The sequence below is a fragment of the Limnobacter sp. MED105 genome (genome assembly GCF_000170915.1).
Lineage (GTDB): Bacteria > Pseudomonadota > Gammaproteobacteria > Burkholderiales > Burkholderiaceae_B > Limnobacter.
Genome location: NZ_ABCT01000002.1, coordinates 57672 through 115342, shown reverse-complemented (window position 1 = coordinate 115342; position 57671 = coordinate 57672). Strand labels below are relative to the sequence as shown.

The following is a 57671-nucleotide window of genomic DNA, read 5'->3' as shown; positions in this document are numbered from 1 at the left end:
GGCGGACGGATTATTTTGTTGGCCAGTGCCTCGAACAACGGCGATCCCAGTGTAATCAACACGGCTGGTGTAAACCAGGCTTCACGAATTTCAATTGAAGGTGATTTGATTCAATTAACAGGTAGCCTCAACGTGGGTAATCCACAGGGTACCGTAGACGTTGTTGCGGGTGAAGTTGGCCAAATGCGCAATGGCCAAAGTGCTGCTTTGCTGTCTGACGGTGGCTTGAGTATCAATTCAAGAGGTGATTTGAGTTTAAACAACGCTGGCAATGACTTCACTGGCTCGGTCGATTTGACAGCGACTGGGTCAGTTGCAGTTCATGATTCCAACAATCTGCAAGTTTCGGTCGATTCAGGCGGTGAAGCCACACTCATTGCTCAGAACCTTGCCATCAGAAGCCTTGCTTCTGATGGCCTCACGGTCAATGCCAGTAGCAGGATCGAGCAGACTGGCCCGGTGCAGGTGAATGGAAGCACCGTATTGAATGCGAATGAAATCAACCTAGGGAATCAGGCAAACCAGTTTGATGGCAACGTATTGATTAACAGCACTGCGGGTACTACTTTACACACCAATGGTGAGTTGAACATTTCAGGTTCTGCCGCGCAACTGAACTTGACAGCGGCCGAAATTACACAGAGTGCTGCACTGTTAGTTGCTGGTTTATCCACCCTGAATGCCAATCAGGTCAATCTAGTAGAGTCCGACAATGATTTCGCAGGCAATGTCGAACTTGCGGTGACTGGTGCAGCCACTTTAATTGATGTGAATAGTTTGGCTGTGTCGGGGTCTGCTGGTGTAGTCACTTTGTCAGCTGTCAATCAAGTGCAGTTAAACGAACTGACAGTTGAAAGTTTGAATGTTACTGCGGCCAACATTGCACAGAACGGAACACTGAGTGTGCAGCAAGGTACACGTTTGAATGCAAGCGCAGTTCAGTTGGCGGACGCATCCAATGATTTCGGCGGCAATGTCGAGCTCAGCAATGTGGTAGGCGCCGAGCTAGCTGACGAGGGCGAGTTGTCTTTGTCAGGGCAGGCCGATAACCTGATTACAACCGCCCGCAATATTACGCAGTCGGGACAAACGGGGCCTTTGACAGTTAACAACACAGTAACTTTCAATGGCGAGAATGTTGACTTAACTCAGCTTGGCAATATATTTGGCGGCCAAGTTGTTCTCAATCTGGATGGTCAGGTTCAATTGAGCAGCGCCGAGGGTATTGCGGTCTCAGGTCGGACTGCAAGCGCAGTTTTCAACGTAGATTCGATTCGTCAAGGTACTACTGAAGCCGATGCGCTGAATGTGCTTGGGCAAATGCACATAAACAACAGCAATTCTGTTCAGCTGGACAACGCGGCAAACCGTTTCGGTTCAAGTGTGGTTCTGCACAATGCAGGCGCAGTAAATTTGAATGGCAACGATATTCTGACTGTTCAGGGTTCTGCCGATGATGTTGCTTTGACAACCGGTACCAATGGACAGATCGTTGTAAACGGCTTGAATGCAAACAGCCTGCGTGCAACAGCAACACGAATTGATCAAACCGATTTTTTGAATGTGACAGGCACCAGCGCACTGGGTGCACAACATATTGATTTGACTGAGTCAGGCAATAATCAATTCGGCTCTACGGTCACACTTGCTTCCAGTGAAAGCGCAGCAATAAAAGCCAACGGTACATTGACTGTGGCAGGCAATGTTGTCAGCGGTAGTGTTGAAGCTGATTCCCTGGTGTTCAACAGTTTGACTGCAAGCAACGGCCTTGCAATGAGCGCAGACAACATCATGCAAAGCATGGATGTTGATCGTGCCCTGCAGGTGCAAGGTGAAACCCGGATCAACAATTCGGGTGCCGTTGCGTTGAACAATGCAATGAACGATTTCAATGGCAATGTGGTTTTGAATACCCAAGGTTCTGTGCGTTTGCGTGACAGCAATACCTTGACGATCGAGGGGCAGACCGGTTCGCTTGACCTGACAGCGCTATCCATCGCACAAAGTGACTCACTTGTAGTGGGGACCACCGCTGCCTTGAATGCCGCTGCAGTCAGCCTGAATAACCCTGCCAATGATTTTCAGGGGCAGGTTAACTTGCTTGGCAATGCACGTGTCAGTTTGCGCGACGAAAACACATTGAACGTGGCAGGCAATACACAGGAACTTGTGTTGAATGCAAACACTGTTGAAATCAGTAACGCGCTGACAGTGAATGAAAGCCTGACCTTGACTTCAAATGTTGTGACACAGGCTGCCTCCGGTGCGGCGGCCTTGATTGTTGGAGGTGATACGCGCATTGAGCACCGCAACAACAGCAGCAATACCTTGGTACGGTTGATTAACGCTAACAACGATTTTGTTGGCCTGGTTACTTTAAACAATCAAGTCAATGTTGAACTGGCTGACCGAAATATGCTGACCGTCCAAGGTGACGTGGGTACTTTGAATGTCAGGGCATCACAGCTGGCTCAGGCCGGTTCACTGACTGTTCGAAACAATGCGACCATGGAAGCAGCCGCGGTTGATTTGAATCATCAAGCCAATGATTTTCAGGGACGCTTGAGTCTGAATGTTGCAGGCGATGCTCAAGTGGCTGATACCAATAGCCTGCGTGTGGCGGGTAATGTCAACACAGCAACCATGAATGCAAGTACCTTGATTGTGGATGGTTTGGCTGCTCAGGGCAACGTAACTTTCAATGCCGCATCCACCGGGCAAAGTAGTGTACTTTCGGTGGCAGGCGCCAGTACTTTTAATGGAGACTCGATCGCGCTGGACAACCTAGCGAACAGCTTCAGTGATGTGGTGCATTTGAATTTGACTGGTGCAGCATCCATCACCGCCAGCGGTGGGCTGAACGTATCAGGCACTGCCACTTCAGTGAATGCAAGTGCGAATTCGCTTTCTGTGTCCAGACTTGCTTCAGAAAATATCGTGCTTCAGGCGGACCAACTTGAATTGAACAACTTTAGCGCCACGGGTAATTTGACCTTGAATGGTGGCAATGTAATTCAGCAAGGTGCTTTGCAGGTGGGGGGTACAACCACCCTGGGGGCTAGCAATGTGACTTTGCAGGATGAAGCCAACAATTTTGTTGGCAATGTGGTCCTGAGTTCTGCTGGCAGTGTGAACCTGCGCGACCAGCAAGTAATTGAGTTGCGAGGTTCAGCAGGCAGCTTGAACGTGCAGGCAGGCACAGAAATTAATCAGTCGGGTGCATTGAATGTGAATGGCAACAGCAACCTGGCTGCACCTACAATCAACCTGATTAATACAGCGAACAGTTTTGGCGGCGGCGTTACTGTTAATGCCACACAGCAGGCAACAGTGAATGCCATTGGAGACCTTTTGCTGGGGGGCAATGCAGCAGCATTGACCGTAACCGCACAGAATGAACTGGACTTGAGCAATTCAGTGTTGGGTAGCTTGAATGCGACCGCACAGCACATTACACAGACGGGTGAGTTGTTGGTGACTGGTGCTACTGAATTGACTGCACAGACAGTCGATTTAAGGAATGAACACAACAATTTCAGCGGCCCAGTAATACTTGATGTGGCGGTGCAGACGGATATCTCAGACAACAATGATTTGCTGCTTCAAGGTCAATCGCAAATTTTGAATACATCAGTTGTTGGTACCTTGACCGCCGGAGAACTCAGCATTGCCAGTGGAACTTTGATTGCAGGTGAGATCAATGTGAACCAACTTGAAGTGGCGAACAGTGCAGAACTGCAAGCTGGCAAGGTTACCCAAACGCAGGCCAGCCAAACTGGAGGAAGCTTGACACTTCGCGCAAACGAGGTTGATCTTGCCCAGGCTGGCAACGACTTCAATGGTCAAATTATTCTGCAAAATGTTGACACTGCAACCATTAGCGACACCAATGATCTTGCCTTGAGTGGCCGTGTGAATGCATTGCTTGTCAATGCCCAGCGAATCACCCAGCAGCAAAGCGAGTCAGATGCCCTGAGTATTCAGGGCAGGGCCGACTTGCGCGCAGCAAATATTGATCTTCAGAATTCTGCCAACAACTTCGGGGGTGTTGTTGATCTGCAGGTCAGCGACTCGGTACATTTGCGCGATATCAATAACCTGACGGTTCAAGGTGATGTAGGTACCTTAAATGCTAGGGCATCACAGCTGACTCAGGCTGAGTCACTGACTGTTCGAGACAACGCGACCATTGACGCCGCTGCTGTTAACCTGAATCATCAAGCCAATGACTTCCAAGGCAATGTGACATTGAATGTCTCGGGTACAACGGTCGTTGCTGATGCGAATGTGCTGAATGTGTCGGGTCAATTGAACGGCGCAGCGGAGTTGCGTGCCCAGTCGATTGAACAAAACGGTACGCTGACCACAAATTCCAGTGTTTTGCTGCAAGCTGATCATGTCGATTTGGGTAATCAAGGTAACACTTTCAACAAATTAGTTCGTGTGGAAGGTGCGAGCGAGGCAACTTTGAGCAGTGCCGGTACCTTGCGGTTACAAGGTGCAAATTTAGGTACTTTGAATCTGCAAGCACAAGAGGCCAGTTTGGGTGAGCTTGGTGAGTTGCAGCAGCTAAATGTAGCGGCTGCTGAAGTTCGCCAAACAACCGCTTTGAATGTGAAGGGTGATACAAACCTGCGCAGTAGCCTGATAAATCTGAACAATCCAGACAACGATTTTGTCGGGAAGATCACGGTTCAAAATCTGGATTCCGCCATCGCAAGCGTGTCAATTACAGACAAAAATGATTTGTCCATGCAGGGTGAAAACCTCGCCCTGACCGCACGCGTGTTGGGCAACTTTGAATTGCAAGCCAACAATGTGGAGCTTGGTAGCACGCAAGTGGATGGTGCAAGCCAGATCGAATTGACTGGTGCATTGACCCAAAGCAGGTCGGTCATGTTGAATGATGCAAGCTTGATTGCAGCCCGAATCAGTTTGACCAATTCCGGCAACCGGTTCAATGGCAACACGCAAGTACAGTCAGGGGGTTCGGTTGCGCTGGGGACCAGCGGCAACTTGAATATCAGTACCACCTCATCGACTGGTACTTTGGCCCTGAATGTAGGGGGTAATGCGGAAGTCAGCGGCATGCAGGTGCAGTTTGCGGATTCGCAATTCGATGGTGAACTGACAGTGTCTGCCAATCAAATTTCCCAAGTGGGGCGGTTGCAGGTTGGGGGCGATGCCCGGTTTGAATCAATCGGCGGCGAAATTGATTTGCAGCATGCAGCCAACCGCTTTCGTGGCACGGTCAGTGCCAGCGCGGAGCAAACCCGTTTGTCGACCGTGGGCGACATGCAGTTGTTGAACCTGAACAGTCGGGGCGGGCAGTTGACAGCCGATGGCCGCATGCTTCTGCTGGGCACCATTGTGCAAACGGGTGGTGCTTTAACCTTCGCTGCGAAAGGCGTGTCGCGACCATTGTCTTCTGCCGACATTGCTCTGGTGTTGCCACCTTCTCTGGATGTGTTCTCCAGCAAAGAAGCGGTGAATCCATTCACTGGACTTGGTCGAATTGCTGTGGCCAGCCCGATGATTCATCAACGTTCAGGGCAATTGCTCACCACTGCTGGTGCCACAACCCAGTTCAATTCACCTGAAAACGGTTCAATTGTCCTGACGCAGAATAACCAGATCAATGGTCAGGTGGGCGTACTGGCCGGGCAAAGTCACAATCAATCTTTCTCTTATGTGGCAGATCGTGGCGCGAGTCTGTTTGCAGTTAACAACGATGTGCGGTTGAATATTGGAGGGCAGGGTGCCGAGGCAGATTTGATTGCCGTTCGAGCGCGTGGCTTGACCACACAGGGCAGTGACGCGGTGATTCGTGCACGCATGCCTTACAACGACCTTGCTGTGGGTACAGCGCGCTCTTACGCAGGCCTGACACTTTCAATACCCTTGGGGGGAGTGAATGGGCAACCGGGTGGTTTGGCCACATTTGGCGAATCGTCTGGTTCAGGACAGTCGGCAGGTGCCGGTGCCATTCGGGTTGAAGTTGGTGGCATCAATCGTCCGGGCTTGGGTGGTTTCCTCACAGTGCTTCCCTTTGAGGGCAGTAATCTGTTGCCTGGGCAAGTGGTTTATCTGGCGGGTCCGGAGCGCAAGGGCACTCAGGCGTTTTTCTACGACGGGGCCCGCAGTCTGGATCGCATTCCCGTGGTTTACAATGGCACCCTACTTTTGTCGCCTCAGGAATCAGCAGCCTTGACCACCGCTCAAGGTGCTGTTGTGCTGGCCCGCCAAGAGCAAACTCGTTCAGTGGTTCGCACTGAAAATGTGGCTGGAAAAATTATTAACGGCGTGGTGGTGGAAGTAGGCCCAGGCCGGCCCGCAACCGAGGGCGAGGGCGGTGCTGCGAAACCGGTTACCTGCAATACGGAAGTCTCAGGCCTAAGCTGCGCACCCTGATAATGTTGCATTAGGGACTTCCTGTGTAGCCACCACAGGGAGTCTGCCGCATACTTCGGTTTGACATTTTTAACCGAATTGGAGCAAGTTCATGAAAACCAAACCGATGTTGTCTGCCGACGACGTTCAAGCAATTTTGACAGCTGCCCGCGCGGAAGCCGAAGCCAACAGCTGGGCTGTAACCATTGCCGTGGCAGACGACGGCGGGCACTTGCTGGGCCTGATCCGCCTGGACGGCGCACCACCCATGAGCGCACACATTGGCCCTTCCAAGGCCAAGTCTGCTGCCATGGCCCGCAAAGACACCAAAATTCTTGAAGACGTAATCAACAACGGCCGCACTGCCTTTGTAACCGCTCCTTACGTAGACGGCCTGCTGGAAGGCGGCGTAACCATTGTGGTCGATGGCCAGGTGGTGGGCGCAGTGGGTGTTTCTGGCGTTAAATCAGATCAAGATGCGCAAGTGGCTCGCGCCGGTATTGCAGCACTGAAGCTGTAATAGTTGCCATCCAAGCACTTCAGAAAACCCCGGGCATTGGCCTCGGGGTTTTTTTATGTCCGTACGCTCGTCTAAAATGGAACGGTAATTACCGATTCTGGAGCGCTATGAGCTATCAACCTAATCCGGTTCCCAATCAGGAAGAGTCCAACCGCACCATCGTTTTGGTGGCGTACGTGTTGGGCGCTGTGGGTATATTCACGGCCTTTATTCCTATCCTGATCGCTCTCATTATTTGTTACGTGAAGCGGGGTGAAGCAACCGGCACCATTTATTACAGCCATTACGACTGGCTTATTTCAACCTTCTGGATCGGCATGTTCTGGTTCGTGGTGGCCATGGTCACCATGGTGTTTGGCGTGGGCTTTATTGTTTACGGCATTTTAAGTGTGTGGTTGCTTTACCGCTTCGTGAAGGGTTTGCTCCGTTTTAGCGAAAGGAAAGCGGTTGTTTAATCAAGCTGGGGTTGTGTTGGGCCGGCTTGCTGGCGTTTGCTTGCTGGTGTTGTTGCAGGCCTGTGCGGGTTTGCAAGAGGGTGATGCTGACGCTGTGGTGCTTGAAGACGGCACCGTTTTTACCGGCTTTGAAACAGAAAAACCCGCTGTGCAAAAAGCTTTGTTGGCCCAGTTTCGCGAGTGGCGCGGCACACCTTATAAATTGGGGGGCAATTCAAAAGCGGGCATCGATTGCTCAGCCTTTGTGCAACAAACCTTGTCGACTCATTTCGATATTACTGCGCCGCGCAGCACTACCCAACAAGTCAATATGGGTGCAGAAGTCGACCGCGATTCGATGCAGGTGGGCGACCTTGTATTTTTCCGAACGGGCTACACCACCAAGCATGTTGGCTTTTACTTGGGCGATGGCAAGTTTCTACACGCATCAACCAAGGTAGGTGTCACCATCAGCAGGCTAGATGATTTGTATTGGCGCAAAACTTTCTGGAAGGTGCGCAGGGTGATGTGAATTACTCAGCAAGTTCATTATTTGCACGCAAAAGGCCTGATGTAAACCGTACATACTGTTTGTCACAGAACAGGTCAAAGACCACCAACAGCGATCGAATATTATCCTACTTGAATAAAACATATTGTTATACTAAAATAGGATTCTTAAGTGATGGAGGTAACTATGCTTCAAACTCTTCGCAGAGCCGGGGGCTCGCTCGTGATGACCGTGCCCAAGGCGTTTATTGAGCAGAATGGTTTGGGCGAGGGTTCTCAGGTGGAATTGCATCTTCTGGGCAAGACAATGACAGTTGAAGCACCGACCCGTCCACGTTACAAACTGGCTGATCTCATGGCTGAAATGCCGGAAGGGTTGCCGCTTGCCGAAGGCTGGGATGAAATGCCCTCGATTGGGTTGGAGAACGGCTAATGGCGTATATGCCAAACCGCGGCGATATCGTGCACCTTGATTTCGATCCGTCATCCGGTCGAGAGATGAAAGGCCCACATTTTGGCCTTGTTCTAAGCGGAAAAGTATTTAATCAGCAGGGTTTGGCGATGATTTGCCCAATTTCTCAAGGGGCTGCTGCTGCCGCTCGGACTTACGGGACGGTCGTCACTTTGATGGGTGCTGGCATCGACACTCAGGGCGCAGTGCATTGCCATCAATTGAAATCACTAGACTGGCGATCGCGGAATGTGCGTCTTAAAGAAACGGTTCCGCAGTACATCGTAGACGAGGCCTTGGCCAGAATCGAGGCCATCCTATTTGAATGACGCTCACCAAAGCTTTTTAAATTTTAGTCATTCGTGTCTTATTCAAAAAAAACCCGCCAAACTTCGGCGGGTTTTTTTACTACCAAATACAACGCCGGTTTATCGTTGCTGTGCCAGTGCTTCAATGCGCTGCTCAATGGGCGGGTGGCTGCTGAACAAAGCCATCACGCCGCCCTTGCCTGAAATACCGGATGCAGCCATGTTCGAAGGCAGTTCACCAGCCTGCATGCCACCCAAACGCTTCAGGGCGGAAATCATGGGTTGCTTGTTGCCCATCAACCATGCGGCACCCGAGTCGGCACGGAATTCACGCTGACGCGAGAAGTACATCACGATGATGGAAGCCAAAATACCCAGTGTAATTTCCATCACGATCACGGTGATGAAGTAACCCATGCCCGTGCCGCTCGATTCGGAATCGTCTTTGCGCAAAAACTGATCCACCATAAAGCCCACCACGCGGGCCAGGAAAAACACGAAGGTGTTCACCACGCCTTGAATCAGAGTCAGCGTAACCATGTCGCCGTTGGCAATGTGCGCCACCTCGTGCGCCAATACGGCTTCGGCTTCTTCGCGGCTCATGCTTTGCAGCAAGCCGGTGCTAACCGCCACCAGTGAATTGCTTTTGCTGGGGCCGGTGGCAAATGCGTTGGGCGCACCTTCGTAAATGGCCACTTCCGGCATGGCAATACCGGCTTTGTCGGCAAAGCGCTGCACGGTGCTAACCAACCACTGCTCGGTGGGGTTGCGCGGTGTTTCAATAACCTGTGCGCCGGTGCTCCACTTGGCTACTTTTTTGCTGATCAACAGGCTGATGAATGAACCACCAAAGCCCAGTACAGCACTGAATGCCAGCAGCATGGTCAGGTTAAGCTGACCCCCTGCCATGAACTGGTTCAAGCCCAGCACATGCACGGTTATGCCCAGTACCACCATGATGGCGACGTTGGTGGCTAAAAATAAAACAATGCGTTTCATGATGCGTGTTGTCCTTTCAACAATTGCAAGGGGGCCACCCGGTGAAGGGTGTGTTTCAGTTAGCGGCGAACAGCACGTGCTGCTGATTCAACCGCTTTGTCAATTGCGCTAAGCCAATGCGGCCCGGCGCTGTCTACGATCAATGGGGCTTCTTGCCCATCGATACGAATTTCAATCACACAGTTGCGCTGGTCGGCCTGCTGTGCAGAATGCCGGTCCAGCTTCACGGTGATGTTTTTAATCTGGGTCGAAAGTCGATTGATGGCCGAGCGCACACGGCGTAGTACGTACCTGCGCAGGGTTTCATCGATCTCGGGATGCCGAGCCACAATTTCAGTTTTCATGGGTGCGTCCTCCTTTCGGGGAAATAGACAGTTGAAGTGTACGCCGGTTCAATGTAAGAATAAATGGAACAATTGCTTAGTAAATATTCGAATAAATCGAAGGGTTAATGAAACTTACCGACTTGAACTTTCACCACCTGCGCTATTTCTGGATGGTGGCCAACACGGGCAGCCTGACCGCGGCTGCCGAACGGCTTGGGCTGCGCGCGCAAACGCTTTCCAGCCAAATTACCCAGTTGGAACAAACCTTGGGGCGGGCTTTGTTTCAGCCGGTGGGGCGGGGTTTGGGGTTGACCGAGGCCGGGCGAATTGCCCTTCGCTATGCCGACCAAATTTTTCAGCTCGGCGAGCAAATGGCCGAAAGCCTGGGCGATGAACAACTGGATTACACCTTGCGCTTGTCGGTGGGCATTGCCGATGCGCTGCCCAAAACAGTGTCGTTTCACATGATTGAGCCAATTTTAGGCATGCAGCGGCCTGTGCGGCTGGTGTGCCACGAGGGCAGGTTCGAGGCGCTTTGTTCTGAGCTGGTACAACACAGCGTCGACGTGGTGTTGGCCGAGCGCCCCGGTGGCCAGGGTACGGCACACCTGCAGGTGGCCAAACTTCTAACCTATCCGGTGCGAATTTTTGCGAGCCCCAACTTGAAACAAAAGTACGAGAAGAACTTTCCGCACAGCCTGCAACACGCACCTTTCCTGATGCCATCGCGCAACAACGTGTTGCGGCTGAAGCTGGAACACTGGCTTGAAAGCGTGGGTGTTGAAGTAACGGTGGTGGGTGAATTTGACGACCTGGCCTTGCTGGAAACTTTTGGCCGGGCGGGTTTGGGTTTGTTTGCAGTGCCCGCCATGCTGATCGAAGACGTGGTGCGCGACCACACTGTGGTGCACATGGGCGATGCACAAGGCGTGGTTGAAGATTTTTTTGCATTTACACACCCGCGCAACTTGAGCCACCCGGCCTTGAAGCTGCTGTTTGGCCAAGGCACCAATACAAACCCGAATCGCCTCGATTAATCGCTTGCAGTACACTGCGACCTTCCCTGTCACTTACCCGTACGGTTTTCTATGTTCTTGCGCATTGTTGCGGTTATTTTTCCAGTGTTTGCGGTAGTGGCCCTTGGGTATTGGTACGGGCGGGTGAAAAACCCCGACATGAAGTTTGCCAATCAGCTGAACATGGAAATTTTTGTGCCGGCGCTGGTGTTCTCGGCATTGGCCAGTAAGTCGTTTGAAATTGAGTCGTATTGGCTGCTGGCCGTGGGCGGCGCCATTGTGGTGTTGGGCTCGGGTTTGCTGGCCTGGCCTATTGGCCGTTTGTTGGGCATTGAAAGCCGAATTTTCGTGCCCCCCATGATGTTCAACAACTCCGGCAACATGGGTTTGCCGCTGGCCATTCTCGCTTTTGGCGAGGAAGCCTTGCCCGCTGCGGTGATGCTGTTTTTGGTAGGCAATACGCTGCACTATTCGCTGGGCACCTGGATGATGAGCCCCAACGCCCGCATTTTAATGTTGTGGAAAGAGCCTGTAATCGCTGCGTCGATTGCAGGCTTGCTGGTCAGCGTACTGAAAATTGAAGTGTGGGCGCCCCTGTATTTTGCGATCGATATGGTGGGCGATGTGTCCATTCCATTGCTGTTGTTTTCGTTGGGGGTTCGCTTAACCCAAGCCGACTTTTCGGATGTGAAGCTGGGTGTGATTGGTGGCGTACTGTGCCCTTTGACTGGCCTTATATTCGCGGCGCTGTGCGTGTGGCTGCTGCCCCTAAGCCCCGAACACACGGCGATGCTGATTGTGTTCGGTGCCCTGCCGCCGGCGGTGCTCAGTTTTGTGTTTGCTGAAAAATACGGCCTTCAGCCCCAGCGAGTGGCTTCACTGGTGATGATGGGGAACCTGATGAGTCTGATCTTCGTGCCGATGGCCTTGTATTGGGTACTGTGACCCGTTGCCCGGGCTGGGCATGCTAACCCACACCCGTTCAGTTTTGGGCAGTCGCAGGGTGGCATTGGCCAGCAAGTCGGGGTATTGGGCCAGGTCGATGACCAGCCTTTCTTTGCGGGGGTCATTGTAAACATGGCCCAGCGTGGGCCCAGTGCGCATGCCCAAGGCCGTGAATTCTGGTGTTTTCATCCACAGGCCCAGTGGCAGCATTTCCATGGTGTTGTAAATTTCGCCAATTTTATCGGTAGGCAATGTGCCCACATGCACTTGTACGTAAGGCCCCAGTGGCGAACGCAGTACGGTTTTAATGGCGCGCAACTCGGTGCTTAATTGCAGTGGGGGTAGTGCGCTGCCCAGGGCAATCCGTATGGTGTTCCCTTGTAGCTTTACAGCGGCTTCATCAATTTTTATAAAGCTGCCAAGTTTCAAACCTGCGTAATCAATCAGCGGCATTACCGATACACCAAACATGCGCACTTCTACGGGCGTGAATTCAAGGTGCTGCTGGTCGTTGGAAATAAGCAGTGGGCCGCTGAGTTTGGCAGGCAACCAGAACAATGGAATGCCAAAAATTTCAGGCTTTACCTGCAGGGAAAGCTGCAAGTGAGGCTCGCCAATGGTGGTGTTGACTTTGCGAATCGGGCTGCCTTCGAAGTTGAACAAGGCTTTGTTCATCAGCGTGTTCAATGCTGTTTCGCCCAGTGAAATTTCCCCCACATGCACGGTTTGTGCAGCTGTGGGTAGTTGGCCAAGGTCTGTTGAATCGGTGCTGGCCAACAGCTTTTCAACGCGCAGCTCGATCCCTTCCCTCGACAACAGCGTGGCATGGTGTACAGCCAGGGTTACGGCCTCTTGCCTGGTGTTCATTGCTTCAAGCTGGGCAATTGCAGCTTCGCCTGTGTTGAGCAAAGCCATTTCAGCTGGGTTCAGCAAACCTTCCTGAGCGCTGATCCACAGGGCGCCGTCGGTGCGAAGCTGAACGGTGCTGGTGTTGATCAGGCTGTTTAAATCGTGCAGGGCAATGGGCAAACTGCCATTGCTGATTCCGGTGACCAAAGTGGGTTGGCCCGCCAGCACCATGCCTGCGGCACGCAATTCACCACCGTGGGTGTACACAAAATTGACTGGGCAATCGGCTTTGCAAAAAAAGAGGGGTGCTTGGTTGGCCTTGCCCAACAAAACAATCACTTCACCTTGCCCCAACTGCACGTCGTTCAGTTCAAAAGAAAGTTTGGGGGCGGGCACCACTTGATCAAGCCGAAGCACCATGGCTTGGCCTTGCAAAGCTACAGCTTTGGACTTCATGTCGATCAGCGATTGCAGCTGAATATTAGTGGCCAACAAGGCTTTGTACAGGGGAACACCAGCCACTTTCAGGGTGCGCGGGGTGAGGGTAATTTCCCCTGCATTGGCCACGGTGGGTGTGCCTTCCATGGTGAATGGAATCCACAGGCCCAACCTTTTGATGTCGCCGGTAATCAGTATGCCGTCGGTTTGCGTAGTGACTTGCTTGATTCTCAACGGTGCTTCGCTGGCCTCAAGCTCGGCTTGCACAAGTGCCTGCAACACGTTGTCGGCAATTCGAAGTTGTGCATGTTCTACGTTCACTTGGTAGGCCGCCAGGTTTTCGAGTGAAACAGGGGTGTTGGGCTGTGTGGCAGCAACTGTGCCGTGTAAGGTTTGAATATCAAACTGGATGTTGTTGGCCAAAGCCAACCGGCTGTTGCGCACCTGCACCAAAGCCTGTTCAGTGGGCTGCCAGGTGTTGGGAAGCGCAATACGCCAGTCCTGAACTTTCTCCAGGTTATTGGCCCACGCGCTGGGGGCTGTGCACACGGTGAATACAGCCAATGCGAGGGTTGCCAACAGGCGTGCTTGACGCTTCATCACGGTCGCTTAGAGTGAATTTGGGGTGAAGTGTAGCCGGATGTGACTGTTTTTAATGGAATTGCTGTTCTAGGTGTTGTTATTTGGGTGTATAGCCCCATACCTCGTTCAAGCGGTTTTCGCGGCCACAGGTGGTTTTGTAATACCGATACCGCAAGGGGTTTTTGCGGTAAAAATCTTGGTGATATTCTTCGGCCACGTAGAAGGTGTGGGCGGCCTCAACCGTGGTGTAAACGGTTTTGAATTTTCCGGTGCCCAACAGTTGTTCTTTGCTTTGTTTGGCCTCACGGTGCTGCTGCTCATTCAGGTAAAAAATGGCCGACCGGTATTGTTCGCCTACATCGCAAAATTGCCGGTTTTCAACGGTGGGGTCAATATTGGTCCAAAAGGCTTTCAACAGGTTGCCGTAGCTGATTTGCTGAGGGTCGTATTGCACCCGCACCACTTCTACATGGCCAGTGTTGCCCTGGCTGACCTGCTCGTAGGTGGGGGAGGAAGTGCGTCCGCCTGTGTAACCCGACTCAACCGATTTCACGCCTCTGATTTTCTCGAATACTTCTTCCATGCACCAAAAGCAGCCGCCTGCGAATATGGCCTGCTCCAGTTTTTGGGCGTGTGCCTGGGGTAAAAAGCCTGAAATCCCCAACAACAAAGTTGCAGTGTTACGCGACCAAACCACCCAAGCCATGCAAGTACTCCCTGTGCAACATTCAAACTGATTGTGGTGCCAACCACGGTTTTGCTTTCAATCAGACTGGCTTTTTGAAATAATGTTCACCCTTTGCCAGAAAAATCAGTGAAATCATGAGTTTGTTGCCACACGAGTTGGAATTGCTAGCCCCCGCACGCGACGTTGAAATTGGTCGCCAGGCGATTCTGCACGGTGCAGACGCGGTTTATCTGGGCGGGCCGGTGTTTGGTGCACGGGCCAATGCGGCCAATTCGGTGGCCGATATTGCGAAGCTGGTGGAATTTGCCCACCGTTACCACGCGCGTATTTTTACGACCATTAACACCATTCTTCACGATGCCGAGCTGGAAGAAGCCCGCAAGCTGGTGTGGCAGTTGTATGACGCAGGCGTGGACGCGCTGATTATTCAGGACATGGGTTTGCTTGAAATGGATTTGCCACCCATTCAACTGCATGCCAGCACGCAGTGTGACATTCGCACCGTTGAGAAAGCGAAGTTCTTGGCAGACAGCGGCTTTTCGCAGTTGGTGCTTGCGCGTGAATTGACTGTTGACGAAATTACGGCAGTGCATGCGGCGGTGGGCGACAGCGCCACCATTGAGTACTTCATTCACGGTGCGTTGTGCGTGGCGTTTTCGGGGCAGTGTTATATCAGCCATGCTGAAACAGGTCGCAGTGCCAACCGTGGCGATTGTTCGCAGGCTTGCCGCCTGCCTTACACCTTGACTGACCAAAGTGGCGCTGTGGTGGCCTTTGACAAGCATTTGCTGTCGATGAAGGACAACAACCAAAGTGGCAACCTGGAACATTTGATTGACGCGGGTGTGCGTTCTTTCAAGATTGAAGGCCGCTACAAAGACATGGCCTATGTGAAAAACATCACGGCCCACTACCGTATTTTGCTGGACGAGATCATGGAGCAGCGTGGTGAGTTCACCCGCGCTTCCAGCGGCAACACCCGCCATTATTTCAGGCCCGACCCCGACCGCAACTTTCACCGTGGCTCAACCGATTACTTTGCCAGCGGCCGGAAAATTGACATTGGTGCATTTGATTCACCTAAGTTCATTGGCCAACCCATTGGCCACGTGGTGGCTGTGAATGACAAAAGCATTGACATACAAACCAGCGATGAACTGAACAACGGCGATGGCTTGAACTTCATGCGCAAGCGTGAAGTGGTGGGTTTGCATGTGAACCGCGCCGAGAAGTTGCACAGCAAGGGAGAAGGACAAGCGGTGTACCGCGTGTTTCCCAAAGACCCAATCAACAGTTATGGTGGCCTGAAAGCGGGCTTGCCCATGCACCGCAACCGCGACCACGCCTGGGACATGGCGCTGACCAAGGAAAGTGCCGAACGCCGAATTGGCTTGTGGCTAACGCTGACCGAGTGGATGGAAGGCAATGTGTTGAAGGGCTTGCAACTGAGCCTGACCGATGAAGATGGCATTGCCACCACCACGCAGCTTGAAATGAATCTGGAAATGGCCAAGCAGGCCGACACGGCAGTTGAAAGCATTAAAACCCACTTGGCCAAGTTGGGCGGCACTGATTATTCCGCTTTGGGGCTGAACGTACACCTAAGCCAGCCCTGGTTTGTGCCTGCCAGTGCCTTGAATGGCATGCGCAGAGAAGCAATTGAGGCTTTGAATGCAGCCCGCGTGGCTGCCTGGCAACGCCCGGCTCGCAAAGAGCCAGTGCAGCCTTATGTGGACTACCCGGAAAAGTCGCTGAGCTTTCTGGCCAATGTTTACAACGACAAAGCGCGTGAATTTTACAAAAAACATGGTGTGCAGATGATTGCCGCCGCGTATGAGGCTCATGAGGAAGCTGGTGAGGTTCCTGTCATGATCACCAAGCATTGTCTGCGATTTTCTTTTAATTTGTGCCCAAAACAGGCTAAAGGTGTAAAAGGCGTTCAGGGGCAGGTGAAGGCTGAGCCCATGGTCTTGGTCAATGGTGATCAAAAGTACACCCTGAAATTCGATTGCAAACCCTGCGAAATGCACATCATGGGTAAAATGCGCAAAGATATTTTCAACAGCCCACCCCCGTCGGTGGTGCCAATTACTTTCATGAAGCGCAAGCCGGCGTAAGCTTTTAGCCACGTTTCCGTGCCGTGATATTCGATTTCACGGGTACGTCAAATTTTTGTCATTTTTTTGTCATAATTCTTGGATACCCTTGCAGGTCTGCGTGAAACTTTCTGCTGGATTAACTATTTACCAATATGTCTGACACCTCGACGATCAAGGTCCCGACCAAACGGGGCGACGCCATATTCGGCTTGTTGACCAGCGGCGCATCTGTTTTCACCTTGCTGATGCTGGGTGGAATCATTGCCTCTCTTGTGTATGCCTCGTGGCCTACCATCACCGCCTTTGGTTTTGATTTCCTGTTCACCGCGAACTGGGATCCCCCCATCGACGAATACGGCGCACTGGTGCCGATTTACGGCACTTTGGTCACCTCATTTATCGCCCTGATCATCGCTGTGCCAATCAGCTTCGGTATTGCGCTGTTCCTCACAGAATTGTCCCCGGTTTGGCTGCGCCGCCCGCTGGGCACCGCGATCGAGCTGTTGGCGGCAGTGCCGTCAATCGTGTATGGCATGTGGGGTTTGTTGGTGTTTGCGCCAATTTTCGCCAAATACGTGCAAGCGCCCTTGAATGCGACAGTCGGCGAAATCCCGGTGATCGGCGCCTTATTTTCCGGCCCGCCCATTGGTATTGGTCTGCTGACCGCCGGTGTTGTGCTGGCCATCATGATCATTCCCTACATTGCAGCCGTGATGCGCGATGTGTTTGAAGTAACCCCAGTGATGCTGAAAGAGGCTGGTTATGGCATGGGTTGTACCACTTGGGAAGTGGTGTGGAAAATTGTATTGCCGCACACCAAAGTGGGTGTGATCGGCGGCATTATGCTGGGCCTTGGCCGCGCCTTGGGCGAAACCATGGCGGTGACCTTCGTGATTGGTAATACCAACTACCTGAATGACATTTCGCTGTTCTCTCCCGGTAACAGCATTACCTCCGCACTGGCGAACGAATTTGCGGAAGCCGACGCTGGTCTGCACACCTCGGCCTTGATGGAGTTGGGCTTGGTGTTGTTTGTGATCACATTCTTCGTTTTGGTGGCCTCGAAGTTGTTGCTGGCCAAATTGTCGAGCAACGGGAGATAAACCATGAGCAGCATTTATTCTGACCAGACCAATGCTCCAAAAGTGAGCGCTGTAACCACAGTGGCCACCGATGAAAAGATGCGCGTCAAGATGCAGGCCAAGCGAAAGCTGGTTAACACTGCCGCACTGACACTGTCTTTGGCAGCGATGGCTTTTGGCCTGTTCTGGTTGATCTGGATTTTGTACACCACGGTAACGCTGGGTATCAGTGGCTTGTCTGCCCAGTTGTTTACTGAAATGACGCCTCCCCCCAATGCTGAAGGCGGTGGTTTGGCCAACGCGATCATGGGTACCTTACTGATGGTTGGGTTCGCCACCTTGTTTGCGACACCCTTGGGCATTCTTGCGGGTGTTCACCTGGCCGAGTCCAGGAAAGACAACAAATTGGCCATATCGGTGCGTTTCTTCAACGACATTTTGCTGTCAGCACCTTCCATTGTGATTGGTCTGTTTGTGTACGCTGTCATGGTTCGACCCATGGGACATTTTTCAGCCTGGGCCGGTGTTGTAGCCTTGGGCTTGATTCAAATTCCAATCGTGATTCGAACCACCGAGAATATGTTACGCCTGGTGCCCGATGCCCTGCGCGAAGCCGCTTTCGCCTTGGGAACACCCAAGTGGAAAATGGTGATGGCCATTACCGTGAAGGCCAGCTATGCAGGTATTTTGACCGGCATTTTGCTGGGCGTTGCACGCATTGCCGGTGAAACCGCTCCCCTGTTGTTCACGGCGCTGTCGAACCAGTTCTGGAACAGCGACATGATGAAGCCCATGGCGAACCTGCCTGTGATCATTTTCAACTTTGCACTGAGCCCGTTCACGAACTGGCAAGAGCTTGCGTGGGCAGGTGTATTCCTGATCACCGCCGGTGTGTTGGTGTTGAACATCATCGCGCGTTCGCTGCTGAAGAACTCGAAATAACTGACCTTTGAAGGCCCAGACCATGTCTACGATTGACGTTGAAGAAAAGATCAAACTTGAAGTGAAGAACCTGAACTTCTATTACGGTTCATTCCACGCGCTGAAGTCGGTCAATTTGAGTATTCCTGAAAAGAAAGTCACTGCTTTCATCGGACCTTCTGGCTGCGGCAAGTCGACCTTGCTGCGCGTATTCAACAAGATGTTTGCCCTGTATCCCGAGCAGCGTGCCGAGGGTCAAATCTTGATGGACGGTGAAGATTTGCTGACCAGCAAGAAAGACATTGCCCTGATTCGCTCCAAAATTGGCATGGTGTTTCAAAAGCCAACGCCGTTCCCGATGTCGATTTATGAAAACATCGCTTTTGGTGTTCGCTTGTTCGAGAAGTTGTCCAAAGGCGAAATGGAAGAGCGTGTTGAGTGGGCGCTGACCAAGGCTGCGCTGTGGAAGGAAGTCAAAGACAAATTGCACCAGAGCGGCAACGGTTTGTCGGGTGGTCAGCAACAGCGTTTGTGCATTGCACGCGGCATTGCGATCAAGCCTGAAATTTTGTTGCTTGATGAACCTTGTTCAGCACTGGACCCGATTTCTACAGCCAGTATTGAAGAACTGATCACCGAGTTGAAAGAAGACTACACCGTGGTGATTGTGACCCACAACATGCAGCAGGCCGCACGTGTTTCCGATTACACCGCCTACATGTACCTGGGTGAGTTGATTGAGTTTGGTGTAACCGATCAGATTTTCCTGAAACCCAAGAAGCAGGAAACCGAGAACTACATCACAGGTCGATTTGGCTGATGAGCTGTTAAGTAATTGAGTTGATTGAAAAAAACCACATTTGGGCAGCCGAGTGTGGTTTTTTGACATTTATGTTAATGCCTTATATCTGTCATGATTCTGAAACATTTGTAAGGCACTATGACCGTACTTTAATAAGTGAGGTGAAAAATGTTCAACATCAAAACAATCGCTACAGCGATTTCCGCAGGTGCCCTGGCCCTGAGCATGACTTCCGTGAACGCCGCTGAAATTACTGGTGCTGGCGCTTCTTTCCCCGCTCCTGTGTATTCCAAGTGGGCTGATGCTTACAACAAGGAAACAGGCAACAAGGTGAACTACCAGTCCATCGGTTCCGGTGGTGGTATCAAGCAGATTTCCGCAAAAACTGTAGATTTCGGTGCTTCCGACATGCCTTTGAAGCCTGAAGACCTGAAAGAAAAAGGTTTGATGCAGTTCCCAACCGTGATCGGCGGTGTTGTTCCCGTGGTGAACCTGCAGGGCGTGGCCCCAGGCCAGATGAAGTTGTCTGCTGAAGTATTGGCCAACATCTACTTGAACAAGATCACCAAGTGGAACGACAAGGCAATTGTTGCCTTGAACCCAGGTGTGAACCTGCCCGACCAAGACATCAGCGTGATTCGTCGTGCCGATGGTTCAGGCACAACATTCATTTTCACCAACTACCTGAGCAAGGTAAGCGCTGACTGGAAGAGCACCGTTGGTGAAGGTACAGCCGTGAAGTGGCCAGTAGGTTTGGGTGGCAAGGGCAACGAAGGTGTTTCAGCTTTCGTACAGCGCGTACCCGGCTCTATTGGTTACGTTGAGTATGCTTACGCCAAGCAGAACAAGTTGACACATACCCAGTTGAACAACGCTGAAGGTGCATTTGTTCAGCCTTCTGAAGAGTCATTCAAGGCAGCAGCTGCTGGTGCTTCTTGGGACAACGGCTTCTACGAAATCCTGACTCAGCAACCTGGCAAAGCCGCATGGCCCATCACTGGTGCTACTTTCATTCTGTTCCACACAGAACAGGCTGACGCAGCCAAGGCTTCTGAAGTATTGAAGTTCTTCAACTGGGCCTACGCAAAGGGCGACAAGCTGAGCTCTGACCTGGACTACGTTCCACTGCCAGACGAAACAGTGAAGAAGATTGAAGCCGCCTGGAAGACAGTTAAAGCGACTGACGGCAAAGCAATCTCAATGAAGTAAATTTCAACTTCGGTTGATTTGAGAAAGGCCCCGGTTTGAATAAACCGGGGCCTTTTTCTATTGTGCTTCCAATTTAATTCGTCGGCAAAGTTGGGATTGAGTACTTGCAGATACAGGGTTACGATACGTTGCAATAAATGCATTTGTTGTAATGTTCGGTTTTGTGAGCGCCCCAATGACCTTGCCCGATTATGAACAGTGGACCCTGCTGATGTATGTGGTCGCCATTCCTTATTTTTTTGCGGCCATGGCCATTGAAGGCTGGGCCATGCGCAAAAAGCCCCAAGGTTTTTACGCCGGGTATGAACTGAAGGACTCCTTGTGTTCGATTGCCATGGGTGCCCTGAAGCTGGTGACCATGGGGCTAAGCGTATTTTGGGCTTACCCCATTATGTTGTGGCTGTTTGAATACCGGGTGGTGAGCTGGGACATTTCAACCTGGTGGTTTGTGCCCCTGCTGTTGGTGGCCGATGATTTTTGTTACTACTGGTATCACCGCGTGGCCCACCGCTGTGCCGCGTTTTGGGCCGAGCATTCTAACCACCACACCAGTGAGCGTTACAACCTGAGCACTGCCTTGCGCCAATCGGTGTTGGGTCCTTTCTACACCTTTATTTTCTGGTTGCCATTGCCCCTGCTGGGTATGGACCCCTTGGTGTTGACCTTTGCGCACACCGTGAACCTGCTGTACCAGTACTGGATACACACCGAAACATTCGAGGTACACGGCTGGTTTGAGAAAGTGTTCAACTGCCCGCAACACCACCGTTTGCACCATGCCAAGAATGAGGAATACCACGACTGCAATTACGGGGGAATTCTGATTGTGTGGGATCGTTGGTTTGGTACGTACCGTGAATTTGTACCCGGCGTGAAGCCGGTTTACGGCACGCTGACCCCAGTGCTAACCACCAACCCGCTGAAGCAGGCGGTGGCGGGCTGGGGGCATTTGATTGAGAAAATGAAAACAGCGCCCGATTTCAAAAACCGGTTGCTGTGTTTGATCAAGCCGCCGGGTTGGGTGCCTGGGAAGTAGCCACTGCGTTGTTGGCGCTGAAGGCCTTGTAAAGCACCAAGGCCAGCAAACCGCCGATGACTTCAAACACCACATAAGCGGGTACATCGGCGGGTGCAATGCCAGCGAAGCTGTTGGAGAACTGCCTGCCAAAAGCAGCGGCTGGGTTTGCAAAAGAGGTGCTGGAAGTGAACCAGTAAGCTGCGCCAATGTAGCAGGCCACCATGCCGGAAACCCGTTCTGCCTTGGCCATTAAAATGACCAGCAACAGCCCGGCAGTGGCCACAATTTCACCAGTCCATATACCCCAACCTGTGCGGGCTTTCTCGGAAAACTGAAGCAGTTCCATATCAAACATTTGGTGCACCAGAATGGCACCGAAAAATGCGCCAACCAGCTGCACCACGATGTAGGGCAACAGTTCCGAACCCGGCTGGCGCTTTAGCAACACCATGCTGAGTGTGACCACCGGGTTGAAGTGCGCACCACTGATGGGGCCAAACACTTCGATCAAAATGTACAGGCCGAACACCGTAGCCAGTGTATTGGCAATCAGGGCCACACCGTTGTTGCCTTCGGACAGGTTTTCAGCCATGACACCCGAGCCAATCACAATGGCCAGCAGCAGCAAGGTGCCCAGAAACTCGGCACCCAAACGTTTGGGTAAGGAGTACATAGTCACTTAGCTCCGTGCAATTGCCGCCAGTGCTGCGTTCAGTTCCGCAGTGCTCATGCTGCCAAGGGGCAGTTGAATCAGCTGCATCATTTTGAAGGCGATGGCTTGGCGGGTCAGTTCAAACGCGCGGGGCTTGTTTTCTTCCACCTCGTTGGATGGGTCGGGGTAGCCCCAGTGAGTTTTCACCGGACTGCCTGGCCAATAGGGGCATTGCTCGGCCGCGGCGCTGTCGCACACGGTGATCACAATATCAATTTTCGGTGCACCAGGCTCGGTGAACACATCCCAGCTTTTGCTGGTGTACTGGCTGGTGTCGATGCCCACACTGGCCAATGCTTGCAAGGCATAGGGGTTCACGCGGCCGCTTGGTGCGCTGCCCGCACTGAAGGCTTTGATGTCTTTGCCATACTGTTGTGCAAGGTGGTTAAGCATGCCTTCCGACAGTACGCTGCGTGCAGAATTGTGGGTGCAAAGAATGAGTACGTTGGTGCTCATGAAGATACTTTTCCTATTTGTTCGACTTCGTGTTGAATGGCCAGTTTTTCGAGTTTTGCAATCGGCAGGGCCAGCATCAGTTCAATGCGCTTGCGCAGCAGCAGACCCACATTGCGAAACTCGTGCAAGATATGTTCATGGTCGCCTTCTGCCTTGGCGGGGTCGGGTGCACCCCAGTGCGCCAGAATGGGTTGGCCGGGCCACACCGGGCACACTTCGCCAGCGGCCTGGTCGCACACGGTGAACACAAAGTCCATTTGTGGGGCACCGGGTGCGGCAAATTCGTCCCAGCTTTTGCTGCGCAAATTGCTGGTGTCCATGTCCCAGCGTTGCAATAATTCAACGGTGTACGGGTTCACCTGGCCTGCCGGAAAACTGCCCGCAGAGTAGGCCTTGAATTGTCCGCGGCCCAGTTGGTTCAGAATGGCCTCAGCCAGAATGGAGCGGGCTGAATTGCCGGTACAAATGAACAGCACATTGAATGTTTTGTCACTCATGGTGAGCCTCGTTGTGGTGTGGTGCGGTAACAGGTGTGCAACTTTGACCTTCGCAGCAATTCTCGGTGAGGTAGGAGATCACGCCATTCATGTGGGCAAACTGCGCGCTGTAAATCAGATTGCGCCCGTCGCGAATGGGTTGTACCAAACCGGCGTTGCTGAGTTCTTTCAAGTGAAATGACATGGTGGCAGCAGGAATGTCCAGCCGCTCGCACAGTTGCCCGGGGGTAAGGCCGGCGGGGCCGGTGACGACCAAGGCTCGAAACACCCGCAAACGCGAGGTGTGAGAGAGGGCGGCCAGTGCTTTGATGATGTCATTTTTTTCCATAATTCGATAATAATGGAAATATCGAATTGTTTCGTGAAGATTTTGTGACAAACGCTAAAAAAGACTGACTAACTCAGGCTGCTTTCTTAACTGCGGAGCTTTTCGTGGGAGTACTTCGGGGTCGACGAGTTTTGGGTGCCGGGGCCTCCACTTGAGAGTGCCCACGTAGCCAGTCTGCCGCTTGCTTCCAGACATGTTCGCGAGCCTGGCTGCCCAAGATAACGCCCATGTGGCCGCCGGGGGCGAGCAAGAAGGACTTGTCTTTCGAGGCCACCATTTTCAGGCTTTTCTTGGCCATGCTGGCTGGTACAAGGTGGTCGGTTTCCCCTGCAAATACCAGCATATTGGCCGTAATGTTGCCCAGATCGGAAATTTGATCGCCGATTTTGACTTTGCCGTGCGCCAGTTTGTTGTCCACAGCAAAACGAATCATGAAGTCGCGTACCACTCCGCCTGGGTACAGCATCATGTTGTTCAGGTAGTCGGCCGTGGTGGTGTGTTGTTCAACAAAATCACGGTCGTTCAAGCGGGTTAGCAGGTCCCAGTAGGTGGTGATGCTGGCCACTGGGGCTGTTAGTTTGAAGCCCAGGCTGACCATCCAGCCGGGTGGGCTGAACAGGGTCGGGTTGATTCGATCGAGTCTGAATTCACTGTACTTGCGAATGAAGCGCGCAGTCACATTCAATGTGTTGGAGGCGAAAGCCATGATGTTCTTGCCATCGCGCAGATCGATCGGGCTGGCGACTGTCACCAGGTTTCGAATGTGTTTGTCGTGCCCGTAACCCGCGTACAACAGGCACAGCAAACCGCCCATGCACCAACCGAACATGGACAGTTCTTTGGAGCCGCTGTGCTCGCGCACGGCTTGCAGGGCCTGACCCATCATGATGTTGCTGTAGTCGAACAGGCCCAGGTGGCCATCTTTGCGCTCGGGCTTTCCCCAGTCCACCAGGTACACACGAAAACCTGCTTCAACCATGGCTTTCACCAGGCTGCGATCAGGCATCAAGTCGAATGTTTCTGTGGTGACACCAAGCGGAGGTACCAACACCAGTGGCACAGCGTGCTGTCGATTCGTAGGCGCTTCGATTTCGCCTTCGGCCAAGCTGGCTGCGGGTGTACTTGCTGTGGGGGCGTAATAGCGCACGCGCATGGGTAGGTGTTCAGCAATCACCTCATATTCAGTCTTGCCCGACTGAATCAGGATTTCCTTGCGAAAAAACCAATCCGCCGCGTTGGTCGCGGTGTTAACGGCCAACTCGTTGATTTTCAGGGCGGTTTTGAACAGTTTTTTCACGGTTGCTGCGGTGCAAGGTTGGGATGGTCGAAGTTTATACGCAGTCGGGGGCGATTCGGATGAGGGTTTACTCTAAATAGGTGGGCGTGGGCGACTTTTGGCCTGAACTTGAAGGGTCCCTGCTGCTGTTTGTTGCCCACTCGGCATGGGTTACTTGTGCCGCACTGAAAACCGCTTGATCCCTTTTTGAATTTATTCTTGCTCACCAAGCTCGGCAAAAGACATGGCTGAGTCTCGGTGTCGGCTTAAAGCCGAACGCTGCGACTAAACTCAAACGGGGCGGTTTTCTTGAAGTGCGTCCCAAGCAATCCTACTGCCGAGTTGGCTATGAATAAGCGCTCTGAGTGGGCGTAACCGTGCCAAGTGAGCAGTCAGCTTGCTCAGCTTTCCATGCTCGCCCAAAGGCTGCTCCAAATTCGCATACCCGCCTGGTCCACCTCATCCACTGCGCCTAAAAACCGCTCACGGGCCTGAACATTGACCCATTCTGCGGGTAAAAACGGGTCGTACACCACATGCTTGATTGCAGTACCGCCCAGCAAAAATGATTCGCGGGCGGCTACTTCTGGCTCAAGGCTGCCCGAGCGGTCAAGCCACGTTCGCATCTTTTTCTCCAGTTGTGCGTAGTTGGTCTCTAGTTCGCGTGGGTTCCACAGGGTGGCAATTCGGCGTTGAAGGTCGAGGTCGAAATCACGGGCTTCAAACACTGGGGCGTCTTTTTCCAGGCCCAGTTTGTACAGGCGATCGCGCACGCTTTGCAGTGTGTCTTCAATGTTGTTGGGGCGAATAAACAGGTGTTCATTCAGTGGCTGAAAGCCCAGCATCAGCAAGGCGCGTGCACGGGCGCGTTGTTGTTTGGCTTCGCTGCGTGAAAGTTTCTCAGCCTGCACCACAATGTAGCTGCCATCCCAAGGGCGAACACGGGTGCTGCGGGTGCGCCAAGCGGCAACATCGTCGGCCAGGGTGTGGGCGTCGTCGGTGAGTTGGTACAAGGCTCGGCCTGCTGACTCGATCAGGCCTTCGGCCGAAAGCCGCACCAAGGCTACACGCGTGTTGTTCACACTGATGTCGAAAATGCCGCAGGCGGCAATGGCCTGTTTGGCTGAAAGGGGGCGACCTTTGGATGCAAGCAACAGGTCGAGAATAAGACTTTTGGCGGTGGGTTTGCGCACGGCGTAGTTGTTCTTCTAAGGCAAACCTGAAGTGTATGCAAGGCAGGCCCGGCACGCAAATTTGGTGGCTGGTTTGTGCGATCATTGCCTCACCCAGAATAAGGAGACGAAATGATCAGGGCTTGGATTTCCCGGACGGCTGAGCAAGCGCAGGCCGAGCTGGAAACTCTCGATGAGTCTGAGTTTGACGGGCAGGATGTGGTGCTGAAGCTGCACTACAGTTGCCTGAACTACAAGGACGCATTGGCGCTTACCCATACTGCGCCAATTGCGCGCAAGTACCCCATGGTGCATGGCATTGATGCGGTGGGCGAGGTGATTGAATCAAACGCAGACCAATGGCCAGTGGGTACAGTGTGCCAGGTGAACGATTGGGGTTTGGGTGAAACACATTGGGGTGGTTTGGCAGAACGTGCCAGTGTGCCTGCACAATGGATCTCCCCGATTCCCGCCGGCCGAAGTGCCAGGTGGGCGGCGGCATTGGGCACTGCGGGATATACCGCTGCTTTGTGTGTGATGGCGTTGCAGGATCACCCCGTGAAACCCGAAGACGGCCCAGTGCTGGTGACTGGTGTCAGCGGTGGTGTGGGCACAGTGGCCTGTTTGCTGTTGCAGCATTTGGGCTATGAAGTGGTGGGTTTGACAGGTTCAATCGATGCAATGGGTGAGCCTGTTTCGGAATCTGCTGCCAAGCATTTTGAGCGTTTGCAGTTGGGTTCAACCCACCTGATTCACCGTGAATCCATGTCGCGCCAGGGCAAACCTTTGCAAAAAGAACAGTTTGCGGCGGTTGTGGACAGCGTCGGCAGCCACACCTTGGTGAATGCATGTGCCCAAACAAAATACGGTGGTGTGGTTGCTGCGTGTGGCTTGGCGCAGGGCATGGATTTTCAGGGTAGTGTGGCACCCTTTATCTTGCGCGGCATCACTTTGCGCGGCATTAATTGTGTGTACCGTACGCATGCCGAGCGTGACCGCGCCTGGGGTATGTTGGCGCAAGCCTTGAATGAATACGATCTGGATTTCATGATCAAGGAAGTGCGCTTGGCGCAGGCTTTGGACAGCGCACGCCTTGTGTTGGCCAATCAATTGCAGGGGCGTGTGGTGGTGAACTGTGCCTGACAAGCGGGCTTGGGCCTTGCCGTACCTGGCCCTTGTATTGAATGCTTTGGTGTGGGGGGTTTCCTGGTGGCCGCTGCGTGAATTGCAGGGTGAAGGTTTGCACCCGCTGTGGTCTTCTGCGGTTACCTACCTGCTGGGTGCGGTGGCCATGCTGTGCTTTATGCCCAAGGTGTGGGGCGAGTTTGTTCGTCACAAAGCATTGTGGTTGCTGGCCCTGGCGGCTGGCACCACCATGGTGGGTTTTAATTGGGGTGTATCCATTGGCGAAGTGATTCGGGTGGTGCTGTTGTTCTACCTGATGCCAATTTGGGCGGTGCTGATTGCGCGTGTTGCGCTGAATGAACGTATTACCCTGAAGGCTTTGTTGCGTGTGGGTTTGGCGTTTGCTGGCGCGGTGCTGGTGCTTAGCCCGAATGGAAGCCTTGGATTCCCCTTGCCTTCGAACCTTGCAGAATGGTTGGGTTTGATGGGGGGTGCGGCGTTTGCGCTGAACAACATCATGTTGCGGCATCAGGCAGCTAGAACTGCACAAGCACGGTTATTTGCCATGTTTGTTGGCGGTATTGTTGCGCCAACCGCGGTGGCTGCTTTTTTGGTGGTGGCTTTGGGTGAGGGCAATGCGTTTGTGCAATGGCCGGTGTTGCCAGGGCTTTACGGTGGCTTGGTGTTGTTGGCTTTTGCGGTCACTTTGTTGGTGGCCAATTATGGTTTGCAGTATGGCGCATCACGTTTGCCGGCCAATGTCACTTCGGTGGTGATGTTGTCGGAAGTGGTGTTTGCAACTTTGTCGGCCATTGTGTTGACCAATGAAGTATTGACACTGCAGGTGGGAATTGGCGGCGCCATGATTTTGCTGGCAGCTGCTTTAAGCGCACTTGAAAACAAGGATGCGCATTGATGGGAGGAAAAACATGAATCATTTGTTGAAGGTGGCCATGGCCACAGCGGCGTCTACACTGCGCGGCTGGCAGGGCATGGTGGTGACTGAGCCTGCTGTGGTTCAACCTGAGAAACCGCTGAAACTGTTCGAGTTCGAAAGTTGCCCCTATTGCCGCTTGGTGCGCGAAACCTTGACAGAGTTGGCTTTGGATGCAGACATCTACCCTTGTCCAAAAGGTGGGGAGCGTTTTCGGCCCGAGGTGCTTGAATTGGGTGGCAAAGCCCAGTTTCCCTTTTTGGTGGACGATAACACTGGCATGAAGTTGTACGAGTCCGCCGACATTATCGAGTACCTGTACACCACCTACGCCAAGCGAGCTGTGCCCTTGCGCGTTAAGGCTGCCTTGCCGCAGGCCGTGTCTAGCCTTGCCAATTCAGCTTTGGGTTTGGGGGCGGGTACCAAGGTTCGTGCATCGACAAAGCCGGAGCAAATGTTGACGCTGTACAGTTTTGAAGCATCGCCGTTTTGCAGGCCAGTGCGTGAAACGTTGTGTGAGCTTGAAATTCCCTACCACTTGGTGAATTTGGGCAAAGAGCAATTTGCAGACATGGGTGTGAATGGTGTGCACGCTGCTGTGGGTGAATACAACCCGGTAAAGGGCGGCAAACGTGAGCAGTTCATGGCCAAGACCAACAAAATGATGGTGCCATATCTGGAAGACCCGAACACGGGCAAAGCCATGTTCGAATCCAAGGCGATTGTGCAGTACCTGCTTGAAACCTATGGCGGTTGAGGTTTATTTCGGGATGAAGAACATCACTGTTTCTGTCCAGCCTTCGGTGTAATGGCGTAAATACACTTTGTAGTCGTTGCGTACACCGAGAATGATTTCAGGCACCTGCCAAAAATGCGCGGGGTCGTGGTACACCGCCACGGCCAACTTGGGGTGGTCTTCCTGAATATGCCACTTCATGCCTTCAAGTGCTTTGGGTTCCGCACCTTCCAGGTCAAGTTTGATAAAACTCACGGATTCTGTGACCCGATTGTCGAGTGCATCCACATTAATTTGTACGCTGCCTGTTTCCGAAATTTTGCAGGCGGAGCCAGCATCTGCGTCGAATGATAAAGTTTGCTCGGTATCCAACAAACCTACCGGGTGGAAGTGAATATCTCTGTGTTTGGATAGCTGGGCTTTGGCCTTGATCAATGTGGTTTCGGTGGGTTCAAAAAAGTGTACTGAGCCATATTGTGGGCAGCGTTTGATGAATTCTTCCGTGGTGTAACCATCGAATCCGCCACCATCTACGAACACCTCGCCCGGTTCAAAATTTACAAAGGGCTCAAAATATTGCTGGTCGGCTGTGTAATCGAAAAACCGCATGGCGCGCAGGTTGGCGTTCAGGCGAAATTCCATGACGCGGTTAAACACTTCTCGTGATTCCTGGTCGGCGAACAGGTCACGCACCCACTCGAATTTTTCCGGGTGGCTCGCATATTCTTTTTGCGTATCTGCTAAGGCCTGAACTTGCGGCAGCTGAAAATGACTGGCATCGGCCACCGCAAAGTAATCCATCGACACCACGCCATTAAGGCGCAGCAATTTATTCATGGCTGTTTTGGGACGCGCCTGTGTCACTGTTGAGATCACCATGCTGCCCGCTGGTACCTGAGCCAATTTCAAAACTGGTTTGCCGCGATACTCCGTGGCGGTGGTGTACTCGTCAATAAAGCCGTCCAGGTTTGTGCGGTTGGCCACTGCGTCTGCAAACTCGTTAATGCCCAGCACAAAGCGTTTCTGGGTAGTGTTGCCAAAAAATTCCGCATGAAAGGCGGCGGCGTGGGCTTTTTGACTGAGTTGTTTCATGGCGATGCGCGTAAAAGGTGGCGATGAAACCAGTCTAAAGACATCGTCAGCGGTTGAAGCTTTGGAAAAGCGAGGGAAAACAGGTGCTTATGGACTATTTTAAAACAATGCCCCGTTCGCTCCTGATGATACGAACGGGTCAACAAACCTCACCCGATCAGGTTTGGGTAGGCTTTTCGATACTGATGTAGGGGGGAGCCGGGCAAGGGTTGATCATGTGCGCAGTTTCGCGCCAGCGTATGCGCGTAGATACGTTGCCAGTCGTAGGCTTTGGCCAGTTCCTGCTCGGTGCGGGGAGGTTTCACGAACGACTTTGCGATTCGAAGCGGACGAGGACGGACTTCGAATTCATCCACCAATTCAAAGTCTGCTTCTACACTTTCATGTTGAACACGCGAGCGATTGTCACTGGCCAAAGGCGGCGTGCCGAAATACTGGCTGACTATTTTTCCTGGGCTGATGGTGTATTTACTAAAACCCAACCCCACGAAATGTTTTTCTGACCAAGCAGATATCTCGGGTTCAAATTCGCGAATGGATTGGCCGCCAGTTCCGGTCATCACCTGCACATAGCCCAACGGGTTGGGTAACCCGAGCACCATAGGCTTGGATCGCTGGTACACATGGTCATGACCACACAACACCAGGTCTACCCCGTAGCGCAGCAGAATTTGATCCTCTACTGCAATCAGCGTGGGGTTACCCGGTGCACGGCCTTCTTGATCAGTCCAAATGGTGTAGTGCTGGAAGATAACGATGAAATCAATTTGGCCTAGCGCTCGTCGTAGCGCTGCCATGGCCAAGTCCGCCTCGAGAGTGGCCATTTCCTTTAGAATTTTTCCATCTTCCAGAAAAGCACCTGCTGTGAATCCGAAAAAATGAACGCGGTTGTAGTCAAACGAGAAAAATGACACATCACCCGGTTGATTGAAGCGATTGTTGAATGCGTAATCCTTGAAAGGAAGCAGGGGAACGTTGGCCGCCACGCTGTCTTTGTTCTCATGGTTTCCGGGTACGGCCATGGTGGTGGTTGTGGCAAGCAGGGCTTGGTTTTGATTAAACCACACATCCCAAATTGCTTGTTCGCCATTGGCATAACTTAAATCACCTGCCAACAGCAACAGATCGTGTTTGTGCTGTGGCTTCATTAATTCGGCGGTGAGGCGTTGGGGCAGTTCACCAATGCCATGGTCACCGAAATGAACCATGGTCCAGGTGTCGTTGGCTTTCGGGGTTGGCTCAATTATGAATACATCAGACCAGCCGCCGTTTTCAGATCCGACCCGATAGCGAAATGGCCTCTCAGGATCGATACCGGCCACCACCACTTTGTGGGTTTGATTGTCCAGCCCCGTGGTTTGACTTGTGGATGCCATGGCCACATTTGGGAGCGGATTTTGTACCGCATTCTTGGCAGCATCGATGGACATGCCTTCCGGTATTGGCCCCCATTGAATTTCCGAGGCTGGGCTGTCAAGGCCATCGGTGAACCAGCACAAGCCGCGTGACGTCGCAGCGTCGTTGAACAAAGAGGCATGAACACCACGCGGTGGGTGACTGGCAGGAATCACAACCGGTGGCTCAACCGGATTTGGGGCGACAGGCTTATCTGGCGATTCTGTCGGATTCGTGGGGTTTGGTATCGCCGTATTCGCCAGTGGTGTCGTATCGTCGGAACCACACGCATTCATCAGGCCCAGCATGGGAACGCTGGCACCCAGCTTGAGAAAGTGTCGTCGTTTTGCTGATGTGTTTGAATCCATGTGTGCCCCCTGTTGTCTCTGATACTCGATAACAAGGGGTGTGGCTTCGAGAATACTCTCAGCAAGACAAGTCAGAAAAACGTCATGCTTTTCTCGTTTAGTTGGGCATCGGGATCGGGAGATTGATGGGCAGTACCCCATCAAATCGGTTGCTGCCACGCTGCACGGTGAACGATTTGCGCATGCCCTCGTTTTCAACGCCAATCAGCGACTCGTCCGTGATGCTTTGCGCATATTTCCAGGTCACGTCCATTTGTTCGCGTTGCATATTGATCAACGCAAAACCCTTGGTTTTCAGTTCGCTGTATTTGATGTGCGGGTTGAGCACGGGCAATAGCGTGGACACTAAATCAGCCACTTCATCTGGAAAGCCTGAAGAGGTCACCGAGGGGGTCACAATTTCCACGCCCAAGCTGCGTTGAAGCTGGTTACCACCAATCAGGGCGATCGGGTTTTCATACAGTTCAATGGCCCAGCTGGTGTGAATGTCGCCGGTCAACACCACCAGGTTTTCAATGCCGATGTCTTTGATCAGGTTGAACACGCGGTTGCGCTCGGCCACATAACCATCCCACTGGTCCATATTGATACTGACCAAATTGCCCAGTAGCTTTTGATCCAGCAACTCGACTTGAGGTGCTTCCAGAATATTCAGTTGACCAAACATCACTTGCTGTCCTAAAACAGTCCAAATGCTATTCCTTTGTTTGGCTTCAAACATGCGGTCACTCAGCCAGCGGCGTTGCTCAAACCCCAGCAATTGTCGATCCGGATTGAAGCGATCCGGGTCTACAGCCATGATTTCAGCCTGTTTGTCGCGACCTACAATGCGGGTGTCCAGCATGATGAGGCTGCACAAATCGCCCACTTGAAAATCGCGGTAAATCACTTCACGCGGGTCGGGTGCCAATGTGTTTTCATCGCGAGGGAAGCGTTCGCGCAATGGCATCCAGTTGTAGTAGGTGCGAATGGCCGTGGCTTTGCGCTCTTGATAATCGCCTTCCTCGGCTTGGTGGTTCTCGGCCCCGTCCTTGTAAGCATCGTTGGTGATTTCATGGTCGTCCCACACGGCGATCATGGGGTGCGTGGCATGCAAGGCTTGCAGCTCGGGGTCGGCTTTGTATTGTTGGTGACGCAGCACATAGTCTTCGCGGCTCACCATTTCTTTTTGCGGGTTTGGTGTGCGGGCAATGCCGTTTCGTGTCAAGCCTGCGCCACCACCACCGCCTTCGTACAGGTAGTCGCCCAGGTGAACGACAAAATCAAGTGGTTCGCGGCGCACCATCTCGTACACCGAGAACAAACCTGCCGGGTAATTGGAGCAACTCAGCGTGGCAAACTGCACCGATTCCACTTCCCCGCTGGGCAGCGTTTTGGCATGGCCGATGCGGGATTTTTGACTGCCAGCCACAAACCGGTACAGAAAGGCCTGGTTACCTTGAAGTTCAGGCATTTGACCTTGCATGAAGCGTGAGTCGCTGTACAGGGCTTGGTTGCCCAAGTCCACTTTCACCGTGTAGTCGCGGTCGCGAAATGCGGTGAATTCGCCCAGGCGGTTGACGGGACCTTCCTGAAATGTTGAATCCCATTGAGTCATGTCAGCCAGGGGTTCTTCCAGCAGCACGTATTCCAGCATCACCGGGATTTGATCGATGTTGGCATTGCGCGGTGACAGGGCAGTCCACAAAATAACTGCTTCGGCCGTGGGGTCGCCGCTGCTGATACCCCAGGGAAAGGCGCCTGCCGGGTTTAGCATTTGATCGACTGTTTCGCTGGGTGTTACCGGATTGCCTGGGTTGCCAGGATTCGCCGTGTTGCCAGTGTTCGATCCGTCAGAACCGCAGGCAACCAAAGCAGGCAGGGACAAGCCGGCAAGGCCGGTGCGAAGAAAGTGACGACGATCCATGGTGTATCCAGAAAAAACGATGGGTTTGTCTTGATACTGCTTGCGTAGCCGCTTTGGTTTTGGAAGAACATGTCAGCGTGACTGGTCACGCCAGCGTCATAAATTACCGTCTGTCCCATGTCCCCATCAACCAATCCATGATGGGGTAGGTAATGTTGAAATTCTTGTGCGCCATAATCCGTTGGTCGTGGTGCGTGGTGTGCAGCCGGGCAAACCGCGTAAAGCCGGGTATGCGATGCACCCAGTGGTCTTCTTTCAGGTGGTAGGAAAGGTGTAGTAACTCATAGTTCAGGTAATACGCCATGCCTGTGGCCACCAGCAACAGGGCCACGTTGGGACTGAACAGCCAGGCCAGTAAAAAGCCCATGGGTACAAAAAATGCCGCCACAAAAAAGCCAACTATCGCGATTGGAAACAACACGGCTTTGAAGTCCTGATTGCTGTCGATTTCCATGTGGGTATCGGTGAAAAACTTGTGGTGTTGTAGCGAGTGCCGTTTGTACACAAAGCCCAAACCTTTCACGGGGCGATGCATGGCGTACTTGTGGCCTGCCCATTCGGCAAAATTGGCATACAAAAAGGTGGCGGGAATGGTCAACCATTCAAGCATGCTGGGGGAATCAAGCCAGTAGATACACAGTGCAATCACGCCAAGTCCCAAAGTCATGGTCATGGCCAAGTGCAAATAGCCTTGATAGCCTGCTGAAATGAACTCGGCCCGGTAGTTGGCCCGCACCGATTGAACGACTGAGTTTTGAGATTCTTTGGGCACCAGATTTTTAACTTTGGCGTGCATGGTATTACTGTCTCCCACATTATGAATTTTATTTTGTAATGTTAGATTGCCCCTGATTGCCTTGAATTTCAAGTGCTTTTGCAAGCACATGGTTGTGCGCTGGTACACTTTGAAAAAAGACAATTCCAAAAGCAGCAAAGGAGACTCACCATGAACGCACCGCTTTCAAGTACCCCACCCGCCCATATTGGCCAACAGGAATGGCAGGCCCGCGTCGATTTGGCCGCAGCCTACCGTTTGGTGGCCATGCACAAATGGGACGATTTGGTGTTCACGCACATTTCTGCCCGGGTGCCTGGCGAAGACGGGCACTTCTTGATCAATCCCTATGGCTTCATGTTTGAAGAAATCACCGCCAGCAGTTTGGTGAAGGTGAACATGAATTGCGAGAAAGTGGACAATAGCCCTTACGATGTAAACCCGGCCGGTTTCACGATTCACAGCGCTGTGCATGCCATTCGGCATGATGCGCACTGTGTGATGCACACCCACACCGTGGCGGGCGTTGCGGTGTCTATTCAGGAACAGGGCTTGTTGCCAATTTCACAGCAGTCCCTGTTTCCCTTGGCTGGGCTGGCGTATCACGACTATGAAGGCTTGGCCCTGCGCGACGATGAGAAAGCACGCCTGCAAGCCGACCTGGGCGAGGCCAACAACCTGATTTTGCGCAACCATGGTTTGTTGACCTGTGGTGCCACAGTGGCAGACGCCTTTTTGAACATGTTTATTTTGCAGCGCGCTTGCGAGGTTCAAATTGCGGCGCAATCGGGCGGCGCGCAATTGATTCCGATTGCCCAGCCGATTGTTGAGGGTATTAAAGCCGCTGCAGCACAAGTCACTCGTGGCTTGGGTGGCAATATTGCCTGGCCTGCGCTGTTGCGCAAACTGGATCGGGAACAGCCGGATTACAAAAACTGACGATTAGGGATTGTTTCCTCCAGTCACGGTGGAAACATATTTCGCAAGAATTTTCATTTGATCCGCGGTCAAATGATCAACAAAAGGGGGCATGCCCCCTTTGCCGTTTTTAAGCGCATTCAGCACGCGTTCTTCGCTGGGCTTGAGCACATCCAGCACCGGGCCGATTTTGCCCTTGGTGCCCGCATCGGCCAAGGTGTGGCAAATGGCGCAGGCCGGGTCCGCGTCAGTCTGGAACAGTTTGCGGCCTTGTTCAAGAATGGCCGCGTCGTCCATGGCGAAAGCATTGGACATGCTCAGGCTTAACACCAACATGCAGCTGAATTTCACCATGGTTGAACTCCCTGTTTTAATTACGCCCGTAATTTGCGGGCTTTGAACAAGCCCCAACTGCTGTCCAGAATATAGAAAAACAGGGCTTTCAGGGCGCTCTCGTTCGGGACAGGGTTTTTGCCTTTGCCCATGCGGTGAATTTGGCGGGTGTACCACTGAATTTCAAGCAGGCCGGTGCGGTCCACGGCTTTAACACCGGTAATCAAAGGCTTCACGGGGTGAAGGGCTTCTTTGTTGTCCAACAGGCGTTTGGGCAAATCGGGTTCAATGGCAATCGAGCGGGCCAGGCCAATCAAATCAACAGCACCTGTGTTCAATGCTTCTTTCATGCCGCCCACGGTGCGAAAGCCACCCGTCAGCATCAAAGGCACTTTGCACACGGCACGCACTTTCTCGGTGAAGTCGATGAAGTAGGCTTCGCGTTTCACGGTGCTTTCTTTCTTGGGTTTTGCGCTTGCGCCTGTCATGGCGGGGGCTTCGTAGGTGCCGCCAGACACTTCAATCATGTCAATGCCGCGTGCGGTCAGTTCCTGAATCACGGCCAGTGATTCTTCCTCAGAAAAACCGCCTTTTTGAAAGTCAGCGGAATTCAGCTTGATGCCCACCGGGAAGTTGGGCCCCACCTGTTTGCGCACTTCGTCGTAAATGGCCAGCACGAAACGACGGCGGTTTTCAGCATTGCCGCCCCACTGGTCGTTGCGCTGGTTGCTCAGCGGGCTTAAAAACTGGCTGATCAAATAGCCGTGGGCGCCGTGAATTTGTACGCCGTCAAAGCCAGCGTCTTTGCACACCTTGGCGGTGCGGCCCCAGCGCGCAATCAGGTCCAGAATTTCAGTCTCGGTGAGCTCGCGCGGCGTGGCAAACATCATTTGCAGGCTTTTGTGAAAAGGCACCGCGGAAGGCGACACGGTCTCCTTGTTCATGCCTTTGGGGCACTGTTTGCCGGGGTGGTTGATTTGCACCCAGATTTTGCTGCCATTGGCCTGACCCGCTTTGGCCCACTGCTGCAACAGCGGCATGTCGCGGTCGTCTTCAATCACGACGTTGCCCGGCTCTGCACGTGCGCGGCGGTCTATCATCACATTCCCGGTTATATTCAGACCAATGCCACCGGCTGTCCAGCGCTGGTAAACGCGCACAATTTCAGGTGTAACCCGGTTGTCGCGAGTGCCTAAGGCTTCGCTCATGGCGGCTTTCACCAAGCGGTTGGGAACGGTGGCGCCGCAGGGCAAAGTCAGTGGGTCGCGAAGTTCAATGCGCATAGGGGGTCTCCGGTGGTTCTAAATTGAAAATTATTGTTGTCACATGGTAGCGTGGACGCATGAAAAAAATTGAAGTCAACACACTAATTTTTACAGCCTTCGCCATGTGCGCGTTTGCTGCGAATTCCTTCTTCTGTCGCGCGGCCTTGGGTGCCGGGCAAATTGATCCGGCCAGCTTCACCGCCATTCGGCTGATTAGTGGAGCCATTACGCTTTGGCTTTGTTTGCGCATCCAAAACAAGGGTGGGCAGCAGGGCAGTTGGGCAGGTGCCTGGGCCTTGTTTGGTTACGCAGTGCTGTTTTCCATGGCCTACCTGTACATGAGCACAGGCACGGGTGCCTTGATTTTGTTTGCCAGTGTGCAGCTCAGCATGATTGCCTATGCCGCTACACAGGGTGATCGATTGAAAGGTTTGCGTGCTGTGGGTGCAATCGTGGCCGCTGCGGGCCTGGTGTTGCTGTTGTGGCCACACCTGCAAACCCCAGCCTCGGTGCTGGCCGCGGCAAGCATGGCTTTGGCAGGGGCCTGTTGGGGTGTGTATTCGGTGGTGGGCAAGGGCTCGAAATCTCCTTTGGCTGACACAGCGGGTAATTTTTCCAGGGCTGCATTGCTCATGCTGTTGGTGTGGCTGGCTGTGTACTTTTCGGCCAAGGCGGGGGTACATATTCCCGGTGTGACCGTGGAGCGTGGTCTGGCGTTGTACACGGTGTATTTGCCAACCCCCACAGTGGCGGGTGTGTTGTTTGCGCTGGCATCGGGTTGCCTGGCCAGTGGCATTGGTTATGCAGTGTGGTACAAGGTTCTGCCAGCGTTGCCTACCACCTCGGCAGCCAGCGTGCAGCTGAGCGTGCCGGTGATTGCCGCGCTGGCGGGCGTTGTTTTCCTGAACGAGGCAGTAACAGCCACTTTGCTGGTGGCCATGGTCATGACGCTGGGTGGTGTGTATCTGGTTTTGCGCGCCAAGCGTTAAGGTCTTCTCAATCCAAATTGGCTGGACATTGAATCAATGAATGAAGTCGTGAAACCCAAAGACGAGAACAGCAAACCAGAAGGGCAAGCGGTGCAAAACCCGTCCAGCCTTTCAAACCTGGCCAAACAGTTTTACCTGCAACACTGGGGCTTGTTGCTGAGTGTCGCCTTGGTATTGGCTGTGGTCATCAACTTATGGCCAGTGCTGGCGCCCTTCGTGGCGGCATTTGTGTTGGCGTATTTGTTGGCGGCACCCAGCCGTTGGGTGCATGGAAAATTGCGTGGGCGCATTCCCTTGCCGGTGTGTGCTGTGCTCACCTTTTTTGCGCTATTGCTGATTTTTTCAAGCGTGGGTTTGCTGTTTATCCCGGTGGTGCTTACCCAGCTTGAGTTGATTCAAAGCAATTTGCCGCAGTTGATTGTGAATGTGAAGCGCACCGTGTTGCCCTGGCTCAATGAGGCGTTCGGGCTCACCATTTCAGTGGACAGCACCGAGATGAAAGACCGTATTGCGGCTTACATCAGCGAGAACCGCGGCACGCTGGCCGAGCTCAGCACAAAAATATTGCGCTCGGGTTCGCAGTCGGTGTTGGGCATTACCGGTTTTGTGTCTTTGACCGTGATTGCCACCTTGTTCATTCTTCCCGGCTGGACTCAAATTACAAAGCAGTTTCAGCAGGTGTTTCCGCCCCATTTGTGGAAGCGGGCGCAGCCATTGTTCAGTGAAATTGATTCAGTCATGACCGAGTACATCAAGGGCATGATGATCGTGATGCTCTTTCTCAGCACCTTCTATTCAATCGGTTTGAGTGTGGTGGGGCTGCAAAGTGGCTGGGCTTTGGGCATGTTGGCCGGGGTGCTGTGCGTGGTCCCTTACCTTGGTTTTGCGGTGGCGTTGTTGGTGGGCTTGTTGACTGCTGCGCTTGAGTTGCAGGGCTTCTTGCCAATTTTCCTAGTGCTGTTGGTGTTTGTGGTGGGTCAGTTTCTGGAAGGGTTTGTATTAACACCCCTGGTGGTGGGCGACAAAATTGGTTTGTCTGCACTGGCCGTTATTTTTGCACTGGCATTTTTTGGTGCCGTGTTTGGTTTGGTGGGTGTTTTTCTTGCGCTGCCGCTGGCTGCCATATTCAAGGTGGCTTACCTGCATGCTTTTGCACATTACGAACAAAGCGATTATTACCGACAAGCCCGGTAAGTCAGGCGAAAAAAAACCGGTGGGCTGCTCACTTCTCCCACCGGCCGATCAGCTCAGGATTTCTGTCACGAAATTTGTTTAAGCTGCGTTTGCTTTCAACTGGCTGTTCATGCGGGCACGAATGGCATTCGCAATCTCAGTGTTGGGTTTGCGGCCTGAATCCTCTACGGTGGCCACAAAGTTGTCGATTTCTGTCAGGAAGCGGCTGTTGTCGTGCATCCAGGGGTGGAAATCGGCCTTGAAATAGTCCATGAATTCACCGTTGGCCACTGGGTTGCGCAATACGCCCACCTTCTTGCCCCACAGCATTTTGGTGACAGTCCAGAAACCTTTCAAATGACCGCCCTTGATGGTTTTGTCAGCCATCACCAAACGCACATGGAAGGTCATGACAAGCGGCCAGAAAATGGCAGTGGCCAGCACCATGGCCAGGCGGCGACTAAACCGGTTGTGCATGTTGTCGGGCAGCACATGGTTCCACACGTCATAGGCCACCGCTTTGTGCTCGGTTTCCTCGTAGGCGTGCCACATCCACATCTGCTTGTAGGCAGGGTCTGATTTTTCGCCCAGTACCTCGGGGTTGCGCAGCAATTGGTCGGCCATCAGCGCGGTGTAATGTTCCAGCGCAATGGTGCCAGCCAGGGTCAGGCGCTTGCCCAGTGTTTTCTTGATGAACGCCAGAAAGCCCCACAGGAAACTGTCCAGCTGCGAAGCGGGCAGGCCTGCGCGATCCAGCATCTCGTTGTATTCAACGTGCTCGCGGCTGTGCATGGCTTCCTGGCCGATGAAGGCCACCACTGCTTTTTTCAATTCGGGATCAGTAATGTCGTCGCGGTAGTTGCGCACAGCGTCCATGAACATGCGCTCGCCAGCCGGGAAGAACAGCGACAGGGCATTCATGAAATGGGTCACGTGGGGACCTTGCTCATGCCAATTGGATACCTTCTCTTCAGGCAGATTCAATTTGACATCGCGGCGTACAGGCATGATGTTCTTCATGGTTTGACTCCTACACTTGTTTTATTGTTGTTGCCACGTTCAACCGTGACATTGCGCAATGTAACAATAAAATTTCGTGTCCACAATAGCAAAACCTGAGTACCCATTCTAGAAAATACCGCGGGTTTACCCTTGGTTCAGGGTGCGCAGGAAGCGGTCTGGAATGGGCGTAGAACGGCCTGTTTCCGGGCTGACCCACACCATTTTGGCGCTGCCGGTGGCTACCAGTACTTCAGGTGTGTCGGTGCGGCGCATCTCGTATTTTTGCACCAGGCTGCTGCGGCCCACTTCACCTGCCAGCACTTTGATTTCAACCACGCCGGGCGCTTTCAGTTCTTTCAGGAAGCTGCATTCGGTGTGAACAATCACAACATAAGCGGGGTCGTTGTCGATGTGCTCCGGAAACAGGGCGATCCATTCCACACGGGCCTGTTCGAAACACCGGAAATACACGGTGTTGTTCACATGGCCAATCTGGTCCATGTCGCCCCAGCGCAGTGGCACGGTGGTGGAGTAAATTTCTTTCATGTTTTATCGCTGATTGCGTTGTTCGGTGCGCCACTGCCAAGGAGCAAGCGGTGCCGTTTGTTGCCACAAGCCTTTGCGTGTGGTGCGGGCCTGGTTCTCCGCCGCTTCGTACAGCACGCGGTCTTCGCTGCTTTGGCTGCGTGCGAACTCGCGGTACCACCAGGCATGCCCGGCTTCAATCGCTTTCAAATTGATGTCGGTTTCACCATCACACAAACGCTGCTGGCAATTGTCCAAGGGCATTACCACTTTGGCCACCTGGCGCTTGTAACGGTCGGTGTTGTTCACGATGATTTTCACATCTTTGTTCAGCACCTGCTGGGTCAACCAGCGTTTGGCTTGCTCACCGCCTGCCTGGTTCAATTCAGGTGCATCCACGGCGTGCATGCGGATTTTGTGAATTGCGCCATCTGTATTGCGCACTGTGATGGTGTCACCATCGGCCACGCGGGTCACGGTGGCAAGGTAAAAACTGCCCGAGGTGGCCGAGCCGGGCTGGTTTTGACTTTCAGAGGCAACCGGGCCACCAATGCCAATGTTTGGGCCGTAGGGGCTGATGTAATAGCCCAGCAGGGCCAAAACCAGAGCCAACACTTTAAAGATCATATTGGGTTTGAGAATGTTCAAGGTTAAGATGGCTAGCGAGCCAAACCACAATTTTAAAAAACAGCCGAGAGTACCATGGACAGAGTCAACCTGCAGTTCAACAGCGACAACACCGTAGCCACTATGGCCCTAAACCGCCCCGAGAAACACAATGGTGTGGACTGGCCCATGCTGAAAGAAGTGCGCAAGGTGCAGCAACAACTGGCCAGGCATAAAACTCTGCGGGCTGTCATCTTGAAAGGCGAGGGCCCGTCTTTTTGTGCCGGTCTCGATGTGAAGTCGGTTATGAGCAATCCCAAGACTGGTTTGATTATGTACGCCAATCTGTGGTTACCCATGCGCAATATTTTCCAGACCTGGAGCATGGGCTGGCGCGATCTGGGCGTGCCCGTGATTGCGCAAATTCACGGCAATTGTTTTGGCGCCGGTATTCAATACGCCATGGGCGCAGACATTCGCGTGTGCACACCCGATTCCCAATTGTCCATTCTGGAGGCCAAGTGGGGTTTGGTACCCGACATGGGTGGTGCGGCGCTGGTGCGTGAACTGTTGCCAGTGGATGTGGCCAAGGAATTGACCATGACAGGCCGTGTGCTCAGTGGCCTGCAAGCCAAAGAACTGGGCCTGGTGACCCATGTTGTTGAAAATCCGGAAGAGAAGGTGCAGGCCTTGGTGCAGGAAATATTGACCCGCTCACCCGATTCTGTAGCCGCCAGCAAATTCATGCTGCAACGAATTTTCGGCATTGACGAGGCTGCGCATCTTACCCAGGAGCGCCGATGGCAGCGCAGGGTGTTGGGCTTTAAAAACCAGCGTATTTCAGTTGTGAAAAACAGCAAGCAGCCCACCATGCCGTTTGCGAAACGACAAATTCGTTGAAATCCCGGGGTGTGCCGCATCCAGCGGCGCACCTTGAGAAGTACCAAACTATTCAAGAATAAAAAACAATCTGGAGACATTCCCATGAAGGCCTTGACCCCCAACGACCAATTGTTCTTGTGGCTGGAGCGCCGCAACCAACCCATGCATGTGGGCGGGCTTGTGTTGCTGAAACCGCCCAAGGGCCAAAGCACTATTGATTATGTGCACAAGGTTGTGGCGGACATGCGCACCTACACCCAGCCAGTGGCGCCTTTCAGCTTGCGTTTGAAGTCGCGCCTGGGCATGTGGTTTTGGGTGGAAGACGACGAGTTTGACCTTGAGGCGCATTTCATTCATTTGTCGCTGCCCAAGCCAGGCCGCATTCGCGAATTGCTGGAACTGACTTCCAAACTGCATGCCTCGCCGCTGGACCGCGCAAAGCCCCTGTGGGAAGCCTATGTCATCGATGGTCTGGAAGACGGCCGTGTGGCTTTGTACACCAAGGTGCACCATGCGCTGGTGGACGGTGTGGCCTGCATGAAAATGTTGCAGCGTTCCATGGCCGACAACCCGGAGATCATGGACATTCCACCGTTGTGGGCCAACCCGAATTTGCGGGGTTCGGTTCAGCGTTCAGAGGCGTCGGAAGGGTTGGTCACCATGCTGGGCCAGGTGCTGGACACCGCCAAAACCCAACTGTTCAGCTTGCCCAAGGTGGTGAAGGAAGTGGGGCGATCCCTGTGGCAAACCAGCGTGGCCGATCCTGATTTTGTATCGGTGATACAGGCCCCGCGCAGTGTGTTGAACCGCCGTATTACTGCCTCGCGCCGAGTGGCCGCCCAATCTTGGTCCATGGAGCGCATCAAGGCTTGCGCAACCGGCCTGAACATGACTTTGAACGATGTGGTGCTGGCCATGTGTGGTTCGGCCTTGCGTTCCTACTTGAGCGAGCTGAATGCGCTGCCCGCGCGCCCGCTGGTGGCCATGGTGCCGGTGTCGCTTCGCAAAGACGACACGGCAACCGGTAACCATGTGGCCCTGTTGTTGGCCAATTTGGCCACAGACACCGAAGACCCTGTTGAGCGGATTGAAACCATTGCGCGTTCAGTGAACCATTCCAAAGAACGGTTTGCCAGCATGAATCAAACTGAAATCATGAACTACGTGGCCACCATGATGGGCATTAGCGGATTCAACATGTTGACCGGCCTGGCGCCGAAGTTGCAGGCCTTCAACATTGTGATTTCGAATGTGCCGGGCCCCAAGCACACCCTGTATTTCAATGGCGCAGAGGTAGATGGTGTATATCCCGTTTCACTGCTGCTGGATGGGCAGGCCTTGAACATTACCTTGAACAGCTATGCTGGCAAGCTGGAGTTTGGTTTGGTCGCGTGCCGCAGAACCATGCCTTCCATGCAGCGTCTGTTGCAGTTTCTGGAAGACGGCCTGGTTGAGCTGGAAGAAGCGGCGGCCAAGGAAGCCAAAGCCAATCTGAAAAAGCGCAACGCGGCTTGAGTGTCAGTCCTCGCTGAAACGCGAGGCCATGGCGATACCAAACAGGAAGGGCCAGCGCTGAAATGAGTCGTACACAGCCTGGTCCTGTTGAATGTCTTGGTACATATTGTGGTCAAAACCCTCAAGCTGGGAACTGAGTGCATAAATGTCGTGCGCCATGTCGGCGGGCGGCATGAACAAGGCGGGCGGCGCGTTGGGGTCAAATTGTGCCATGGCGTTTTTATCCCCCCTCAGTTGGACGCTGCAATGGTTTGAACCGGGCCCAGCATTTTCCATGCAGCACCCGGGGCTTTGATCCAATACGACCCCTGACTTTCCATCACAGTGATATTGCCTTGCTGGGACACGAATCGAGTGTCTGGCAGGTCGCTTAGTAGCACCGGCCATGCCGGTTTTTGCTGTTGCTCAGCAGGCTGTGCAAGCCAACGCGCCAACAGTTCACTGAGCGCGGTGTAACTGACCGATTGCTTCACGCTAACAGGCCCGGTGCTTGCCGGGGTGTAGCCCGGAGCTATCCAGTAACCAAACACAGGCACTTTGGTAATGGCTGGCGTTGGCAATTCGCGCAGCCCTACCAGTTGACCAAATTCACCTGTCAAACCGGCACCATGTTCGGGTACCACCACCACCAGTGCTTTGCGGTCACTTCGTCGAATTTCTCCCAGTACCGATTGAATGTCATTCAACATTCGCTCCAGTCGCAAGGGGTAACTGTTCAGGCTATTCAGGTTACTGTTGGGCAAGCGGTTGCCATCGTGCAGGGTAATGCTGTTGTAGTAGTAAGCCACTGCGGGCCCGCTTTGCTGAATGCGTTTGTTCCACCACGCGCGCAGGTAGTCGCCATCGCGACCCACGCGTGAGCCATCAAAGGCCTGCACCCCGGCGGGCACATCGTCATGGGCCACCAGTTCAGTGGCTTTGCCGCCCAGGTTTGTTTTTACAAGTTTTGAGAAGTCTTGAAAGCGGCCATCATGGTTCAGGCCCATTTCAACTTCGAAACCTACGTTTCGCAGTTGTTCAAACAACATGCAACTGTTATTGGCGACGCTATAAAGTGCATCGTGCGTTGTTTGCCCGCATTTGCCGCGCAACAGTCGAATAGCGGCTGGCCCTGAATAACTGGTGGCTGAGTTGAAGTTTTCGAACACAAAGTCAGCCTGCCGAATGGTGGGGTGCTGGCTTTGTTTGGCGTATTGCAGGTCGGCCCACGACAGTGAGCAGATTTGCAGCACAATCACATCGAAATCAGGGCTGACCACCGGTGAAAACGGTGCCAATGCAATGTTTCGTTGTCGGTCAAAAAAACCGGCAAGCACTGCTCCCGGGCCTGCCCCTTCATAGGCATTGTCCCGGAGTTTGGTTTGACTTTCCTGGTCACGTGCCACGCGCAGTTTCTGGAAGTCGACCTGGCCCAAAGCCAGTAGTTCGGCTGGTGAAAAATTTTCACGGGCTTGTGCTTGAGGTTCAAGCAAAGCGGCAGTTTTATTGGTTTGGGTCTGTTGTTGAATAAAAGGCAATGCCTGAATACCCAATATGCACACCAGTCCGAACCCAACCCAGGTGCTGATGCGTATGTACCGGTCGAGCACCCGTACCACCATAAAACCCAACAGTGCTCCCCACAGCATCCAGGGTTGAATGGTGCGTTTGAGCAACTCCCACAGGTAATCGAGCGAGAAGCCGAACAGGGCCTTGATTTGATCCACCAGCGCCAGTGACACCACCAAACCCAGCTCGTGCAGCAGCAGGGCAATGGCTGGGCCGGTAAACACGAGGTACCGTAGCACCTTCATCAGTTGTTTGTTTTGATAGGCTGCCGGGTTGGTGGCAATCAGCAAGGCGAACAGACCCAAATTCCACAGAGGGCTCAGTGTCAGTTGCCCGGAAAAGTGCAGGCCAAACTTGATGAGAAAGTAAAGGTTCCACAACAGCATGGCCCTAGTTCTCCCACTTCTCGGTTTGGTTTTTGTTACCCATCAGGCGGTTGCCCAAATCTACAGCGCCACCTTTCAGCCAGGCAAACAGGCGCACGTAGCCGATCATGCCTTTTGCAAACACGTCTTTCAGGCCACCCAATGCGCGGTCGCGGGTTTGGTCTTCTTGCCAGTTCAGCCAGGCGTCGGCGCGGCCGAAGGTACACTGAATCAATTGTGTTTCCTGCTCAGGGGTCAGGTTGGTGAACAAGGCTTCCACATGCCCGGTTTCTGTGAAGTGAATTTTCGCAGGAAACAGAAATTCGCGATCCCCGCGGTGCAGGCCCACCTGCACCTGGCTAAATTCACTGATACCTGTGGTGTCGGCCACCGCCAATGTCAGCCCCGCTGCCGAGTATTCTTCGGTGTAGCAACTCACGGTGTACCCACCGGGCAGTTTCAAAAATGCGGGCATCACCATGCGCACGCGGTGGTGAACATGTTTTTGAACTGATTCGGTTGCAACGCCCACCGCAGCCCCCAGAATGGCGAGGTTGAAACCGCACCACAGCAGGTTCATCAACACGGTGCCTGTTTCATGGGTGTTGAACACAAACAGGCGAAGCAGGCCCACGGAAAAACCAAGTACATTGATCAGGAGCAAGATCAGGTAGGGCTTTGCAATGTTGGCATCAAAATAACTTTTCTCAATCAAGCCGCCTTTCGATGTGACGTTGAACTTGCCCAGTTTCGGATTAATGAAGGCCAATGTAGTCGGCAAAATAATGTACCAGGACAGCACAGTTTCATACACCTCAGACCAGAACGATCGCCGGTATTTGCCCTGAATCACCGAGTTGGTATAGCTGGAAATCATTAGCTGCGGCAAGGCATAACTAAGAATGGTCACCGCTGCAGCATTGATCAAGTGCTGTTCAAAAAACAGATAAGCCATGGGCATGACCAAAAAGATCATGCGCGGTATGCCATAGAAAAAATGCAGCATGGCATTGGAATAACAAACACGCTGAAAAAGGTTTAAGCCTTTTTTGAACATCGGGTTGTCAGTGCGGAAAATTTGCGCCATGCCGCGTGCCCAGCGAATTCGCTGACCAATATGGCCTGCAAGGGTTTCTGTGGCCAAGCCTGCAGCCTGAATATTATTCAGGTACACGCTGTTGTAGCCCAGGCTGTGCAGTTTCAATGCAGTGTGTGCATCTTCAGTCACGGTTTCCACTGCAATGCCACCCACCTCCAGCAAAGCTTTGCGTTCAATCACCGCGCAGCTGCCGCAGAAAAATGAGGCGTTCCAGTAGTCGTTACCGTCTTGAATCAAGCCATAGAACAGAGAGCCTTCATTGGGCATTTGCCGAAATGAATTGAAGTTGCGCTCGAACGGATCAGCTGAGAAAAAATGGTGCGGTGTTTGCACCAGCACGCACTTGGGGTCACGGCTGAACCAACCCATGCTGGTTTGCAAAAACGAGCGGGTGGGTATGTGGTCGCAATCAAAGATCGCGATGTATTGGCCATGCGTGTGCTTCAAGGCGTAGTTGATGTTGCCCGCTTTGGCGTGTGAATTGTCTGGGCGGGAAATGTACTCGACCCCCGCTTGTTTTGCGAACTCTTCAAAAGCGGGGCGGTGACCATCGTCCAGAATATAGACCGTGATTTTTTCAAGTGGCCAGTCCAGCCCCTTGGCGGCGTAAACAGTGGGGCGCACCACCGACAAAGGTTCGTTGTAACTGGGAATGAATACGTCTACTGTGGGCCAGTCATTCAGGTTCAGTTCCAGTGGCATGGGTTTGCGTTTTAAAGGCCAGGCGGTCTGGATAAAACCGAAAATCAGAATAATCCAGGTGTAGGCCTCGGCGGCAACCAAGGTGTAGCCCAGAAAAATTTCTGTGCCGGTTTCAAGATCAAGCGAGCTGGTGAATCGCCAAAACACATATCGTGCCAGTAGCAACATGGTCAGTGCCATCAGGCACAGGTTGGCGAAACGCTCAGGCAAACGCTTGAACAACATGGCAAACAGATAGCACACAACAATAAAAACCCACTGCCCAGCCAGGGGCAATGAGGCTTGTGCAGTAAACAGAAACAAGGTCAGGGCAGAAAGGCCCAACACCCAGCGCAGCCACTTGAAGCGCACCACCAGCTGGCTTGCATTCTCGATGCGTTGTTCAAGCCGCGCTGCGCGCACGGCATAGTCGGTGAGCCTGCTGAACAGGGCACGTACAGCCCGGTAAGGGCGTTGAATCAGTAGTTTGAACACATAAGCCACTGGGCTTAGCAAATCGTGCAAGGCCACGGCAATAATATGAAACACGAAGCCGGGCAAGCTTCGGCCTTGTCGGCCACTGGATGCTTCAAGCGCACTGTTCAAACTGTTGGGGCGCAGCCAAAGTGCCTGAAAAAGGCGCAACAAACGCACCCGGGTTTTCAGGTTTGGAAACTCGCGCAGGTCCAGCAAGCGCTCCAGTCGGTTGATCCAGCTTGATGACGTGCTCATCCGATCTCCGCATCAATCCAGTTGCACAACTTTTGCTGGTCTTCGACCAACTGTGAGCGTGGCGCATAGTCGGCCAAGGCCAGGCCTGCCGCCAGGCTTTCCGCAAGGGCCTGGTCTTCATGCAAATAAAATGGCAGCAAGCGGTGGCTCAGTTTCATTTTGCACAAAGTCCACAAATCGAGATGCAGCACCTTGGCCGAGTCGAAACGGTTCATGAGAAAGTACGATGCTCCCCGGCTTTCCAGCAAATGTGGCAGCAGTGTATCAATGCCCAAAATGGACGCAGAGTCCGGGATCAGGGTGATCAGGTTCAGGTCAGACAACGCCATTACTTTTTGGCACCAAGGAGCCGGCCAGCGTGGCAAGTCGATAATCACCACTGCATCTTCAGCAAAATCGTCTTTCTGAAACAGCTCGGTCAGGCGTTGAGGTTGCTCCATCAACACGCGGTCAATTGCCAATTGCTGTGCAATGGATACTTCGCCGAAAGGCAGTAACTTGAAACCGGCGCTGCTGGTGTTCATGACCTGCTCCAGAGACTCACCTTGCAAGATAACGTGCCCAAGACCACGCGGGCTGCGGCTGGCACAACCCAATTGAAATTCAATGTTGTTGATGGGGTCAGCCTGCACCAGCGTGACGTTGCGCCCCAGCATGCTGAGCTGAGTGGCTGCGGCAATCGCAAGGCTGGTTCGTCCTGCACCCCCTGTGGGGGACACCAAAGCAATAATGATCATGCGTCCTCTTTGTCGTCGGGGCTGGCAATCCACTTGCCATGCCGCACCAACTGATAGCAGTCGTCGGGCAACTGGTTGTTGCTCCAGTTCACCCAGTCACTCAACCAAATGCGGGTTGTCGGGTTTTTCATCATTTTCCCCACCAACAAAATGGTGAGTAAAACACCCAGCAACAAACCACTCACGATCAGTGCAAACACGATCATTTTGCATCCTCGCTCAGCAGTGCGTTCAGGCGTTGTGTCCATGGGCGGTTCTGGTTCAGCGCCTCGGGGGCTTCATCCCAAAGCTCGGCCAGTTTCACGGGTTCAGTCTGGTCAGCACCCATCAGGTCCTGTACCGACAAAGGTTCCAGTTCTTCATGCAAATCTGCGAGCAATTCACTTTGGGTTTCCTCACCCAAAAACTGGATGTCGCCACTGAAAAGCACTGGCAGTTTTTCCCGGAAACACGATTCAAGCCAGCTGCGGTAGCTGGCTTCATCGGGCTCACTGACCCAAACCTTCAGCAAATAAATCGCTTCACGTGTGGCTGTAAATACACAGGTGGCTTGCGACCAATTGGCAAGGCGCAACGCGGTTTGTGCGGTCATGTGGCGCATCAGTGAAAGACGGGTTAGCGTGCAATGCATGGACCATTGTTTGGCCAGTTGCAGCATCATCAACCCCTGCGCCGCAAATGTGGGGTTGGCCACCACAGTCAGCAGGCCCGGCATGAACACTTCGTGCAGGTCACGCGCGAAGGTGTTCTGGTGATTGTCCGGAGCTGCCAGCTTGATCGTGGGTTTGTTAACCTGGGCTGTGCTCAGACCCAACCAGGTTTCAATGCTTTCGTCGTGTAGCCACACGGTGTCAGCACCCATGCGCAGCAACACCGATGCGTCCTGCGCTGTCATTTCTCCGTGTGCCTGCACGTGAATTCCGTGTTGCTGGTCGGTGTCATACCGAAGGCTGTGACAGGTTTGTGCCAATTGTTTCAAGCCGCCCAACACTGCACTGTCCAGTACATGGTGCGTGGGCAGTTTTGACAGTTCGGTGGGGTTATTCCACAGGTTTGTTTGCAGGCCCCACTGGCTTGGCCACCAAGGGCGGAATTCAAACTCGCCAAGATCACTGACATCGGCCAGCCCGTCGGCGAAAGTACTCCATTCGGGCAAATCACCTTGCACGGTGGTTACTATATGGGCTTGTGCATGGTGCGCCCATTGATGCAGCAGACGCATTTGTGCCAATGGGTTTTGCCGGTTCAAGGGCTCGTCGCTGTCATCAAACCACAACTCGGCATGTTCAATGATGACCAGTGCAGGCTTTAATACGCACAGCGTATTCAAGGAGCGGCAAAGTTGGCGAATGCCGTTCTTGGCATGCCCCTTGGCCCACAGGTTTCTCACCGAGACCACATCCAGGCCTTTTGGGGCACCAGCGCGTTTGAGCAGGTATGGCTCCAGCAAACTGCGTACTTCGTTCTTGGGGCTGGCAGTCAGCCACAGGCAAGATCTGAACGGCGTTTCTTCTTGCGAGTCCAGCCAGTGTTGCACCAATCCCTGCGAAAAATGATTCGCATGGGGGGCGCGCACAACATAGGCTCCGGGCTTGGGCAAGTCAATCATTCAAAACCTCGAGTAGGGTGCAACACCTTCAGGCGGCACACTCAATTCGAAAAAGTCGCCAAACGAATATTTCAAATAAAGTTGTAGTCTGTCAGGGTTGTAACCTTCAGATCGATCAATTTCAAAATAGCCGCCCACCACAAAGTTTTTCAGTACCTGGCGTTCAAGGGCAAGGCGCAAACCAGTGCTGGTGCCGCCACCGGGACCGCCAATTTGCAAGGTGGGGTTTCCTTGTGCAGCGGCTGCCGCAGCAAGCTCAGGGTTCAGCGGATAAAGCGCGGTGTCGTCTTCCCGTGATTCACTGGCACCCACGCGGGCTTGGGCCTGCCAGGACCAGCCGTTCATATTGCCGGTCCAGGTAATCGGGAAGGTGAGTGAACCAAAAGCCTGTGGGCTGTAATAGCCGCCTTGCCCGAAGGTGTAAAAGCGCAGGTTTTTCTCGAACGACCACAAAAACAGTGACGCGCCAATTTCGACGTCATGCCCTGGGCGCTGAAACACGGTTTTGCCCACAATGCCTTGCAGGTTGTACTCGGTGTTGTCAGGTATGTTTTTGCCGGTAATCAGGTTGGCGCGTGCAATGCCCACAAAGTCAAGCGTGGGGTTAAATGCCTGGTAATACACCGCGCTAACGCCGTTGCGCCGCGCACCGCCCCAGGTTTCACCTGTCAATGGGTCGATGGCACCCGTGGTCGACAACACGCTGCCGTTGACCATTCTCCGCGCCACTTCAAGCCGCAAGGAACCTTCGCCCAGGCTGGTGCGCCATTGCACACCACCGACCCAATCATTGACCGGATAGTCGCCCACCGTGGTACCTACATCAACACGATACTGTTCGGTTTGCACGCCAACACCCACCACATGACCTTTGTAGTTTTGATCCAGTCGATTGCTGGCGATGGCCGGGTCGGTGGGCAAGGTGGTGCCCAGTTTTGCAAAGTTGCTGGCGGTGGCGGGGTTCACCCGGCCCGAATTTGCATTCAGTGTGTCCGCGCGCAAAAACAGAGTGCGCTCAAAGTCGAGTGGCAAATCCAGTTGCAATGGAATTTCGTCGCTGTCGATTCGGGATACACCTTCATCGCCATCGATAATTGCGTTTTCATACGACATGCGCAAACGCACCTGTCGTTTGCGCTGAAGGTTTTGCTCCAGTGCCCGCACTTCGGGTTCGGCCCGCCACTTGGGTGTGGCGCTTATTGAACTGGCCAGTGCATTGAACTCGCCATTTCTTTCCTGCGCGCGCAAACCATCCAGGTACTGCCCATATTGCACACGCTTCTCCAGTGCAGTCATGCCTTCTGTCCAGTTTTCACGGGGTACGGCATCAATCAGGGCAAGGGCATCGTTGCCGCGGTCTTGGCGGGCGGCCAGCAGTGCTGCTGCAAATCGCATTTCTTGCCCTTTGTCCAGTGCCAGGCCTTCATCCATGACTCGCCGTGCAGCCTGTTTGCTGCCCGCATCGCCTTGGTCATCCAGCAAGGTGGCCAGGTCGTAGCGGAACCATGGGTAGCTCGGGTTCAGGTCTACTGCGTTTTGCAGCAGCTTGGCTGCTTCGGTTTTGTTGCCTTGATCGATCTGCTTTTGTGCGCGGTCAGCCAGTTGTTGTCCTTGATCGAAGTCGGAAAGAACTGGGGCTGCTGGCGCTTCAGGTGGGGCAGGCGGGTTCGCGGCAATGTCGGGTGTTGTCGGCTGGGCTTGAACTGCTGGTGCAGGTTTCGTGCGGTTGGCATTGGCCGGGCGGCGAGTGGCTTGTGTCGTATCAGGTGTTTGTGCAAGCGTGCTGGCAGCCGCGCCACCCAATTCGGTAAGCAGGGTTCTGTAACGCCGGTCGTCCGGGTACTGTCTGGCCAACTCGGTCACTTGCCCGCGCGCGAAGGTACGCCCTTCCGCTGTGCGGTTCATCAAGCGGTAAATTTGCACTGCGGCTTCACCCAAAGGTGGCTGGGGAAACAACTGACGAAGTCGTTGGGGCAGGTTGGCGGGTACTTGTTCGCTGTCAGCCAAATAACGCAACTCGGCAAACTGTTGTCGCTTGTCCGAGGCCAATGCAATGGCTTGCTGCAATTCAATTGAAAACGGGTTATTGCCATGCACCAGTTGCAGTTTGCCCAACCACACATTGGCTGCCTGCACATCGCCTCGCGCAAGGTCAATCAAACCCTGCCAGCGCAGGGCAGAAGCATTGGTGGGTTCAATCAACAGTAGTTTGTTGAAAGACTGTGCTGCAAGGTCGAATCGAAAACGTTCGTACCAATACACGCCTTTTTCACTGAGTGCGCGAATATTGGTTTGCTGTGCATTCACATTGGCAAATGCCTGCAGTGGCAATACCAAGGGTATTGCCACAAAGCTGGCTTGAATCGCCAACGCAAGTGTGCAGGCCCGCAGGCCAGAATTGTGTTTGCGCTTAGCCACAGCTTTTAACCTCTTTGCCACGGGGCAGCAGTTCGCCCAGCGAATTGAATCGATAAAATTTGTCTATATACCCTTGAGCAAACAGGCTCAAGGCCCCGTTGTAATAACCATATTTGAGCCATGACTCTTTGCTTTGGGTTTTCAGGCTTTGGGCATGAAATTTCTTCGCAAGCTCGGGCATGCCCATGGTTTGAAGCAAGGGTGCCATGGCGGCTTGAAAACCAGCAGGCCCGCGTGTCGCGGAAAACTTTCCACTCTGTGGTTCAAACCATTCGGGCATGTTCTGGCGTTTCAGCAGCAGGGCTGTCAAGGGCGACAGTTGCCTCAGCAAAGGCGCTGTGGTGGGGTCACTTTCACTGCTCATCGCAATCCACAAATAAGTGCGTATGGCATCGTAATCGCCGCGTTGTTCGTCCTCGGGTAAGCTCATTTCACCGTTGTTGTACAGCACCCAGTCGGGATACTGCCCTGTTCGGCCGGTGTCCAGCAGCAACTTCTGGCTGGCCAGGTAAACTTGCGCCCAACGGGTGTCGTCTGCCCAAGCATTGGCAAATCGGGCCATCATGAAAGGTGGCAGGTAACTGGGGTTCAGTTTCACTGCGCCGTTGTCCAGCACAAAACCAGTGTGGCCCGGCAATATGCTCAAACCAAGGCCGCTGACCTCCATACTTTCCTGATTCAAAATTAAATCGCCGAGTGCACGCGCCTTGTCGGCATAGCCTGGGTTGCACCACACCCGGCTTGCTTCAAGCAAGGAGTACGCAATCCACAGGTCTGCATCGGATGCACTGTTGGCATCAATTACGCCCCAGCTTTCACCCTTTTTTCCCCAAATCCAGGCGGGCAACTGTTTGCCCAGGTCGCCCGCGCTCAGGTTGTTCTCAGTCCATTGCAATACGGCGTCAAATGCTTTTTTGTCTTGCGCCACCAAGGCAAAAAACAGGGCGTAGGACTGCCCCTCCGACACCGTGCGCAGGTCTTCCTGGCTGCGGTCGATCACCCGCCCATCGTCGCTCACAAAGGCACTCTTGAAACCGTCCCATGCGGGCCAGGCTTGTGCAGGCGTAGCGCTGCAGGCTGCGGTGGCGGCAAGCAGCACAGCCACTTGCCCAAGGCGTTGCACACAATTACGCCACAAGGCCATGTTCAATTGCCTTTTGTACGGCGCGATGCCCGGCCAGAGAGCCAGCCAAATGCAAGGATCGCCAAAATAACCCCAGCCAGTGCACCACCCACCGCGATCAAGGCCGGGTATTCGGAAAACGCAATGCGCAAACGCAGCCACCAGGGCAGTGCGCCGCTGATGTAGGTTTCGCCCAAGCTGTAGCTTTGAATGTCATTGCCCCGAATCAGGCTTACACTGCCTTTGATTTTTGCCACATCGCCATAATCTGACAGTGCAGCCACGGCGCGCTCAAAGCTGTCTTGATCTGTACCGGTCACGACCAGCCCCGCCTTTTTGGGTGCAAGGTGCGACTCGAATCCCATAATTGCACCCAGTGAACCCGCAGTTTGAATCAATGCACGGGCACTGTTGCTGGGTTGTAATTCGGTGTCGCTTTGCCACAAGCCCCTCAACCATTGAATAGCGGGCGGCAGGCCCATGCTGCGTTCTGTGGCGTTCAGCACCATCGGCAAGTTCATGTTGGCTGTATTTAACCAGCCCAAGCGATCGCTGGTGCCCAGAGCCAGCCAGTTTTTGCTGCCAATCGTCTCGGGCTTGTCAGAAACAATCAAACTGGTGCGTGTGGCGGGCAGCCCTGTCCATTGACCAAACAGACCCATTACATTCAGGTAAGAGCGAATCTCTAGCTGTGTGGGGTTGGCGGGAAGCACGATGGCCGTATCCGAGAGGTCTGCCATGATGCTGAAGGGGTAACCGCCATTGGCAAAGGCGGTCAAATTCGGCATGCGGGTGTAGTGGGGCAGGTTCGAGAAATCCAGGGTTGATTCCGGATCGATAGATCCCCGTGCAACTTGTGATACCCGTGTGCAAGAGCCGCCACCCTCAGCCATAAAACCAAATGCAAAGGCCAGTTCGTTGTTGCCACCCACGCGGAAGGCCGGAATTTGCAATGCTTCTTCACTGGTCAATTCAGCCTGGCCCAACAAGTCAATGTTGATTTTGTTTTGTACCTGTTCCGAGCGTGGTGCCAGACGGAAGGATTGAATCAACGAGTTGTTGATCTCAATATTCAGCAGCGAATCATTCCAACGGGAGGGTGCGGTGTAACGGTACTTCAAATCCATCGGAATGTTGCGACCCGCCCAGCTGAACAAATCGGGTGGAAGGCGCAAATTGACACTGGCGCGTGGTTTGTCAGAGCTGACCTCCAGTTGTCCCGGAAAATCAATCAGCTCACCAAAACGCACAGGGCGGTTGGTGGGCACATAGCGTGGTGCATCGTAAGGCTTGCGCGGTGCGCCCAGGTCTACTTTTTTCACCAAGGCCTTCTGGCCGCTCAGCACCTGCCCTTCAATTACCAACCCATACACCGCTTGTAGCAGTTCCTCGTCGGTACGGCCCATCACATACAGGTGCTTTATCCAAGGGGTTTCTTTGGCACTCACAATCATCAGTGAGGGGCCTTCAATGTCCGCCTCGCTCATGCCCTCGGGCATTTTTTTACCCTTGGTCAGAATAATGGTGTGACGCGTGGGCGATGCAACATCGAGCAATTCAAATTCAGCTTGCCTGTAAAAGGCTTGTGCACCCATCCACGAGGCCAGGATGCCCGCGGCTTTCATGCTGGCTTCGGTTTGCTCCAGGGGCAGCACGAGTGGCAGTCGCAGTTTCCGATTGTCACGGGGGTCGAAAAATGGCGCTGGCAACAGGGCCAGGTCGTTCACCAGGTTCAGTGGTGTGGATCCAATCGTTAAGGTGCTCTCGGGGCGAATGTCAAAACGCAGGGTTGGATTGCCCGGGTCCACACATTCACTGTCGTAGGTACCGTCATATTCAACACGAATGGTCGCGAAATCAGAAAACAACAGTGGGTCCAGGTCAATTTCCACCGTGTGCGGTACGCCTGCCCTTGCTACACTCAGCTGAGAGATGCCCGAAAGCTGGTTGTTCACATACACGCGCACAAAGGATTGGTCGTGGCGCATGCCCTGCGGATACAGCACGCGCAGGCTAAGGTTGGCGCGGGTCACCAATTCGTCCAGGCGTATGCCTGAATTCAAGTCTACAAAGCGGTTGACCCCGCTCAACCGAACCCCGTTTGGCTGCCCCATTTGGGCAAAGGTCAGAGTACGGGTTCGTTCAACGGCCGGCGCAGTTTCCACATTGGCAGGTGCTGTTGTGGGTGCCCCGCTTTCTTGTGTGAACCCAGTCAGGCAAAATAGGAATAACGCTAGAGATAGTAGGTGTCGCATAAATGGGTTCGCTGGTCGACTTGAATATAAGAACAGGTTTTCAATAATGGCCTGCTTAAATTACTGCACTTGGAAATAATTGAACAATATTTGTCAATCTTTTAAAAAGTATGCAGCATTGCCTGACACGTTATCCTATTGTTTTTGTATATGCTCATTTTCTAGAGCTTGTTTTATACAATTATTGCGCGAAGTGTCTAAAAGAGCACACTTTAAGAAAAGAGAATTAACAGTTTAGGGCGAACAACATGGTTTCGACAGAAGAGGTGGGGGATATTTTCGTGCTGCGTGTAGATGCGGTTCGACTGGACAGTGCAGTGGGAACCATCATTCGCAATGCGGTGGTGTCCAAGCTGGACGCCACACGAAAATTCGCTTTGGACATTAGCGCCGTCAAATTGGTGGACTCGGGTGGTTTGGGTTCCCTGGTGGCTTTACTGAAAAACATCACCAATCATCAGGGCAAGCTGGCTTTGGTCGGTATGAACAAATCAGTGCGAATGATGTTTGAGCTCTCGCGCATGGACCGACAGTTTTCCCTGCTGGACGACATGCCCAAGGCCGTTGCCTTTCTGCAGCAGGCTTAATTCATTGTGACAGACCACGACCCCAATAAACTGTTGCCGCGAATTCTGGTTGTTGATGATTCGGTGGTTGAGCGAAATCTCTTCGTTCACATGGTGGCCAAGTGGGGTTATCCGGTTGAGTTTGCGGCCAGCGGCCAAGAAGCCATTGAACTGGTGGAGCGTGATCGCTTCCAGTTGGTGCTGGCCGATTGGCAAATGCCTGGCATGCAGGGCACTGAGTTGTGTGTGGCTTTGCGCCAATTGGATTTGGGGCAGTACACCTACATCATTTTGATGTCGGCTCAAAATGATGAAGAGTTTCTCATCAAGGCACTCGATGCCGGCGCAGACGACGTGCTTACCAAACCAGTGGATGGCAATGAGCTGGAAGCGCGCCTGCAGTCGGCAGTTCGTCGAATTGAACTTCAGGCACGGCTGGCTCGCAAAACCGCTGAACTGGTGCGAGCCCACGATGTAATTGCGCAAGACCTCCGTGCGGTGTCCGGCCTTCAACGCAGTTTTCTGCCCGAGGCGCAAAGTCCCTTTCAGGGCTTGAACTATCAGTGGCTGTCTGTGCCGTCCAAGTATGTATCGGGCGATCACCTTCAGGTGTTCGAGCTGCAACGCGATGTGTATGGTTTCTACCTGCTCGACGTGTCCGGCCATGGCATACCTGCCGCAGTCAAGTCCATGCAACTGGTACAAATGTTTGCAGATCGCTCCGCCACCAGCATTGTGTTTGAAGGACGGTTTGGTTCAGATGGTCAACGTTTGGTCTCGCGTCCTCGCGACGTAGTGGCGCGCCTGAACCGTTTGTTTCAGCAAACCGAATCTGATCTTTCCTATTTCACCATGATTTACGGTGTGTTCAACACCGCCAATCGACGGGTGTCCCTGTGCCAGGCTGGCCACCCCTCCCCCTTGCTGTTGTCGGCCGGAAAACAGGCCGAAGTGCTGGGCAGTGGTGGGTA

General features: G+C 53.3%; 52 protein-coding genes (2 of these 52 cut by a window edge). 24 read left to right on the top strand and 28 right to left on the bottom strand.

Annotated features, from left to right (window positions below; genetic code table 11):
- From LMED105_RS03385 to LMED105_RS03360, 6 genes are all read left to right on the top strand, one after another.
- On the top strand, positions 1–6411 hold the 3' portion of the coding sequence (locus tag LMED105_RS03385) for a filamentous hemagglutinin N-terminal domain-containing protein (protein WP_008248172.1). Its footprint begins 732 nt before the window's first position; the window shows 6411 of its 7143 coding nt (coding positions 733–7143); the start codon falls outside the window, past its left edge; its stop codon occupies positions 6409–6411.
- Between the two features lie 91 nt (positions 6412–6502).
- Complete coding sequence (locus LMED105_RS03380) at positions 6503–6910, top strand: heme-binding protein (RefSeq protein WP_008248170.1); 408 nt, start codon at positions 6503–6505, stop codon at positions 6908–6910.
- 107 nt (positions 6911–7017) lie between these two features.
- Complete coding sequence (locus tag LMED105_RS03375; protein WP_008248167.1) at positions 7018–7365, top strand: hypothetical protein; 348 nt, start codon at positions 7018–7020, stop codon at positions 7363–7365.
- Complete coding sequence (locus LMED105_RS03370) at positions 7358–7876, top strand: NlpC/P60 family protein (RefSeq protein ID WP_008248165.1); 519 nt, start codon at positions 7358–7360, stop codon at positions 7874–7876. The genes LMED105_RS03375 and LMED105_RS03370 overlap by 8 nt, the downstream gene beginning before the upstream one ends.
- 165 nt (positions 7877–8041) lie before the next feature.
- On the top strand, positions 8042–8287 hold the full coding sequence (locus LMED105_RS03365; protein WP_040512262.1) for an AbrB/MazE/SpoVT family DNA-binding domain-containing protein: 246 nt from the start codon (positions 8042–8044) through the stop codon (positions 8285–8287).
- The gene (locus LMED105_RS03360; protein ID WP_008248163.1) at positions 8287–8634 is read left to right on the top strand and encodes a type II toxin-antitoxin system PemK/MazF family toxin; all 348 of its coding nucleotides are present in this window, start codon (positions 8287–8289) and stop codon (positions 8632–8634) included. Before LMED105_RS03365 ends, LMED105_RS03360 begins: the two co-directional genes overlap by 1 nt.
- Before the next feature lie 99 nt (positions 8635–8733).
- Here the strand turns inward: LMED105_RS03360 and htpX are convergent, their stop codons facing one another.
- Positions 8734–9612, bottom strand: coding sequence for a protease HtpX (gene htpX, locus LMED105_RS03355; protein WP_008248162.1), 879 nt, complete (start codon positions 9610–9612; stop codon positions 8734–8736).
- Positions 9613–9671: 59 nt separating this feature from the next.
- Positions 9672–9956 (bottom strand): HPF/RaiA family ribosome-associated protein, encoded by a 285-nt coding sequence (locus LMED105_RS03350; protein WP_008248161.1) that lies wholly within the window; start codon positions 9954–9956, stop codon positions 9672–9674.
- 107 nt (positions 9957–10063) lie between these two features.
- On the opposite strand from LMED105_RS03350, the gene LMED105_RS03345 reads away from it, so the two are divergent.
- Both LMED105_RS03345 and LMED105_RS03340 read left to right on the top strand, forming a co-directional pair.
- A complete protein-coding gene (locus LMED105_RS03345) occupies positions 10064–10975 on the top strand; it encodes a LysR family transcriptional regulator (protein WP_008248160.1) in 912 nt (303 codons plus the stop codon).
- Between the two features lie 51 nt (positions 10976–11026).
- Entirely contained in the window at positions 11027–11899 is an 873-nt protein-coding gene (locus LMED105_RS03340; RefSeq protein ID WP_040512261.1) for an AEC family transporter, read from the top strand.
- Here LMED105_RS03340 and LMED105_RS03335 read toward each other — a convergent pair.
- A complete protein-coding gene (locus tag LMED105_RS03335) occupies positions 11831–13786 on the bottom strand; it encodes a hypothetical protein (RefSeq protein WP_008248157.1) in 1956 nt (651 codons plus the stop codon). The genes LMED105_RS03340 and LMED105_RS03335 overlap by 69 nt on opposite strands.
- 79 nt (positions 13787–13865) lie before the next feature.
- On the bottom strand, positions 13866–14474 hold the full coding sequence (msrA, locus tag LMED105_RS03330) for a peptide-methionine (S)-S-oxide reductase MsrA (RefSeq protein WP_008248154.1): 609 nt from the start codon (positions 14472–14474) through the stop codon (positions 13866–13868).
- 116 nt (positions 14475–14590) lie between these two features.
- Here msrA and LMED105_RS03325 point away from each other — a divergent pair, with 116 nt between their 5' ends.
- The 6 genes from LMED105_RS03325 to LMED105_RS03300 all read left to right on the top strand — a co-directional run bounded on the left by LMED105_RS03325 (position 14591) and on the right by LMED105_RS03300 (position 21605).
- Positions 14591–16573, top strand: coding sequence for a U32 family peptidase (locus LMED105_RS03325; RefSeq protein ID WP_008248152.1), 1983 nt, complete (start codon positions 14591–14593; stop codon positions 16571–16573).
- 134 nt (positions 16574–16707) lie between these two features.
- Positions 16708–17658, top strand: a complete 951-nt coding sequence (pstC, locus tag LMED105_RS03320) for a phosphate ABC transporter permease PstC (RefSeq protein WP_008248151.1) — start codon at positions 16708–16710, stop codon at positions 17656–17658.
- Between the two features lie 3 nt (positions 17659–17661).
- Positions 17662–18579 (top strand): phosphate ABC transporter permease PstA, encoded by a 918-nt coding sequence (pstA, locus tag LMED105_RS03315; RefSeq protein WP_008248149.1) that lies wholly within the window; start codon positions 17662–17664, stop codon positions 18577–18579.
- A gap of 22 nt (positions 18580–18601) precedes the next feature.
- Complete coding sequence (pstB, locus tag LMED105_RS03310) at positions 18602–19378, top strand: phosphate ABC transporter ATP-binding protein PstB (protein WP_008248147.1); 777 nt, start codon at positions 18602–18604, stop codon at positions 19376–19378.
- A 159-nt stretch (positions 19379–19537) separates the two neighbouring features.
- The gene (pstS, locus tag LMED105_RS03305; RefSeq protein ID WP_040512301.1) at positions 19538–20569 is read left to right on the top strand and encodes a phosphate ABC transporter substrate-binding protein PstS; all 1032 of its coding nucleotides are present in this window, start codon (positions 19538–19540) and stop codon (positions 20567–20569) included.
- A 175-nt stretch (positions 20570–20744) separates the two neighbouring features.
- The gene (locus tag LMED105_RS03300; protein WP_198006786.1) at positions 20745–21605 is read left to right on the top strand and encodes a sterol desaturase family protein; all 861 of its coding nucleotides are present in this window, start codon (positions 20745–20747) and stop codon (positions 21603–21605) included.
- Here the strand turns inward: LMED105_RS03300 and LMED105_RS03295 are convergent.
- From LMED105_RS03295 to LMED105_RS03270, 6 genes are all read right to left on the bottom strand, one after another.
- Positions 21574–22260 carry an MIP/aquaporin family protein gene (locus LMED105_RS03295; RefSeq protein ID WP_008248142.1) on the bottom strand — a complete coding sequence of 229 codons (687 nt, stop codon included), beginning with the start codon at positions 22258–22260 and terminating at the stop codon, positions 21574–21576. The two genes, LMED105_RS03300 and LMED105_RS03295, sit on opposite strands and share 32 nt — an antisense overlap.
- Before the next feature lie 6 nt (positions 22261–22266).
- The gene (locus LMED105_RS03290; RefSeq protein WP_008248140.1) at positions 22267–22755 is read right to left on the bottom strand and encodes an arsenate reductase ArsC; all 489 of its coding nucleotides are present in this window, start codon (positions 22753–22755) and stop codon (positions 22267–22269) included.
- Positions 22752–23252, bottom strand: coding sequence for an arsenate reductase ArsC (locus LMED105_RS03285; protein WP_008248138.1), 501 nt, complete (start codon positions 23250–23252; stop codon positions 22752–22754). The genes LMED105_RS03290 and LMED105_RS03285 overlap by 4 nt, the downstream gene beginning before the upstream one ends.
- A complete protein-coding gene (locus tag LMED105_RS03280) occupies positions 23245–23580 on the bottom strand; it encodes a helix-turn-helix transcriptional regulator (RefSeq protein WP_008248135.1) in 336 nt (111 codons plus the stop codon). The genes LMED105_RS03285 and LMED105_RS03280 overlap by 8 nt, the downstream gene beginning before the upstream one ends.
- Before the next feature lie 73 nt (positions 23581–23653).
- The gene (locus tag LMED105_RS03275; protein WP_008248134.1) at positions 23654–24877 is read right to left on the bottom strand and encodes an alpha/beta fold hydrolase; all 1224 of its coding nucleotides are present in this window, start codon (positions 24875–24877) and stop codon (positions 23654–23656) included.
- 380 nt (positions 24878–25257) lie between these two features.
- Positions 25258–26049 (bottom strand): PaaX family transcriptional regulator C-terminal domain-containing protein, encoded by a 792-nt coding sequence (locus LMED105_RS03270; protein ID WP_008248131.1) that lies wholly within the window; start codon positions 26047–26049, stop codon positions 25258–25260.
- Between the two features lie 111 nt (positions 26050–26160).
- Here LMED105_RS03270 and LMED105_RS03265 point away from each other — a divergent pair, with 111 nt between their 5' ends.
- From LMED105_RS03265 to LMED105_RS03255, 3 genes are read left to right on the top strand one after another with little or no spacing between them, the layout of a single operon-like run.
- A complete protein-coding gene (locus LMED105_RS03265) occupies positions 26161–27171 on the top strand; it encodes an MDR family oxidoreductase (protein ID WP_008248129.1) in 1011 nt (336 codons plus the stop codon).
- Complete coding sequence (locus tag LMED105_RS03260) at positions 27164–28069, top strand: DMT family transporter (protein ID WP_008248127.1); 906 nt, start codon at positions 27164–27166, stop codon at positions 28067–28069. Before LMED105_RS03265 ends, LMED105_RS03260 begins: the two co-directional genes overlap by 8 nt.
- Positions 28070–28082: 13 nt before the next feature.
- Positions 28083–28844 carry a glutathione S-transferase N-terminal domain-containing protein gene (locus tag LMED105_RS03255; protein ID WP_040512297.1) on the top strand — a complete coding sequence of 254 codons (762 nt, stop codon included), beginning with the start codon at positions 28083–28085 and terminating at the stop codon, positions 28842–28844.
- A gap of 3 nt (positions 28845–28847) precedes the next feature.
- Here LMED105_RS03255 and LMED105_RS03250 read toward each other — a convergent pair whose 3' ends face one another.
- From LMED105_RS03250 to LMED105_RS03235, 4 genes are all read right to left on the bottom strand, one after another.
- Positions 28848–29915, bottom strand: coding sequence for an FkbM family methyltransferase (locus tag LMED105_RS03250; protein ID WP_008248124.1), 1068 nt, complete (start codon positions 29913–29915; stop codon positions 28848–28850).
- Between the two features lie 149 nt (positions 29916–30064).
- Entirely contained in the window at positions 30065–31678 is a 1614-nt protein-coding gene (locus LMED105_RS03245; protein ID WP_008248123.1) for a metallophosphoesterase family protein, read from the bottom strand.
- A 97-nt stretch (positions 31679–31775) separates the two neighbouring features.
- On the bottom strand, positions 31776–33584 hold the full coding sequence (locus LMED105_RS03240) for an alkaline phosphatase (protein WP_008248122.1): 1809 nt from the start codon (positions 33582–33584) through the stop codon (positions 31776–31778).
- A 103-nt stretch (positions 33585–33687) separates the two neighbouring features.
- Positions 33688–34380, bottom strand: a complete 693-nt coding sequence (locus tag LMED105_RS03235; RefSeq protein ID WP_050771133.1) for a sterol desaturase family protein — start codon at positions 34378–34380, stop codon at positions 33688–33690.
- A gap of 150 nt (positions 34381–34530) precedes the next feature.
- On the opposite strand from LMED105_RS03235, the gene LMED105_RS03230 reads away from it, so the two are divergent.
- Positions 34531–35298 carry a class II aldolase/adducin family protein gene (locus LMED105_RS03230; RefSeq protein WP_008248119.1) on the top strand — a complete coding sequence of 256 codons (768 nt, stop codon included), beginning with the start codon at positions 34531–34533 and terminating at the stop codon, positions 35296–35298.
- A 3-nt stretch (positions 35299–35301) separates the two neighbouring features.
- On the opposite strand, the gene LMED105_RS03225 is transcribed toward LMED105_RS03230, so the two are convergent.
- Together LMED105_RS03225 and LMED105_RS03220 are read right to left on the bottom strand one after the other, a co-directional pair.
- Positions 35302–35631 (bottom strand): cytochrome c, encoded by a 330-nt coding sequence (locus LMED105_RS03225; RefSeq protein WP_008248117.1) that lies wholly within the window; start codon positions 35629–35631, stop codon positions 35302–35304.
- 20 nt (positions 35632–35651) lie between these two features.
- Positions 35652–36893, bottom strand: coding sequence for an NADH:flavin oxidoreductase/NADH oxidase family protein (locus LMED105_RS03220; protein WP_008248115.1), 1242 nt, complete (start codon positions 36891–36893; stop codon positions 35652–35654).
- 59 nt (positions 36894–36952) lie between these two features.
- Between LMED105_RS03220 and LMED105_RS03215 the strand changes: the two genes are divergently transcribed.
- Both LMED105_RS03215 and LMED105_RS03210 read left to right on the top strand, forming a co-directional pair.
- Positions 36953–37864, top strand: a complete 912-nt coding sequence (locus tag LMED105_RS03215) for a DMT family transporter (RefSeq protein ID WP_008248114.1) — start codon at positions 36953–36955, stop codon at positions 37862–37864.
- Positions 37865–37900: 36 nt separating this feature from the next.
- Positions 37901–39058, top strand: coding sequence for an AI-2E family transporter (locus LMED105_RS03210; RefSeq protein WP_008248113.1), 1158 nt, complete (start codon positions 37901–37903; stop codon positions 39056–39058).
- A gap of 78 nt (positions 39059–39136) precedes the next feature.
- Here the strand turns inward: LMED105_RS03210 and LMED105_RS03205 are convergent, their stop codons facing one another.
- The 3 genes from LMED105_RS03205 to LMED105_RS03195 all read right to left on the bottom strand — a co-directional run bounded on the left by LMED105_RS03205 (position 39137) and on the right by LMED105_RS03195 (position 41191).
- Positions 39137–40057: a metal-dependent hydrolase gene (locus LMED105_RS03205; RefSeq protein ID WP_008248112.1), complete on the bottom strand. Its 921-nt coding sequence runs from the start codon at positions 40055–40057 to the stop codon at positions 39137–39139.
- A gap of 126 nt (positions 40058–40183) precedes the next feature.
- Entirely contained in the window at positions 40184–40585 is a 402-nt protein-coding gene (locus LMED105_RS03200) for a thioesterase family protein (protein WP_008248111.1), read from the bottom strand.
- A gap of 3 nt (positions 40586–40588) precedes the next feature.
- Positions 40589–41191: a thermonuclease family protein gene (locus LMED105_RS03195; protein WP_156799513.1), complete on the bottom strand. Its 603-nt coding sequence runs from the start codon at positions 41189–41191 to the stop codon at positions 40589–40591.
- Between the two features lie 75 nt (positions 41192–41266).
- On the opposite strand from LMED105_RS03195, the gene LMED105_RS03190 reads away from it, so the two are divergent.
- Together LMED105_RS03190 and LMED105_RS03185 are read left to right on the top strand one after the other, a co-directional pair.
- A complete protein-coding gene (locus LMED105_RS03190; protein ID WP_008248109.1) occupies positions 41267–42070 on the top strand; it encodes a crotonase/enoyl-CoA hydratase family protein in 804 nt (267 codons plus the stop codon).
- An 84-nt stretch (positions 42071–42154) separates the two neighbouring features.
- Positions 42155–43567: a wax ester/triacylglycerol synthase family O-acyltransferase gene (locus LMED105_RS03185; protein WP_008248107.1), complete on the top strand. Its 1413-nt coding sequence runs from the start codon at positions 42155–42157 to the stop codon at positions 43565–43567.
- Between the two features lie 3 nt (positions 43568–43570).
- On the opposite strand, the gene bcsR is transcribed toward LMED105_RS03185, so the two are convergent.
- From bcsR to bcsB, 9 genes are read right to left on the bottom strand one after another with little or no spacing between them, the layout of a single operon-like run.
- The gene (gene bcsR / locus LMED105_RS03180; RefSeq protein WP_008248101.1) at positions 43571–43780 is read right to left on the bottom strand and encodes a BcsR/BcsP family cellulose biosynthesis protein; all 210 of its coding nucleotides are present in this window, start codon (positions 43778–43780) and stop codon (positions 43571–43573) included.
- Positions 43781–43797: 17 nt separating this feature from the next.
- Entirely contained in the window at positions 43798–45501 is a 1704-nt protein-coding gene (gene bcsG, locus LMED105_RS16085; protein WP_008248099.1) for a cellulose biosynthesis protein BcsG, read from the bottom strand.
- 4 nt (positions 45502–45505) lie between these two features.
- Positions 45506–47992 carry a UDP-forming cellulose synthase catalytic subunit gene (bcsA, locus tag LMED105_RS03170; protein WP_008248098.1) on the bottom strand — a complete coding sequence of 829 codons (2487 nt, stop codon included), beginning with the start codon at positions 47990–47992 and terminating at the stop codon, positions 45506–45508.
- Positions 47989–48729 carry a cellulose biosynthesis protein BcsQ gene (gene bcsQ / locus LMED105_RS03165; RefSeq protein WP_008248097.1) on the bottom strand — a complete coding sequence of 247 codons (741 nt, stop codon included), beginning with the start codon at positions 48727–48729 and terminating at the stop codon, positions 47989–47991. The genes bcsA and bcsQ overlap by 4 nt, the downstream gene beginning before the upstream one ends.
- Positions 48726–48935 (bottom strand): hypothetical protein, encoded by a 210-nt coding sequence (locus tag LMED105_RS03160; RefSeq protein ID WP_008248096.1) that lies wholly within the window; start codon positions 48933–48935, stop codon positions 48726–48728. The genes bcsQ and LMED105_RS03160 overlap by 4 nt, the downstream gene beginning before the upstream one ends.
- Positions 48932–50338 (bottom strand): hypothetical protein, encoded by a 1407-nt coding sequence (locus LMED105_RS03155; RefSeq protein ID WP_008248095.1) that lies wholly within the window; start codon positions 50336–50338, stop codon positions 48932–48934. Before LMED105_RS03155 ends, LMED105_RS03160 begins: the two co-directional genes overlap by 4 nt.
- Positions 50339–52756, bottom strand: coding sequence for a cellulose synthase subunit BcsC-related outer membrane protein (locus tag LMED105_RS03150; protein ID WP_008248094.1), 2418 nt, complete (start codon positions 52754–52756; stop codon positions 50339–50341).
- Positions 52749–53900, bottom strand: a complete 1152-nt coding sequence (gene bcsZ / locus LMED105_RS03145) for a cellulose synthase complex periplasmic endoglucanase BcsZ (protein WP_008248093.1) — start codon at positions 53898–53900, stop codon at positions 52749–52751. The genes LMED105_RS03150 and bcsZ overlap by 8 nt, the downstream gene beginning before the upstream one ends.
- Positions 53901–53902: 2 nt before the next feature.
- Positions 53903–56134 (bottom strand): cellulose biosynthesis cyclic di-GMP-binding regulatory protein BcsB, encoded by a 2232-nt coding sequence (bcsB, locus tag LMED105_RS03140; RefSeq protein ID WP_083797079.1) that lies wholly within the window; start codon positions 56132–56134, stop codon positions 53903–53905.
- A gap of 248 nt (positions 56135–56382) precedes the next feature.
- Between bcsB and LMED105_RS03135 the strand changes: the two genes are divergently transcribed.
- The gene (locus LMED105_RS03135) at positions 56383–56721 is read left to right on the top strand and encodes an STAS domain-containing protein (RefSeq protein WP_008248091.1); all 339 of its coding nucleotides are present in this window, start codon (positions 56383–56385) and stop codon (positions 56719–56721) included.
- 6 nt (positions 56722–56727) lie between these two features.
- A protein-coding gene (locus tag LMED105_RS16080) for a response regulator (RefSeq protein ID WP_008248090.1) crosses the window boundary here: on the top strand, positions 56728–57671 show its start. 2137 nt of this gene lie beyond the right edge of the window; only the first 944 of its 3081 coding nucleotides appear in the window; the start codon lies at positions 56728–56730; its stop codon lies off the right edge, out of view.

Coding starts and splice junctions, on each gene's coding strand:
- LMED105_RS03380 (WP_008248170.1), top strand. CDS start 6,503: ATGAAAACCAAACCGATGTTGTCTGCCGACGACGTTCAAGCAATTTTG.
- LMED105_RS03375 (WP_008248167.1), top strand. CDS start 7,018: ATGAGCTATCAACCTAATCCGGTTCCCAATCAGGAAGAGTCCAACCGC.
- LMED105_RS03365 (WP_040512262.1), top strand. CDS start 8,042: ATGCTTCAAACTCTTCGCAGAGCCGGGGGCTCGCTCGTGATGACCGTG.
- LMED105_RS03360 (WP_008248163.1), top strand. CDS start 8,287: ATGGCGTATATGCCAAACCGCGGCGATATCGTGCACCTTGATTTCGAT.
- htpX (WP_008248162.1), bottom strand. CDS start 9,612: ATGAAACGCATTGTTTTATTTTTAGCCACCAACGTCGCCATCATGGTG.
- LMED105_RS03350 (WP_008248161.1), bottom strand. CDS start 9,956: ATGAAAACTGAAATTGTGGCTCGGCATCCCGAGATCGATGAAACCCTG.
- LMED105_RS03345 (WP_008248160.1), top strand. CDS start 10,064: ATGAAACTTACCGACTTGAACTTTCACCACCTGCGCTATTTCTGGATG.
- LMED105_RS03340 (WP_040512261.1), top strand. CDS start 11,027: ATGTTCTTGCGCATTGTTGCGGTTATTTTTCCAGTGTTTGCGGTAGTG.
- LMED105_RS03335 (WP_008248157.1), bottom strand. CDS start 13,786: ATGAAGCGTCAAGCACGCCTGTTGGCAACCCTCGCATTGGCTGTATTC.
- msrA (WP_008248154.1), bottom strand. CDS start 14,474: ATGGCTTGGGTGGTTTGGTCGCGTAACACTGCAACTTTGTTGTTGGGG.
- LMED105_RS03325 (WP_008248152.1), top strand. CDS start 14,591: ATGAGTTTGTTGCCACACGAGTTGGAATTGCTAGCCCCCGCACGCGAC.
- pstC (WP_008248151.1), top strand. CDS start 16,708: ATGTCTGACACCTCGACGATCAAGGTCCCGACCAAACGGGGCGACGCC.
- pstA (WP_008248149.1), top strand. CDS start 17,662: ATGAGCAGCATTTATTCTGACCAGACCAATGCTCCAAAAGTGAGCGCT.
- pstB (WP_008248147.1), top strand. CDS start 18,602: ATGTCTACGATTGACGTTGAAGAAAAGATCAAACTTGAAGTGAAGAAC.
- LMED105_RS03300 (WP_198006786.1), top strand. CDS start 20,745: ATGACCTTGCCCGATTATGAACAGTGGACCCTGCTGATGTATGTGGTC.
- LMED105_RS03295 (WP_008248142.1), bottom strand. CDS start 22,260: ATGTACTCCTTACCCAAACGTTTGGGTGCCGAGTTTCTGGGCACCTTG.
- LMED105_RS03290 (WP_008248140.1), bottom strand. CDS start 22,755: ATGAGCACCAACGTACTCATTCTTTGCACCCACAATTCTGCACGCAGC.
- LMED105_RS03285 (WP_008248138.1), bottom strand. CDS start 23,252: ATGAGTGACAAAACATTCAATGTGCTGTTCATTTGTACCGGCAATTCA.
- LMED105_RS03280 (WP_008248135.1), bottom strand. CDS start 23,580: ATGGAAAAAAATGACATCATCAAAGCACTGGCCGCCCTCTCTCACACC.
- LMED105_RS03265 (WP_008248129.1), top strand. CDS start 26,161: ATGATCAGGGCTTGGATTTCCCGGACGGCTGAGCAAGCGCAGGCCGAG.
- LMED105_RS03255 (WP_040512297.1), top strand. CDS start 28,083: ATGAATCATTTGTTGAAGGTGGCCATGGCCACAGCGGCGTCTACACTG.
- LMED105_RS03250 (WP_008248124.1), bottom strand. CDS start 29,915: ATGAAACAACTCAGTCAAAAAGCCCACGCCGCCGCCTTTCATGCGGAA.
- LMED105_RS03245 (WP_008248123.1), bottom strand. CDS start 31,678: ATGGATTCAAACACATCAGCAAAACGACGACACTTTCTCAAGCTGGGT.
- LMED105_RS03240 (WP_008248122.1), bottom strand. CDS start 33,584: ATGGATCGTCGTCACTTTCTTCGCACCGGCCTTGCCGGCTTGTCCCTG.
- LMED105_RS03235 (WP_050771133.1), bottom strand. CDS start 34,380: ATGCACGCCAAAGTTAAAAATCTGGTGCCCAAAGAATCTCAAAACTCA.
- LMED105_RS03230 (WP_008248119.1), top strand. CDS start 34,531: ATGAACGCACCGCTTTCAAGTACCCCACCCGCCCATATTGGCCAACAG.
- LMED105_RS03225 (WP_008248117.1), bottom strand. CDS start 35,631: ATGGTGAAATTCAGCTGCATGTTGGTGTTAAGCCTGAGCATGTCCAAT.
- LMED105_RS03220 (WP_008248115.1), bottom strand. CDS start 36,893: ATGCGCATTGAACTTCGCGACCCACTGACTTTGCCCTGCGGCGCCACC.
- LMED105_RS03215 (WP_008248114.1), top strand. CDS start 36,953: ATGAAAAAAATTGAAGTCAACACACTAATTTTTACAGCCTTCGCCATG.
- LMED105_RS03210 (WP_008248113.1), top strand. CDS start 37,901: ATGAATGAAGTCGTGAAACCCAAAGACGAGAACAGCAAACCAGAAGGG.
- LMED105_RS03205 (WP_008248112.1), bottom strand. CDS start 40,057: ATGAAGAACATCATGCCTGTACGCCGCGATGTCAAATTGAATCTGCCT.
- LMED105_RS03200 (WP_008248111.1), bottom strand. CDS start 40,585: ATGAAAGAAATTTACTCCACCACCGTGCCACTGCGCTGGGGCGACATG.
- LMED105_RS03195 (WP_156799513.1), bottom strand. CDS start 41,191: ATGATCTTTAAAGTGTTGGCTCTGGTTTTGGCCCTGCTGGGCTATTAC.
- LMED105_RS03190 (WP_008248109.1), top strand. CDS start 41,267: ATGGACAGAGTCAACCTGCAGTTCAACAGCGACAACACCGTAGCCACT.
- LMED105_RS03185 (WP_008248107.1), top strand. CDS start 42,155: ATGAAGGCCTTGACCCCCAACGACCAATTGTTCTTGTGGCTGGAGCGC.
- bcsR (WP_008248101.1), bottom strand. CDS start 43,780: ATGGCACAATTTGACCCCAACGCGCCGCCCGCCTTGTTCATGCCGCCC.
- bcsG (WP_008248099.1), bottom strand. CDS start 45,501: ATGCTGTTGTGGAACCTTTACTTTCTCATCAAGTTTGGCCTGCACTTT.
- bcsA (WP_008248098.1), bottom strand. CDS start 47,992: ATGAGCACGTCATCAAGCTGGATCAACCGACTGGAGCGCTTGCTGGAC.
- bcsQ (WP_008248097.1), bottom strand. CDS start 48,729: ATGATCATTATTGCTTTGGTGTCCCCCACAGGGGGTGCAGGACGAACC.
- LMED105_RS03160 (WP_008248096.1), bottom strand. CDS start 48,935: ATGATCGTGTTTGCACTGATCGTGAGTGGTTTGTTGCTGGGTGTTTTA.
- LMED105_RS03155 (WP_008248095.1), bottom strand. CDS start 50,338: ATGATTGACTTGCCCAAGCCCGGAGCCTATGTTGTGCGCGCCCCCCAT.
- bcsZ (WP_008248093.1), bottom strand. CDS start 53,900: ATGGCCTTGTGGCGTAATTGTGTGCAACGCCTTGGGCAAGTGGCTGTG.
- bcsB (WP_083797079.1), bottom strand. CDS start 56,134: ATGCGACACCTACTATCTCTAGCGTTATTCCTATTTTGCCTGACTGGG.
- LMED105_RS03135 (WP_008248091.1), top strand. CDS start 56,383: ATGGTTTCGACAGAAGAGGTGGGGGATATTTTCGTGCTGCGTGTAGAT.